This window comes from Nonomuraea sp. NPDC051191, assembly GCF_044455665.1.
Lineage (GTDB): Bacteria > Actinomycetota > Actinomycetes > Streptosporangiales > Streptosporangiaceae > Nonomuraea.
Window position 1 is genome coordinate 110588 of sequence record NZ_JBITEZ010000015.1, and the last position, 56190, is coordinate 166777.

Consider the following 56190-nt stretch of genomic DNA (forward strand, 5'->3'; position numbering starts at 1 on the left):
GTGCACGGGTGGGCGGAGGCCGTGCCGGAGTCGCAGGCCCGCTCCGCGGCGGTGGCGGTGGCCGCGCACAGCGCCGACGAGGGCCTGTTCGACGCCCTGGAACGGTACGGTCGCCCCGGCGCCCCGCGCCTGCTGCGCCTGGACGTGGCCCAGGTGGTCTACCTGACCGGCCAGGAGTCCGGCGTGCTCGACGCCGACGACTACCTCGGCGCGGCGCCCGACCCGCTGACCGAGACGGCCGAACGGGTGATCGCGCACGTCAACGCCTCCCACCGGCCGCAGCTCACCGCGGGCGTGGCCAGGCAGCTCGGCGAGGAGCCCGGCGAGGTGTGGCTGTGGGAGCTCGACCGGTACGGCGCCACCGTGCGCGTGGACGAGTCGCTGGTGCGCTTCCCGTGGCCGGTCCCCGCCCGCTCGGAGCTGTGCCTGGAGACGGCGTTGCGCGGGCTGCTGTGCGCGTGTTGATCACGATTGACGCCGTATTTTCCGGGCGGACGTCCACTACCGGCCGACCCATGCCTCCGCCTCGCTACCATCGGGGTACGTGAGCGGAACCCATCGATCAGCGGCGCGAGCCGCCTCCTCCCCGTCCGAGGGCGGCGGGCGGCGCGGGCGGGCGCTGATGGCCGCCGGGGTGCTGCTGGGCACGCTCATGCTGGCCACCGCGGGCGCGCTCATGGGCGACACGTTCAACTCGCCGGGCCTCGACCCGGTCCACTGGCCGCACGACGCGCGCCGGACCTCCGGGGAGCCGGGGCCCGTCGCCACCGACTCCCGCCGCCCCGTCGCGGTGAGGTCGGAACGCGCCGCCGTCGCCTCCGGCCCCGTCGCCGACCGGCCCGCCAAGACCGCCACAGGGCCCGCCGTGGGCCGTACCGGACCTTTCGTGGCCGGTTCCACACCGCCGGGCGGGTCCACGCCGTCGGCCGTCCAGCCGGAGGGCGGGCGGGGAACGCGCCGCCCGCACTCGACCGTCCCCGGCCCCGCCGCGACGGCCCCGGGCCGGACCCCGGCGCCGTCGCCGTCCCGCCCGCACGGCTCCCGGCCCGGCCCCACGCCGACGCCGTCCTGGAGCACGGGCCCGGCGGCGAGCGCCCCGCCGTCCCATCCGCACGGCACCCCGCCGGGCCGCGACCCGTCCAGGACCCACGGCCCCAAGAGCCGGACGTAGCTCCCCCGCCTGTAGACGGGCGTTCACCCAGTTGTTGATCATCCGTCGCCGGTGGCCCGTAAGGTGGGCTCCCCATCGGGGGGACGGAGGGCGATGACGCGGGAGTTCTGGGCGGACGACACGTCGTTGGCGAACGCGGCGCACGCCATGGACGAGTCCGCGGACCTGTTCGGGCGGCACGTGGACACACTGCTGGGCCGCCTGTCGGGCGGGGGCCGCTCTCCGTGGGGCATCGGCGTGGTCGGCATGGCCGTGGACGAGATCAACCTCCTGGTCGGCGAGGCGTGCACCCGCCTGCACGAGAGCATGACCAGCGCCGGGACGGGCCTGCGGGACATGGCCGCCGTCCGCCGGGCCGCCGAACGGGCGACGGTGCCGACCGCCCAGGTGATCGACGCTTCATGACGGTGATGCTGCCGCCCCAACTGGAGATCGCCTTCCAGGCGCTCGGCGTGCCCTGGCCCACCCAGGACGAGGACGGGCTGCGCGCCGGCGCGGCGGCCTACCGTGAGTGCGCGGCGGCGCTCGTCGTCCAGGTCACGCCGCTGGTGCGCGAGTCGCTCGGCCGGGCCGCCACCGGCAACGCGGGGCTGCACATGGAGGCGGTGGCCGCGTTCTGGGACGAACTGGACCGGGACGACGACCGCTCGGGCCACCTGTCCAGGATGGGCACGACCCTGAACGCCCTGGCCGACGCGCACGAGGCGGCGGCGCTGCTGGTGGAGGCGCTGAAGGCGGTGCTCGTCGCGCTGGCCGCCGGAGTGGTCGCCGTCCTGGTGTGGGCGGTGGCGGCGGCCGCGGTGAGCGGTGGGGCGGCGGCTCTCCAGGCCAGGTCCGCGCTCCTGTCGTTACGGGTCTCGGCCATGCGCTTCTGCCGGGCCTTCGTGCGCCAGCTGGAGCGCTTCTTCGCGCGCGACCTGGCCACGGGGCTGCGTGCGCTGCTGCACCCCGTCCTCAGCGCCCGCAAGGCCCGCACCCTGACGAAGGAACGGGCGGGCGCCCGGCCGGTCGGCGCCGCCGAACGTGACCTGCTGTCCAGGCTGAGCCGGGTACGGGACAAGGACGTCGTCCCGTACCCGCACGCCGGCGACGAGGGCGTCTACCTGGTCACCCTCGACGACGGCAGCCGCGCGATCTACAAGCTGCCCCCCGGCCGCAGCCCCCGGGAGACGGTGCCGAGGTCGGGCATGCCGCGCCGCGAGGCCGAGGCGTACCGGTTCAGCGAGCGCCTGGGCTGGGACCTCGTACCGCCCACGACGACCTGGGACGGCCCCTACGGGCACGGCTCGGTGCAGCTGTGGGTGGAGAACGCGCGCGGCGGAGGCATGGGACGCGGCGTCCCGGAGATCCAGCGCGAGCGCGCGGCCGTCTTCGACTACGTCATCGGCAGCCTCGACCGGCATTCGGAGAACTACCTGACCGACGAGGCCGGCGGCCTCCGGCTGATCGACAACGCGCTGTCGAACCCGCGGTCGCACACCCGGGCCATGCGCTCGCCGTTCCTCATGGCCTACCGCGACGAGCCGCTCAGCCCCGGGATCGTCGCCGACCTGCGGGCGCTGGACCTGGAGCAGGAGGCCCGGCTGCTGCGCGAGTCCGGGTTCGGGCACCGGGAGATCAGGGGCAGGCTCCAGCGGCTGCAGGAGCTGCGGGAGCAGGGCATGATCACCTCGTCGGCGTGGCGCGGCCGCATCCAGTCCGGCGACAGCTGGTGACGGCGGCCTCCGGCCGGTTCACCCCTCGCCGCTCCCGGGCGTCATGCCGCGCAGGAGGTAGCCGAGGCCGGTGGCGAAGGTGGCGTCCCAGTCGTGGCCGAGGCCGTGCGCGGCCAGCGCCGGGTAGCTGGCGGCCCGCTCGCGCAGGAACGCGTCGGTGTCGTGCAGGTCGCGGCGCTGCCAGGTGACCTGCATGATGACCGAGCCCATGACGTAGTTGGACAGGCTGTAGGCGGCCTGCGGGCCGTCGAGACCGGCCCCGGACAACGTCCGGTAGAGGAAGTCGGTGCGCTCCAGGGCGTTGGGGCCCATGAGCGGGCGGTCGAGGATGGTGGCCGACCAGGGGTGGCGCAGCAGGGCGGCGCGCCAGCCGTCCATCAGGTCGCGTGCGGCCGTGCGCCAGTCGTCGTGGTCCCCGGGGAGCGGCACCTCGCCGAAGACGGCGTCGAGCGCCAGGTCCAGGACGTCCTCCTTGGTGCGGACGTGCCAGTAGAGGGTGGTCGAGCCGGTGTCGAGGCGTTCGGCCAGCCGGCGCATGGTGAGCCCGCCCACGCCCTCCTCGTCGAGCAGCGCGAGGGCCTCGGCGACGATCCGGTCAAGCGTCAGCCTGGGCCTGGCGTCCTTACGGGGGCGCACCCATACGTTGTCCACCCGTCGGATAATACGCTGTACGCGGACCGGATCGATGGTCTAGTAATGGAACATGGGTCATATCGAGGTGAGCGGCGTGACGTACCTGCTGCCGGACGGGCGCCCGCTGCTGCTGGAGGCGTCGTTCAAGGTGGGCGACGGCGCCAAGGCGGCGCTGGTCGGCCCCAACGGCGCGGGCAAGACGACACTGCTCCGGCTGATCGCGGGCGACCTGTGCCCCGACGACGGGCGGGTCACCACCGGTGGCGGCGTCGGGGTGATGCGGCAGTTCCTCGGCACCGGCAGCGTGCGCGACCTGCTGCTGGGCGTCGCGCCCCTACGGGTGCGGGAGGCCGCGGCCGAGCTGGAGCGCGCGGAGTCGGCGATCGGGCGGTGCGACGACGAGCCCCGGCAGCTCGCCTACGCCCAGGCCGTCGCCGACTTCGCCGACGCGGGCGGCTACGAGCTGGAGGTCGTGTGGGACGTGTGCGCGACCGAGGCGCTCGGGCTGCCGTACGAGCGGGTCGCCGGCCGGGGGCTGGACACGCTGTCCGGCGGCGAGCAGAAACGGCTGATGCTGGAGGCGCTGCTGCGCGGCCCCGACGAGATCCTGCTGCTCGACGAGCCGGACAACTACCTGGACGTGCCGGCCAAGCAGTGGCTGGAGCGGGCGGTCAGGAGCTCGGCCAAGACGGTGCTGCTGGTCTCGCACGACCGTCGGCTGCTGGCCGAGGCGGCCGACCGCGTCGTCACGGTGGAGGGGCGCGAGGTGTGGGTGCACGGCGGCGGCTTCGCCGGTTACGCCGAGGCCCGCAGACGGCGCGGCGAGCGTCTGGAGGAGCGGCGGCGGCGCTGGGAGGACGAGCGGGGCCGGCTGCGCCGGCTGGTGCACGTCCTGCGGCAGCGGTCGGCGAACAACGACGCGCTCGCCGGGGCCTACCGGTCGGCGGTGTCCCGGCTGGAGCGCTTCGAGCGGGCGGGGCCGCCGAGCCGGCCGCCCAAGGAGCAGAACGTACGGATGCGGCTGCGCGGCGGGCGTACCGGGAAACGGGCCGTGACGTGCGCGGACCTGGAGCTGACCGGGCTGGTGCGGCCCTTCTCCACCGAGGTCGCCTACGGCGAGCGGGTCGGCGTGCTGGGCCTGAACGGCACCGGCAAGAGCCACTTCCTGCGCCTGCTGGCCGGCGAGCCCGTCGCGCACACCGGCGTGGCCCGGCTGGGCGCCCGCGTCGTCCCCGGCCACTTCGCCCAGACCCACCTGCGGCCCGACCTGCACGGACGGCCCGTCGCCGAGCTGGTCACCGAGACGTTCGCGCTGACCAGGAACGAGGCCATGGCCGCGCTGGCCCGCTACGAGCTGGCGCCGGCCGGCGGGCAGCGGTTCGAGACGTTGTCGGGCGGCCAGCAGGCCCGGCTGCAGATCCTGCTGCTGGAGTTGTCGGGGGCGACCCTGCTGCTGCTCGACGAGCCGACCGACAACCTCGACCTGGCCAGCGCGCAGGCGTTGCAGGAGGGGCTGGACGGCTTCGCGGGCACGGTGCTGGCGGTCACGCACGACCGCTGGTTCGCCGACGACCTGGACCGCCACCTGATCTTCGGCGCGGACGGCGTGGTGCGGGAGAGCCCCGAACCCCGCTGGGACCTCTAGCTGGAGGCGGCTAGGCCGCGCTCGCGGCGCAGCGTGGAGACCGTCATCGTCTCGTCGACCGCCTCGGGCGAGAGCACGTGGTCGAGAACCATCACCGCGCAGCCGCTGATGCCCGCCCCCGCGCCGAGCCGGCTCGGCTCGATGCGCAGCCGCCGGGTCGCCAGGGCGGTGGAACGCCGGTAGACGACCTCGCGGATGCTCGACACCAGCGGGCCGAACGCCTCGGCCATGTCGCCGCCGAGCACCACGACCGACGGGTTGAGGATGTTGACCGCCCCGGCCAGCACCTCGCCGATGCGGCGGCCGGCCGTGCGGACCGTGGCCATCGTCTCGGCGTCGCCCGCGCGCACCAGCGCGGTCACGTCGGCGATGGTCACGACGTTCTTGCCCGCCTCGCGCAGGTCGCGCAGCAGCGCGGTGCCACTGGCGACGGAGTCGACGCAGTCGGTGTTGCCGCAACGGCACAGCACGCCGCCGCCGTCGAGCACGGGGATGTGGCCGATCTCGCCGGCCGCCCCCATCGCGCCGCGCAGGATCTCGCCGCCGGCGATCACGCCCGCGCCGATCCGGGTGGAGACCTTCACGAACATCAGGTCGTCGAGGTCGGGGTAGGCGCCTCGGTGCTCGCCGATGGCCAGCACGTTGACGTCGTTGTCCACGAGCACCGGGACGGGGAACCGGTCGCGGATGATCGGCGGGATCACCACGCCGGTCCAGGAGGCCATCACCCGGGCGCTCTCCGTACGGCCCTGGGCGAACTCGACGGTGGCGGGCACGCCCATGCCGACGCCCCTGACGCACGAGCGGGGGCGGTCGCCGAGCAGCTCGTCCCAGGTGTCCATGAGCAGCGGGAGCACGACGTCGGGGCCCTGCTCGACGTCGATGAAGAAGTCACGGCCGGCCAGCTCGCGCCCGGCCAGGTCGCAGACCGCGACCCGGGTGCGGCTCGCGCCCAGCGCGGCGACCAGGACGACGCCGCCGCCGGAGTTGAACTCCAGCCGGACCGGCGGCCGCCCGCCCGTGGAGGGCGCGTCGGTGCGCTCGACGACCAGGCCGCGTTCGAGCAGCTCGCCGACGCGCAGTTGCACCGCCGGACGCGACAGACCGGTCACCCGGCCGAGGTCGGCGCGCGTGACGGCCTCACCTGTGCGGATGAGGCGGAGCACCTCGCCACTCGTGGCGAGGGTCGCGGCGGTACGTCGAGGCATCGGCTAAGTGAATCACATGGGCTTCGGTAATGAAAGGTGAAGACTTTTTCATCTCAGATAGCAAAACCCTGCTTGTGTACGACCCGAACTCTCGTTAGTGTCCGTTCTGTCCTTCTTGGTAGATCAACGGAGCTTCGCCTTGTCCCCCCTCTCGACCGCCAGCCCCGCCCATACCGCCGATCTCGTCGTCTTCGGCGGCACCGGCGACCTGTCCATGCGCAAGCTGATCCCGGCGCTCTACCACAGCGACAGGGACGGCCGGCTGTCCCCCGAGACCCGCGTCATCGCCATGTCCCGGGGCGGGCTGACCGACGCCGACTTCCGCGGCAAGGTGGACGCCGAGGTACGCGACCAGGTCCCCGTGGACGACCCCGCCGTCTGGCAGCGCTTCCTCGGCCGCCTGCACCACGTCTCGGTGGACGTCGGCGGCGAGGACAAGTCCGGGTGGGGCGCGCTGACCAGGCTGCTGGCCGGTCACGAGCAGCGTGACCGGGTGTTCTACCTGGCCAGCCCGCCGATGACGTTCGGCCCCTTCTGCCGCGAGCTGGACGAGGCCGGCCTGGTCACGCCGCTCTCGCGGGTGGTGCTGGAGAAGCCGCTCGGCCGCGACCTGCCCAGCGCGCAGCGGATCAACGACGAGGTCGGCGCCATCTTCGACGAGCGCCAGATCTTCCGCATCGACCACTACCTGGGCAAGGAGACGGTGCAGAACCTGCTGGTCCTGCGCTTCGCCAACGCCTTCCTCGAACCGATCTGGAACTCGCTGTGGATCGACCACGTCCAGATCACCGCCGCCGAGACCGTCGGCACGCCGGGACGGCGCGGCTACTACGACCACGCGGGCGCGCTGCGCGACATGGTGCAGAACCACCTGCTCCAGCTCCTCACGCTGACCGCGATGGAACCGCCGTCCCGCAACGACCGCGAGTCCATCCGCGACGAGAAGGTCAAGGTGCTGCAGTCGCTGCGGCCGGTCGTCGGGACCGAGGTGGACCGTTTCACCGTGCGCGGCCAGTACACCGAGGCCGACGGCATGCCGTCCTACCTGGACGAGCCCGCCTCCACGCCGACGACCGAGGCCTCGCGGCGGGTGGAGACGTTCACCGCGATCCGGGCCGAGATCAAGAACTGGCGATGGGCCGGGGTGCCGTTCTACCTGCGGACCGGCAAGCGCATGCCGTACCGGCGGTCGGAGATCGTGGTGCAGTTCAAGGACGTGCCGCACTCCATCTTCCCCGGCGGCACGCCGAACCGCCTGGTGCTGCGGTTGCAGCCCGAGGAGGGCATCGAGCTGCACATCATGGCCAAGGAGCCGGGCGCGGGCGAGGTGACGCTGAAGCCGGTGCCGCTGTCGCTCAGCTTCGGCAAGACGTTCACGGCCCGGGTGCCGGAGGCGTACGAGCGGCTGCTGACCGACGTCCTGGCGGGCAACCCGACGCTGTTCATGCGGCGTGACGAGGTGGAGGCGGCCTGGCGTTGGATCGATCCGATCCTGGCCGCCTGGGAGTCCTCCGCCGATCTGCCCGAGCCCTACCCCGCAGGAACCACCGGCCCCGCCGGGGCCCACGAACTGCTCGGCCGCAGCGGTCGCGCCTGGCACGAGGAGGAAGACCTGTGAATTCCGTCATCCAGGAGATCACCGATCGGATCGCCGAGCGCAGCGCGGCCAGCCGTACCGCCTACCTGGCGCGCATCCGGCGCGACGGCGAGGCGGCGCGGGCCAAGGGCCCGGCGCGCGCCCACCTGGGCTGCGCGAACCTGGCCCACGGCTTCGCGGCCGCGCCCGAGGACGACAAGCTGATCCTGCGCGGCGCCGGAAGCGCCGGAAGCGCCGGAAGCGCCGGAAGCGCCGGAAGCACGGCCAAGCCCGGCGTGGCGATCGTGACCAGCTACAACGACATGCTCTCGGCCCACCAGCCGTACGAGACCTACCCGCCGGAGCTGAAGGCGGCGGTGCGCAGGGCGGGCGGCGTGGCGCAGGTCGCCGGCGGCGTGCCCGCCATGTGCGACGGCATCACGCAGGGCCGCGCGGGCATGGAGCTGTCCCTCTACAGCCGCGACGTGATCGCCATGGCGGCCGCCATCGCGCTGTCGCACGACATGTTCGACGCGTCGCTGCTGCTGGGCGTCTGCGACAAGATCGTGCCGGGCCTGTTCATCGGGGCGCTGCACTTCGGGCACCTGCCGGCGATCTTCGTGCCGGCCGGGCCGATGACCTCCGGGCTGCCGAACAAGGTCAAGGCGCGCACCCGCCAGCTCTTCGCCGAGGGCAAGGTGGGACGGGCCGAGCTGCTGGACGCCGAGGCCAAGTCCTACCACTCCCCCGGCACCTGCACCTTCTACGGCACCGCCAACTCCAACCAGGCGCTGATGGAGGTCATGGGCCTGCACCTGCCCGGCTCGACGTTCGTCAACCCGCACACCGAGCTGCGCCACGCTCTCACCGAGGCGGCCGGCCGCCGCGCGGTGGAGATCACCGCGCACGGATCGGAGTACACGCCGATCGGCGAGCTGGTGGACGAGAAGTCCATCGTGAACGCGTGCGTGGCGCTGCTGGCCACCGGCGGCTCCACCAACCACACGCTGCACCTGGTCGCCATGGCCGCCGCCGCGGGCCTCGTGCTGACCTGGGACGACCTGGCCTGCCTGTCGCGCGTCGTGCCGTCGCTGACCAAGATCTACCCCAACGGCCAGGCGGACGTGAACCACTTCCGCGACGCCGGCGGCATGCAGGTGCTCATCGGCGACCTGCTGGACGAGGGCCTGCTCCACGGCGACGTGCTGACCGTCGCCGGCCCCGGCCTCGACCGCTACCGCGAGGCGCCGTCCCTGGTGGACGGCGAGCTGGTGTGGGAGCCGGTCACGGGCGGCAGCAAGGACCTCGACGTGCTGCGTCCGGTCGCCGAGCCGTTCTCGGCCGACGGCGGGATCCACATGGTCGAGGGCAACCTCGGCCGGGCCGTCAGCAAGGTGTCGGCGGTCAAGGCCGAGCACCTGGTGATCGAGGCCCCGGCCAAGGTGTTCGACGACCAGCTCGACCTGCTGCGCGCCTTCGAGGCCGGCGAGCTGGACGGGCAGGACTTCGTGGCCGTCATCCGCTACCAGGGCCCCAGCGCCAACGGCATGCCCGAGCTGCACAAGCTCACGCCGCCGCTGGCCGTGCTGCTGGACCGGGGGCAGCGGGTGGCGATCGTCACCGACGGCCGCATGTCGGGCGCGTCGGGCAAGGTGCCCGCGGCCATCCACCTGTCGCCCGAGGCCGCCGACGGCGGGCCGATCGCGCTCGTCCGCGACGGCGACGTGGTCCGGCTCGACTCGGCCGCCGGCACGCTGGAGCTGCTGGTGCCCGCCGAGGAGCTGGCCCGGCGCACGCCCGAGGGCCGGCCGCTGAACGACGCGGAGTGGGTCGGCACGGGACGCGAGCTGTTCGCCACGTTCCGCCGCATGGCCGGGCACGCCGAGCAGGGCGCGGGGATCTTCGGGGTGAGCGGCGCCGAGTCGCCCCACCACGGCCCCGGGCTGGGCTTCCCCGCCGAGGCGGGCGCCTCCCACCTGGAGACGGGCGCGCCCGCGGGCACGCGGGCCACCGGGCTGCGCCGGTGAGCGTTCGTGACATCCTTCCGGCGACGGCGTGCGATCCCGGTCGCGCCCTGAGCATCGGAGGTGTGAGATGAGTTCGTTCGACCTGCCCTGGCTGGTCGCCGACATCGGGGGGACCAACGCCCGGTTCGGGCTGGTCACCTCGCCGCAGGCCCGGCCGACGAACGTCGCGGTGCTGGCCGGCTCCGCCTACGCCACCCTGCCCGACGCCGTGGACGCCTACCTCGCCGAGCACGCGGGCGGGGCGCGTCCGGGCGCGGCCTGCCTGGCGCTGGCCGGGCCCATCGACGGCGACCGCTACCGGCTGACGAACTCGGCGTGGGCCGGGTCCGTCCGCGACCTGGGCATCCCGTACGCGGTGCTGCTCAACGACTTCGAGGCGCTGGCCGTGTCGCTGCCGCACCTGGAGGGCCCCGACCTGGTGTCCCTGGGCGGGCCCGAGCCCGGCGACGGCGTCAAGGCCGTGCTGGGCCCGGGGACCGGGCTCGGCGTCGGCGGGCTCGTGCCCACCGACCGGGGCTGGACGCCCGTCCCGGGCGAGGGCGGGCACGTCACGGTGCCGGTGATCGACCGGCGGGAGCTGGAGATCGTACGGGTGCTGCAGGCCGAGGGGCTGCCGCACGTCGTGGCCGAGCACCTGCTGTCCGGCCCCGGCCTGGTACGCCTGCACCGGGCGCTGGCCAAGGTCAACGGCGTGACCGCGCCCGACCTGAACGCCTCCGACATCGTGGCCCGGCTCGACGACTCGCTCTGCGCGGAGACCGTCGAGGTGTTCTGCGAGATGCTGGGCAGCTTCGCCGGGAACGTGGCCCTCACCCTGGGCGCCAGGGGTGGGGTGTACCTGGGCGGCGGGGTGCTGCCCCGTATCGTGGAACGGGTGCGGGCCAGCGGCTTCCGCGACCGGTTCATCGGCAACCCCGACATGTCCGGATACCTGGAGGCGATCGCCACCACGCTGATCGTCGCGCCCCAGCCGGCGCTCACCGGCGCGGCCGCCTGGCTGCGCCGGCGGGCCACCACCGAACTCGTGGGCTGAGGCCCACCCTGATCACCACTAGACGGCCGCGACCCCGGCCGATGAGGAGAAGACTCTCATGAGCTTGCTCGACCTCGCCCCCGTGATCCCCGTCGTGGTGATCGACGACGTGGCGACCGCCGTGCCGATGGCCGAGGCGCTCGTGGCGGGCGGACTGCCCGTCATCGAGGTGACGCTGCGCACGCCGGCCGCGCTCGGCGCGATCGAGCGGATCGCCGCGGAGGTGCCGGGGGCCACGGTCGGCGCGGGCACGATCCGCACCACCGCCGACATCTCGGCGGCCGTGGCGGCCGGGTCCCGGTTCCTGGTCTCGCCGGGCACGACGTTGTCGCTGGTGGAGGCGCTGGAGGCGAGCGGCGTGCCGTACCTGCCGGGCGCGGCCACCGTCTCGGAGGTGATGGCGCTGGCCGAGCGCGGCATCAAGGAGCTGAAGTTCTTCCCGGCCGAGGCGGCGGGCGGCGTGCCGTACCTGAAGTCGCTGGCCGGGCCGCTGCCGGACGTGCGCTTCTGCCCGACCGGCGGCATCCGGGCCGAGAGCGCCGCCGACTACCTGCGGCTGCCGAACGTCGGCTGCGTGGGCGGGAGCTGGCTCACCCCGGCCGACGTGCTGGCCGCGGGCGACTGGGCGCGGGTGGAGAAGCTGGCCGCCGACGCGGCGGCCCTGCGCCGGTAGGCCGCCCCTGTCGGAGGTCCTGGGCCTTGGCGTCCTCGTGCCGCGCCTGCTCGCACTCGGCGACGGGCGCGCGGGTGCGGCAGTCCTCGTAGACGGCGGTCGCGTGCCGGCAGATGTCGCCGCCCTCGGAGGTGAGGGTCCAGCCGTACCGGCAGAAGGCGTACTCCTCGATGCCTTCGACGCAGATGTGGCGGGCGATCTCCGTGCCCTCGACGGTCCGCGCCCGGCAGGCGTCATAGCCGGGGGCGGCGTCGCCGCAGAGCATCCCGCCGCCCCGCCGGACGCAGACGGTGTAGACCGCCGGGCGCTCGCACCGGCGGTCCGTCCCACCGGCGAACCGGCAGTACAGGTACGCCCGCGCGGCGCTCTCCCCGTCCCGCGCGCACGTCCGCGTGTCGCGTACGACGACGTCGGCGCGACGGCAGTCCGTCAGGAACGCCTTCCGGTCACGCTGGACGGCCTCGCTGCCCCGGCAACGACGGCCGGTGAACCCGGCCTCCTCGCAGGCGTCGAGAAGGGCCCGTCCCCTCTCGCACCGCTTGGCGTCGGAGGTGTCCGCGCAGGACTCCAGCAGCTCCGGCGGCGGCTGCGTGGACCGGATCACGGGCACCGGTGTGCTCGTGGGGGCCGCCGTGTGGGCGGCTCGCGGGACGTCCCGTTCCGGGCCGTAGGCCAGCCAGAGCAGCCCTCCGACGAGCAGCACCGCCGTCAGCGCGACGGCGTACGCCCGCAGCGACATCTTGATGCCCCCTTCGCACGCCCATGCGCATATGTCGCACTTTTGGACTTATACCGCAGAACCACCGCCGACGTGGCCGTTTACGGGTAAGCCGAGATCATCAGCCTGCGCCGAACCGGGTATTCGGACGCGTGGCGGCGGGGTAGGGCAAGGAATGCCAAGCCGTAGCCCCGGGAAGCCCCATCCGCTCCTCGGAGAGCGAAAGGGACTGCCATGCCGCTGCAAACGGCCCGCCAGGAAGACCTCACGCGTCCGGTGACGCCGATCGGGAGCCTGGAGCGGGGCATCGACATCCTCCTCGCGCTGAGCGCCGCGCCCCGGCCGGTCAGCCTGGCCCAGCTCAGCCGGAGCACGGGCCTGCCCAAGTCCACGGCCCACCGCATCCTGGGTGTGTTGTGCGCCCGCGAACTGGCCCGGCGGGTGGGCACCGGCTACCTGCCCGGCCGGCAACTGGAGACCATGGCCGGCATCGCCAGGAGTCGCATCCCGGGGTCGCGCCGGGTGGTGCTGCCGTACCTGCTCTGCCTGCAGGAGACCACCCGGCAGACGGTCAACCTGGCCGTGACCGCCGGCCTGGAGGCCCGCTACGTCGAGCGCCTGTACGGTCACGACCGCGTCCGCTCCCGCTCCGACGGCACCGATCTCGCGCCGCTGCACTGCACGGCGACCGGCAAGGCGCTGCTGGCCTTCGACACCGGGCTGCGCGAGGAGGTGCTCGGGCGCGGCGGCTTCGAGCGGCTGACCCGTCGCACGATCACCGGGGTGGCCACGCTGGAACGGGAACTGGCCCAGGTCCGCCGCTACGGCGTGGCCTACGCCCAGGAGGAGTACACCGAGGGCGTGTCGTGCGTGGCCGCGCCGGTGTTCGGGCCCGGCGGCGGCGTGTGCATGTCGGTGGGGGTGGCGGCGCCGGCGCCGTCCGCGCCGCTGGCCCGGCTGGGCCTCACCGTACGCGGCGCGGCACAGGCGATCTCGGCCGCGCTGGTGGTGGCCTGAGGTGTTCCGGCTTCTGGAACGCTCCATATGGCGCGGCCCGAAAACGTTCCGCCCAGCGAGACCCCCGCTTGCGCGACCGGCGGACGGGCGATCGCATGAGCCCATGAACCACCTTCCCGCTCCGGCCGCCGAGGAGGCGCCCGCGGCCCGGCGAGGTCAGGCCCCGACGCCCCTGGGCACGGGCCCCGGGGAGGGCACGCGTGCCTAGAGGCCTGCACAGGGCCACCGTGCTGGAGAGCCTGCGCCTGGCCGCCGCCCTCCTGCCGCCGGGCACGCCGCACGCGACGGCCGGGCTCGACCTGCTGCGCTCCCGCTCCCTGCTGACCGGCCTGCACGTGCGGTACGGCGGCCGTCCCGTGCTCGTCCGCGGCCCGCGCCGCACGGCGCTGGTGGTGCTGTCCCGCCGCGACGCCGAGCGCGTGCTGTCGGAGCCCGCCTTCGTCCCCGCCGTGCGCACGCGGGCCGCCGGGCTGCCCTACGACGTGCTGCGACCGACGTTCGCCGAGGTCGCGCGCGAGGAGGCGGCGGCGCTGACGGCGGGCGTGATCGACTACGCCCGGCTGGAGGGCTGCTGGCAACGCGTGGCCCGGCGCTGCGTCTACGGCGCGGGCGCCGCCGGCGACGAGGAGCTGAGCGCGCTGCTCGCCCAGGTCAGGCGAGCGGGCAGAGGCCGGGCCAGACGCCGCCAGGAGATTCTGTCCGGCCGCTACGACGCCCGCATCCTCGACCACCTGCGCCGCGCCGAGCCCGGCACCCTCGCCGGCCTGCTGGCCGAGACCAGCGGCCCGGAGGCGCGCGGCCTGCGGCAGGCGGCGTTCTGGCTGCTCGGCTTCAGCGTCACCGCCGCGAGCCTCATGCGCACCCTCGCGCTGCTGGCCACCTACCCCGCCCAGCGCAAGTGCGCCCGCGCCGACCCCGACTACCTGCGCGCCTGCCTGCGCGAGGGCCTGCGCCTGTGGCCGCCGGTCCCGGCCCTGTCCCGGGTCACCACCGAGGAGACCGACTGGTACGGCGTCCCGGTGCCCGCCGGCACCCACGTCATCCTCCCCTTCGCCCCCCACCAGCGCAGCCCCCGCCTCCACTACGCCGACTCCTTCGCCCCCGAGATCTGGCTCGACGGCACCGCCGCCGACGAATGGTGGGCCCTGCCGCGCTGCGACGGCGTGCACCTGATGCTCGGCGTCGGCACGGCCTTCCTGGGCGGAATCCTGGCCGCGGCACGCCCCAAGGCGTCCGGCCGGCCGCTGTCGCCGCACCGCCCGCTGCCCCCGGCGCTCAACGCCGCGCGACTGCGGGTGGCGATGCGTCCGCTGACGCGGCGTGCGGGCCAGAGCTGACCGGTCTTCGTCGCCACCGGGCCTCGGCTTCTCCGTTAGAGTCTGGGGGAGAAAAAGGCGTACCGGCGGGAGAAACGGTTCGGTTTGCGACGGGATGACGACGGCGAGAGGACGGCGACCGTGGGGCGCTCGGCAGGCACTCCGCTGGAGCCTGAGGATCCGCCGGCGATCGGCCCCTACGAGCTGGTGAGCCGTCTCGGCTCGGGTGGCATGGGCACCGTCTACCTCGCCAGGGGCGCCGACGGGGTCAAGGTCGCGCTCAAGGCCATCAGGCGGGACTTCACGGCCGACCCGGTCTACCGGGCGCGCTTCCACGAAGAGGTGTCCAACGCGCGCAAGGTGGCCTCGTTCTGCACCGCGCGGGTGCTCGACCACGGCGAGGACCGCGGGGTGCTCTACCTGGTCACCGAGTACATCGACGGCATCTCGCTGGAGAACCAGCTGATCGAGCACGGCGCGCTGCCGCCGTCCGTGCTGCACTCGGCGGCCGTGGGCGTGGCGGCGGCGCTGACCGCCATCCACGCCGCGGGGCTGGTCCACCGCGACCTCAAGCCGGCCAACGTCATGCTGACGCTGGCCGGGCCGCGGGTGATCGACTTCGGCCTGGCGCGTTCCACGCACGTCGCGTCCCGGCACACGAACGCCGGCATGGTGATGGGCACGCCCGGGTGGATCGCTCCCGAGCAGGTCTTCGAGGGGCACACGAGCCCGGCCGGCGACGTGTTCGCCTGGGGGTCGCTGATCGCGTACGCGGGTCTCGGCGGGCACCCGTTCGGCGAGGGGGACGCGTACGTGATGGCGGCGCGGGCCCGTACCGCGCCGCCGGACCTGCGCGGGCTGCCCGCGCCCCTCGACCGGCTGGTCGCGGCGGCCATCCACCCCGACCCGGCGCGCCGGCCCGCGGCCAAGCAGCTCCTGCTGGAACTGGTGGGGGCGGCCGACGAGCCCGCGGCCCAACTGGCGGCCACCGAACACCTGACCAACGCGTGGAACCCCTCGGAGTTCCGGCCGCTCGGCCCCATGACCCCACCCGCCGAACGCACCGGCCCCCGGCCCCCGATTCCCCCGGCGGCCGGCTCCCGCCCCCCGATGCCGCCCCCGGCCGAACGCACGGGCCCCCGCCCGCCGATGCCCCCCTCCACCGAGCGCACAGGATCCCGCGCCCCGATGCCACCTGCCGCCGAACGCACAGCATCCGGCGCTCCGATGCCACCCATGCCTGAACGCACAGCGTCCGGCGCTCCGATGCCACCCGGAGCTGAACGCACACTGTCCGGCGGCCCGATGCCGCCCATGCCTGAACGCACGGCGTCCGGCGGCCCGATGCCGCCTGCGGCCGAACGTGCGGCGTTCGGGGGGCCGATGCCGCCCGCCGAGCGCACCGGCCCGCGCCCGCCGATGCCCGCCCCAGCGGACTACCAGGGGCCGGGCGCACCTCAGACGCCGTCCGCCGCCGACCACGCCGGGCCGCCCCACGCTGCCCAGATGCCCTCTCCGGCCGAGCTCACGGGCCCGCGTCCGCCCCAGATGCCTTCCCCGGCGGAACGCACCGGCCCGCGCCCGCCGCAGATGCCCTCCGCAGCCGAGCGCACCGGCCCCCGCCCGCCGCAGATGCCCTCCGCGGCGGAACGCACCGGTCCGCGCCCGCCCATGCCCGCCCCGACGGAGCATCCCGCTCCACGCGCGCCACAGATGCCGCCCCCCGTGGACCGGACCGGCAACATCCCGCTCCCCCACCACCAGACCACCGGCCAGGGCCCTCTACCGCCGCACACCACGGGCCAGGGCCCGCTCCCCGGGTACGTGCCCCCGCGCCCCAAACGCGGCATGTTCACCGGCTGCGTGACCGTCCTGGTGATCGCGATCGTCCTGCTCGTGGTGCTGCTGGCCGCCCTCGCCTGGATCTTCCGCTCCCCCGCCATGGGCGCGGACGGCCCGGTACAGGACGGCAAGCTGAAGTTCGCGGTAACCGGCACAAAGTGCCCCAAGCCCGCGAAGTCGGCCTCCCGCCGGACCTGCCAGATCACGGTGAAGGTGAACAACGTCGGCCCCGACGCCCGCGTCCTCCAACCCGGCCAGCAGAAGCTGATCGACGCGGACGAGGCCCTGCACGGCGGGAGCAAACTCCTCGACAAGAGCGGCACCGAGATCACCCCGGTCCGCATCGCCCCCGGCCAGTCCTTCACCGGCACGCTGGAGTTCGACCTGCCGAAGAGCGCCGAGCCGGCGGGCCTTGAAGTACACGACTCGGGACAGAGCGCCGGAGCCCGAGTAGCCCTGGACTGAGCCAGAAACCCCCGCGGTGACCGCTCTTTGCCGCCGCGCCGCATGATTTCGACGGAAAGGCCTCGACGTCGACCTTCCAGCGACTACCCATGTCGACCGACGCCATCCGGCTGGAAGGCTCAGCGATCCGCCGATGGATCGCTCGCCAGAAGCGCCCCCTTCCATCGATCCGGCACGAGGAGACATGAGCCGCGACGTCGCCATCCACCTGGAGCTCGCACACGACATCGATTTCATGGACGTCCTCGATCGGCTCACCCGGATGGGGTGGGAGCTGCTGCGCGAAGAAGACGCCATCTGGTACATGACCGACTACGACTGGAAAATCCTGCCGCTGGACGGCCTGGACGAGGTGAAACGCGACATGCGCACCTCCTACGAGGCCGGGGAGGCGGTAGGCATCACCAGCAGGCTGCCCGACGGGAAGACCTTCGCGAACGTGCTGTTCCACGAGGAAAGGACATCGGTCTCCCTGCTCCCTCTGCTGGACTACCGCACCATCGCGCACATGCCGGAGTTCGTCGACCTGGGCTGGTATCTCGAAACGTTCCTGACGGCCTGCAGAGACCTGCCCATCGTACGAACAGAAGCCAGCGACCAGCGGTGACACCGTCAGGCGCGCCGGAGAGACCCCTGCCAACCTTCGCCTGCCCAAAAGGTTGAGCGATTGGTGGTGGGATGGCGGCGCGATCGAGGACATTGGGCTTTCGACCACGGGCGTGACCCGTTCTGGTGAGGGTCAGGTCGCCGCCACCTCAGAACCCCTGCTCCGCCGAGACCACACCCTCCAGCGGAGCGCCGTCGGCGAGGTGGCGCACGTTCGCGGCCACCCGTTCGGCCAGGCCACGCCAGTAGGACGACGGCGGGTTCGCGGTGTGCGGCGTGATCAGGACGTTCTCCATGTGCCACAACGGGTGCCCGGACGGCAGCGGCTCGGGATCGGTGACGTCCAGCGCGGCACCACCGATCCGCCCATCGCGCAGCGCCGCCACCAGGTCATCGGTCACGACGAGCGCGCCGCGTGCGATGTTGACCAGCCAGGCGTCCGTACGCATCAGGTCAAGCTCGGGAGCGCCGATCATGCCCTTGGTGCTCGGCGTGGTGGCCGCCGCGAGGACGACGTACGCCGCCTCCGGCAGCGCCTCCCGATATCGGGCACGAGGCAGGATCCGGTGTGCACCGGGCGCCCAGCCACTGTCGGTGACCGCGACCACCGGGCAGCCGAACGGCTCCAGCATCCTGATGAGCGCCCGCCCGATACCCCCACAGCCGATGATCGCGACCGTCGAGCCGGCGAACTCCTTCGACTCGTTCCTCCCCCACTCGGTGGCCCTGGCCAGTCGGGGCAGGTTGCGGGCCGCGGCCAGCATGAGGGCCAGTGCGTGCTCGGCGACGGGCACGCCATAGGAGCCGGTGGCGGCGGTGAAGACAGGCGCCTCGGTGATCACTCCCGCCGCGGCGTACCGCTCGACACCCGCCGCCGGCAGCTGCACCCACCGGATGCCGTCATGGATCATGGATCGCAGCTCCTCGGGGCCGCCGCGCCCGTAGTAGACGATCGCCTCCGCCTCCTCCAGCGGCACGACACTGCCACCCGACCGCCGTACGGCGTCGACCAGCACAGGCACCGGCTCAGGGCCGACATGGACGGCGACGCTCATCGGGGAACCTCCGTGACGTGCTCTCTGCTGTTCTCCAGGATCTGCTCGACCTCGGCGCGGGCACGTCCGACGATGTCCGCCGCGGCCTGCGCGGCCTCGGCCGCCCGCCCGGCGGCGACCGCCTCGGCGATCTCGTGGTGGAGTCCGATGGCGGTCGTCTCCAGGCGCTCGGGCAGGAGCAGCAGCTCTCGCCTGGCTTCGAGCAGCACCTCGGTCACCTCGGCGAGCTGAGCGAACATGCCGTTGCCCGACGCGGTCAGCAGCACCCGGTGGAAGGCCGCGTCGGCCGTGACGTAGGCCGGGCTGTCACCGGCGCGGGCGGCGGCGTCCATGGCGTGGGCGTGGGCGGCCAGTTCGTCCCGCACGCGGGGGTCGGGTTTCGCCGCGGCCAGCGCGGCGGCGGCGGGCTCGATGGCGGCGCGCAGCTCGGCCAGCTCACGCAGCTGCACCTCACGCCCGGGCGAGGCCAGCCGCCAGCGGATCACCTGGGGGTCATAAAGGTTCCAGGCGCTCATCGGCCGCACGGTGACGCCGACACGAGGACGGCTGGTGACCACGCGTTTCGACTCCAGCACGCGGACGGCCTCCCGTGCGACGGTCCGGGAGACTCCGTACCGCTCCTGGACGTCCTCCAGTCGCAGCACCTCCCCCGCGCGGATCTCCCCGCCCGCCAGTGACCTGCCGACCGCGTCGAGCACCTGCCCGTGCAGGCCCCGTAGCGTCTCCACACTCATCGGGCCCGTCCAAGCCCCGCCAGCAGCGCCGCCACCCGCTCGCTTGCGGCACGCGGGCCGCCCGACGTCAGCGCCGAGCCCATGCCACAGGCCACGGCACCGGCCACGATCCACTCGGGAGCGTCGTCGATGGTCACGCCGCCGGTGGGGATCGCGGGCAGCTGCGGCAGAGCGGCCCGCACGTCCCGCAGCCAGGACGGCGACACCGCCGACGCCGGGAAGATCTTGACCGCGTCCGCCCCCTCTTCCAGGGCACGGACGATCTCCGTCGGGGTGGTCACGCCCGGGAAGACCGGCACGCCGTAGCGGTGCCCGGCGCGGATCACGTCGGTGCGCAGGCCGGGCGAGACCAGGAACCGCGCGCCCGCCTCCACGGCGGCCCTGGCGGCGGCCTCGTCGAGTACGGTCCCCGCCCCGACCAGCGCGTCGGGGCGCTGCTCGGTGAGCCGGGCCACGGCGCTGAGGGCGCGGGGCGTGGTGAGCGCGACCTCGACGGCACGCAGCCCGGCGTCCAGCACGGCCTCGGCCGCCGTCAGCGCCGCCTCGGGCACGGCGGCCCGGACGATGCCGAACACGCGTTGCTCCGTGACGGCCTGGACGATCTCCCAGCGGTACATGACGTCCCTTCTCCGGTTTCCCTCATCAACGCACGGCTACGGCGAGCCGCCCTCCGTGGTGACGGACGATCCCCCGCCTACCCGCCCCTGACTGCGTTTTCACGAATCGCCTTCGCCCGATTTGCGGACTCGCGATTCTCGTTCGATCGTCTTCGCCGGCCTCTTGCGGCGCAGGGGCCAGGCGCCGCAGGCTCCCCGTCACCGCACACACCAGGAGCAGGCCGACAGCAGAGTCATTCGACACACTCCTGATCAGTAACGGCCCCTCTGCGGCAACGAGGTCACTCATGACGGCGAAGCATCTCCGACTGGTTTTCGACTATCGGTGGACCGTTTCGGTGTGTCCGGTGAAGGCAGCCAAAGCGCGCTCCAGCCCCGCCCGGTCCGGCAGACCGTCGGTGTCCGCGGCGCACTGGACGACGAGCGCCGCCACCGCCGCCGCCTCGCGCAGACACACCTCGTACGGCTCGCCGCGCAGCATCCCCGACAGGAACCCCGCGGCGAACCCGTCCCCCGCTCCCACGGGGTCGGTCACCGGCACCCTGAACGCCTCCTGCCGCAGCCCCGCGCATGTCGCGGACTTGTCGCGGTGCTTGATCACGGTCAACCCGGGCAGCGTCGCCGGGTCTATTCGGAGCAGGTCGAGCTCGTCCTCGCCGGCCAGCACCACGTCCGCCCTGGCCAGCAGCGGCGCCACCCGCTCGCGCCACGCTGCGGGCTCGCCCAGCTTGTGTCGGATGTTGGGGTCGATGGAGATCAGCGCCCCGGCCTGCCCTGCCAGCTCCAGCAGCCGCAGGGTCGCCAGGTGCGCGGTCTCGGACAACATCGGAGTGATCCCCGTGACATGGACGATCTTCGCACCACTCACCATCTCCGGTGTCAGCTCGTCGGGAGCGAGCCTGGACGCGGCCGCCCCCGCACGGTAGTACTGCACGTCGATGGCCCGGAAGGGATGGCTGTCGCGGACGAGCAGACCGGTCGGCGCACCCGGGTCGATGACGGCATGCCTGGTGTCGACGCCCTCGGCCCGGAGCATGGACAGGACCGCCCGGCCCGCCGGATCCGCGCCGACCCGGCCGAGCCAGCGCACGTCGTGGCCGAGCCTGGCCAACCCGGCGGCCACGTTCGACTCCGCGCCCGCGATCGAGCGGCGGAAGACCGTGGCCCGCTCCAGCGGGATGCCGGGCTCGGCCAGCATCAGGAGCATCGCCTCACCGCACACCACGACGCTCATGACTCGCCCATCCCTCGTCGCCCCGCATTCAATGGTGCTATCAAATCATGAAAGGCACGAGAAGAGTCGCTCAGGTCGTCTTGTAGGCGGAAGGCTGGGAGATGTCGATCCTGGATCGATCGGGCAGGGCCATCGTGGCGACGAACCCGACCACCGCCCCCACGACCATGAAGATCGCGATGGCCTGCCAGCCGTAGTCGTGCAGCAGCCACGTCGCGATCAGCGGCGCCGGACCGCCGGCGATGATCGACGCGAGCTGATACCCGAGGCCTGCGCCGCCGTACCTGAGTCTGGTCGGGAAGCTCTCGGCGATGAGCGAGGCCTGCGGGCCGTACTCCATGGCGTGTTGGATCTGCGTGACCATGATCGTGAGGAAGACCACCAGCACGATGCCGGTGTTGAGCAGCGCGAAGTACGGGAACGCCACCACCGCCAACAGCGCGGCGCCGACCGCGTACACGAGCCGGCGGCCGACACGGTCGCTCAGGTGCCCGAAGAACGGGATCGCGACGAGTTCCACCGCCGCCGCACAGGTCACCGCCGACAGCGCGATCGTCCGGGACAGGCCGAGCTGCTGGGTGACGTAGGTGATGGCGAACGTCGTGTAGAGGTAGAACGGCATCTGCTCCGACACGCGCAGCAACGCGCTGAGCACCACCTCTTTGGGGTGCCTGCGCAGCACCTCGACTACCGGCAGCCTGACCACCTGCCGCCGTTCCAGCACCCGCGCGAACATCGGGGTCTCCAGCACCCTCAGCCGCACCCACATCCCGATGGCCACCAGGACCAAGCTGGCCAGGAACGGCACCCGCCATCCCCAGTCCTTGAACGTGTCGCCGGTCGTGGTGGCCAGCAGTGACATCGCGCCGGTGCCGAGGATCAGCCCGATGGGCACGCCCACCTGCGGCCAGCTCGCCATCAGCCCACGCCTGCGCTGGTCGCCCCACTCCATCGACAGCAGCACCGACCCGCTCCACTCGCCGCCCACCGCGATGCCCTGCAGAACACGCAGGACCACCAGGATGATCGGCGCTGCCACGCCGATGCTGTCGGTGCCCGGCAACACGCCGATGAGCGCGCTGGCCACGCCCATCGTCAGCAGGGTCACGATGAGCGTCGCCTTCCTGCCGATGCGGTCGCCCCAGTGGCCGAAGATCGCCGCTCCCACGGGCCGGGCGGCGAAGCCCACGGCGTTGGTCGCGAAGGCCGCCAGCGTGCCCGCGTACGGCGTGGACTTCGGGAAGAAGACCTCGGCGAAGACCACGGCGGCGGCCGTGTTGTAGAGGAAGAAGTCGTACCATTCGATGGCGGTGCCGACCACACTCGCCGTGGCGGCCTTGCGCACCTGGGCTCTGTGTTCGGCGGTCGTTAATCCGCTGCTGGTCTCGGTCACGCTGCACCTCGAAGGCGCTCCTGGGCCGCGTCCGCGCCAACGGTCGCCCTACCCCGCACCCGTGCCACGAACCACCTTCGGCCTTCTCCCCTCGCGGGAAACCTCCGGCCATCGTCGCGCCTCCTCTCATGGGGACGGCCCCCGGCTCCGCCCGGCTGGAAGCGGCGCCGGGCAGAACTCTAACACTCGTTAACCCGTCTCGCCGCCGGCGTCGCCTGGGTGCCCAGATCGGGCGGAGGCGCCCCAGGAGGGCGTCAGGCAGCGGGTTCGCCCCCATGGTTCGGGTCGGGCAAACCGGCGAGGACCGCGTCGAGCGCGAACCTGAAGTGTTCGACCTGGTCGGCCCGCCGACGCGCGGCCTCTACCGCGTGATAGTGCGGATACTTGTCGGCGGGGAGCTCGGTCCAGTCCCTCGCGGCGGCCTCGTGCAGGACCAGATGCCCGACGCACACGCGCAGGACCGCCCCCTTCACGTGATCGGCCTGGTCAGGAGGGAAGCCCGCGTCCAACAGGATGCCGAAGATGGCTTCATGGAGGCTCATCACGGGCGCGCGCCGGGCGTAGGTGGTGATGGACCACACCGAGGCCCTGGGATGCTCCAGCGACTGCCTGACCATCGAACCCATGAGCCCGCGCAGCTGGTCCTTCCACCCCCCTTCGCGGGGGGCCTGCGAGACGATGTTGCTGCACACCTCGTCCACGATGGCCTCCAGCAGCGACTCGCGCCCGTCGAAGTAGTGGTAGATCGCCGTCGCCGTCACATCGAGACGTTTGGCCAGCTTACGCATGCTGATGCCGTGGGCGCCGTCCGCCTCGAGGACCTCCAGGCCGGCTTCCAGGATCTTGTGACGGGTGAGCATCTGCATTGACCTCGCGCTTAACACATGTTAGAAATCTAACGGCCGTTAACTCCGGACAGCTTATCCGAGGGGAGAGGGATCCTTGGCTGCCGTTCTCACGTGCCGTCCCGTCATCCATCAACGATCATCCGCTCACGGGGAGACGATCCGGTGTCCACGACCTCCGAAGTGACAGCGCCGGCGGCGACCCCGCGCCGCCCACGACGCCGGATCCTGCTTCGAGCTCTGCTCGTGCTGCTCCTGCTCGTGGTCCTCGCGGTGGCAGGCGCCGTCTACGCGGTGAACCGTGGCGGAGCCCCGCAGACAGCCGCTCAGCTGGGCTCCGAGCCCGAGCTCGGGGAGCGCGAGACGTTCCCCATCCCCAGGGTCAACGCCCCCGACGTGGTCGGCTGGCCCTCCGGCAGGACGCCGACGGCACCGGCCGGGTTCACGGTCGCCCGGTTCGCAGGTGAGCTGGAGCATCCCCGATGGCTCTACGAGTTGCCCAACGGCGACGTGCTCGTGGCCGAGTCGGCCACGCTGCCCAAAGACCCGGAGTCCCCCATCATGGGGCTGTTCTACTGGCTGCGCCGCAACGACGGCTCGACCACCGAACGCAGCGCCAACCGGATCACGCTGCTGCGCGACACCGACGGTGACGGGGTGGCCGACTTCCGCAGCGTGTTCCTGGACAACCTCAACCAGCCGTTCGGGATGGCGCTGCTGGCCGCGTCCGCGCCGTACACGCCCGGTCCGGCGGCTCCGGACGGCACCCAGGCGGCCTTCTACGTCGCGGGCACCGACGGTGTTTGGCGCTTTCCGTACAAGCTGGGCGAGACCCGCGTCACCGAGCCCGGCAAGAAGATTCTCGACCTGCCGGCCGGCGGCTACAACAACCACTGGACCCGCAACCTCTTCGCCGCGCCCGACGGCACCAAGCTCTATGTCACGGTCGGTTCGTCGAGCAACGCGGGCGAACACGGTCTGGAGGCCGAGAAACGGCGCGCCGCGGTCCTGGAGATCAACCCTGACGGCACCGGCGAGCGCATCCTGGCCTCCGGCCTCAGAAACCCCAACGGCCTGGGCCTCGAACCCCACTCCAAGACACTCTGGACAGTCGTCAACGAACGCGACCTCCTGGGCGACGACGCCTCACCCGACTACCTCACGCGCGTACGCCCCGGCGACTTCTACGGCTGGCCCTGGAGTTATTGGGGTCGTCACGTGGACGACCGGGTCCAGCCTCAGCGTCCGGACATGGTGGCCCGCGCCCTCCGTCCCGACTATGCCCTCGGCGCCCACACGGCCCCGCTCGGCCTGGCCTTCTCCGACAGCGCCACGTTCCCCGAGCGCTACCGCGGCGGCGCCTTCATCACCGAACACGGCTCGTGGAACCGGGGCGATCCGGTGGGCTACAAGGTCGTGTACGTGCCCTTCAAAGACGGCATGCCCAGCGCCAAACCCCAGGACTTCCTGACCGGCTTCAAACCGGCACCGGACGACAGCGCCACCTACGGCCGGCCGGTGGGCGTGATCATGGGCAAGAACGGCCGCTTATTGGTCGCCGACGACGCCGGGAACACGATCTGGCACATCACGCCGCGACCGTGACCCCGGGCCTCGTCCCGGACCGCATCCGCGCCATTCGCTGTCCTTCTCCGGACGACCGACGCGACGACCGACGGAAACTGAACGGGCGGCCGACACGCGATGGAAGGCGGAGGTGGGCGGCAGGCGGAGGACCGGTGGCGGGTGAAGAACGTGCGGTGGCGGGAGGATGGGCGGCGGGTCCCCATCCATCCTCCAGGCGTTCGGTCAGGCGGGGTCTTCTGTCGAGGACAGGCGTCCTTCGCCGGCTACGCCCGCAAGGGGGGTGCCACGGAGGCTGAGCAGGAACAGGAGGGCGCACCCGCCGGTCAGGGCGATATCGGCGACGTTGCCGACGAACAGGCCACCGTAGTCGATGAAGTCCACCACGTGACCCTGGGCGAACGCGGGCGGGCGGAAGAGCCGGTCGAGCAGGTGGGAGGTGGCCCCGCCGAGCAGCGCGCCCAGCACGACGGCCCAGGCCGGCGAGCTCAGCCGTCGGGCCATGTACAGGATCCCGGCGACCGCTCCGGCGGCTGCCAGGGTGAACACCCAGGTCACGCCCTCTCCCAGGGAGAACGCGGCACCGGGGTTGAGCAGCAGCCGCAAGGAGAGCAGCCGTGGGATCACCGTGACCTCCTCACCGCCGGACAGCGCCGACAACGCCCAGAACTTGGACGCCTGATCGACCACGAGCACCATCACGGCTAGCACGATCACCCACGCACGAGGACGCCCTCCTCGACTCGTCGTCTGCGGGCCGCGTTCGTCTGACACTCTTGCCTCACAATCCCTGGCTTCTCGCCCCGAAATCTACCGAACCTTCGTCGTGGCCACGCTCGCTCCCGCGCGTGGAACGGCTTGGAACGCCTTCCAGATCGGCGCCGGCGACATGCCGGTTCCGGTTCGGACGATGGAAGGAACGCGTATGTCAGAACGTCGACCAGGCCGCGGACGGTACCACCGCGCGGCCCTCGTGCTCGCCGCCGCCGGGGTGGTGGGGCTGCTCGCCGCAGGCCAGACCGTACCTGCCCAGGCCGCCGCCTCCACCGCAGGCCAAGGCGTGCCTGCTCGGACCGCCGTCTCTGCCGCGGGGCTCAAGTGCGGGTTCGCCACTCACGACCTGTCGTACACGGGTGCCGCGCCCGCGCGGGTGGTCGCCCAGGGCGAGTGCGTCCCCGAGACCTTGGATCACGGGCTGTTCGTCAAGATCTTCCGCAACGGGACGGTGGTCTTCAGCGGCGGCAACGGAGTGGGCATCGTCACCGCCGTCTACACCTGCCGTGGCAGCACGCCGGGCGATTTCCGGGCAGTGTGGAGCACCGGCCAGGTGGACGAGGCAACGTTCCCCTGCGGCTGACCGCCTGGGCGACGGGGGCGCAGGCGGCCTCGGCGAGGCCAGCACGGCCAAGGCGCTCGGGGGCGCCGGGGCGCTCGGGACGAGGCCAAGTCGGCCGAAGCGAGCCTGACCCGGTCGGGGCGAGGGCACGGGACGGTCGGGGGGGCCGGGACGTGGAGCCGGGCGATCGGAGGCGGAGCGGGCCGGGCGGAGCGGGCCGGGCAGGGGGCCGGGCAGGGGGCGCAGCTCAGAGGGCGCTCCGTCAGAGGGCGCTCCGTCAGAGGGCGGGTGTTCTTGTGAGGAGGAGGGTTTCTGTTATTGGCGATTCGTGGGTGCCCTCGGTTGTGCAAGCGTGTGCCCCTGCCACGGCGCCCAGCTTGACGCATTCGTCCACCGGACGGCCGTTCAGAACGCCGTACAGGAAGCCTGAGACGAAGGCGTCGCCCGCGCCGTTGCTGTCGGCCACCGGGCCGGGCAGCGGTGCGGCGGGGAAGGCGCGTACGGAGGCCGAGTCGCGGGTGAGGACGAGGCAGCCGTCCGCGCCCCGCGTGCAGACGACCGTGTGGGCGCGTCCGTTCGCCAGGATGTCGCGCATCGTCGCAGCCGGGTCCGCGAGGGCGGTGGCCGAGAGGAACACCAGGTCGGAGTTGTGGGCGAAGTCCTTCTGGTAGTCGGCGGCGCCGTCCCAGTCGTGCAGGTCGGTGGAGGTGGGGATGCCGGCGAGGTCCGGGTAGACGTGACGGCAGAAGTCCATGATCGAGACGTGCACATGTCTGGGGCGCAGATCGGCGTACAGGTCGCGGGGCAGTCGCTCCCCTGGCGTGACCTTGGGGTCGTGCAGGGAGGTGCGCCGCCCGTCGGGGCCGACGAGCAGGACGCTGCGCCTGGTGCCCGCCTCGGCCGGCCCCCATCTGCAGTCGACGTCCCGCAGGGCGTGCCTGATCAGCGTGCCCTGCGGGTCGTCACCGATGAGGTCGGCGAACGCGACGTCGAGCCCCAGCGCGTGGCAGCCGAGGGCGACTCCGGCCCCGGTGTTCCCGATGCGGTCGACGACGGGCGGCACATGGTAGGTGTCCTTGTACGGCAGGGGCAGTGTGGGCACATAGACAGTGGTGTCCACCCCGGCGCCGCCGAGGACCAGCACGTCACGCGTCAACGTTCGATCAGCCTTTCGAGATACGCCGGGATCAGCGGTCCACCACCGACCCGGAACCCGTTCGAAATACACCGGGCCCACCGGTCCAGCACACGTCCGGAATGCGCCCGGACCAGCGGTCCGGAGCCTGTGGAGCGCGGACGACGAGTTCCGGTTGGAAGATCAGCTCGACGTGCTTGGCCGGAGCGCCGCTGACCTCCTCCAGCAACGTCTGGACGACGGCCGAGGCCATCGCCCGGGATCAGCGGTTGACCAGTGGTCCGGAGCCTGTGGAGCCGCGGACGACGAGTTCCGGTTGGAAGATCAGCTCGACGTGCTTGGCCGGAGCGCCGCTGACCTCCTCCAGCAGCGTCTGGACGGCGGCCGAGGCCATCGCCCCGATCGGCTTGCGCACGGTGGTCAGCGGCGGGTCGGTGAACGCGATCAGCGGCGAGTCGTCGAACCCGACCACCGACACGTCGCCCGGCACCGACAACCCCTTCTGCCGGCACGCCCGGATCGCCCCCAGCGCCATCAGGTCGCTCGCGCACACGATCCCGGTGCACCCGCGGGCCAGGAGCTGCGCGGCGGCCGCCTGCCCGCCCTCGACCGAGAACAGCGAGTGGGAGATCAGGTCGTCGACGTCGGTGGCGCCGAGCAGGTGGGCCATCGCCTGCTTGTACCCTTCGATCTTCCTGATCACCGGGACGAACCGGCGCGGCCCGAGCGCGAGCCCGACGCGTTCGTGGCCGAGGTCGACCAGGTGCTGGACGGCCAGCCGGGCCGCGAGGCGGTCGTCGGGCGAGATGAAGGGCGCGTCGATGTGCTCGCTGTAGCCGTCGACCAGCACGATCGGCAGGCCGCGGTCGATCAGGCGGGTGTAGCGGTCCATCCGGGCGGTGGTGTCGGCGTGCAGGCCGGAGACGAAGACGATGCCGCTGACGCCGCGGTCGACCAGCAGCTCGGTGAACTCGTCCTCGGGGGCGCCGCCGGGGAGCTGGGTGCACAGCACGGGCGTGTAGCCGTGCTGGGTCAGCGCCTTCTCGATGGCCTGGGCGAACGCCGGGAAGATCGGGTTGTCCAGCTCGGGCGTCACGAGCCCGATGAGCCCGTTGCTGCGCTGCCTGAGCCGGGGCGGCCGCTCGTAGCCCATGAGGTCGAGGGCCGTCATCACGGACTGGCGGGTGCCGGCCGAGACGCCGGGCTTGCCGTTGAGCACCCGGCTGACCGTGGCCTCACTCACCCCGGCCTGGGCGGCGATGTCGGCTAGGCGAGCGTGACCGTTCATGGAGCACACTTTACTTTCCACCAGGCGGCCGAATCGGCTGCTCCCGGGACATCGGAGGCGAGCAGCAGTTCTCCCTCGACGCCGAAGTCGACGGGCGCGCCGGTCAGGTTGACGGTGCACAGCACGTCGCCGCGGGAGAAGACCAGTGTGCCCTCGGGCGAGTCGTGCCAGGTCAGGTCGCCGTCCAGGGTGCGGCGCAGGCGCAGCGCGGCGCGGTAGAGCTCCAGGGTGGAGCCGGTGGCGCCGTCCTGGGCCTGGACGCTGAGCTCGGACCAGTCGGCGGGGATCGGCAGCCACGGGTCGCGCCAGCCGAGGTCGCGGGTCCACGGCAGCGGCACGCGGCAGCCGTCGCGCCCGCTGTCGGGGTCGCGCAGCCGCTGCGGGTCCTGGCAGACCTCGTCCGGCAGGTCGAGCACCTCGGGGAGGCCCAGTTCCTCGCCCTGGTAGACGTAGGCCGAGCCGGGCAGCGCGAGCGTCAGCAGCGCGGCGGCGCGGGCCCTGGCCAGGCTGCCGTAGCGGGTGACGTGCCGCTTGACGTCGTGGTTCGACAGCACCCAGGTGGTGGGCGCGCCCACGGAGCCGGCCGTGGCGAGCGAGGAGTCGATCACGGCGCGCAGTTCGGCGGCGTCCCACGGGGTGAACAGGTAGTGGAAGTTGAAGGCCTGGTGGAGCTCGTCGGGCCGGACGTACATGGCCAGGCGTTCGGCGGTGGGCGCCCACGCCTCGGCGACGCCGACGCGTTCGCCGGGGTAGGAGTCGAGCACGCGGCGCCATGCCCGGTGGATCTCGTGCACGCCGTCGTTGTCGAAGTACGGCACCGGTTCGCGGCCGATCATCCTGGTCTGGTTCGGATGACCGATGTCGGGCAGGCCGTGCGGTTTGACCATGCCGTGGGCCACGTCCACGCGGAAGCCGTCCACGCCCAGGTCGAGCCAGAAGCGCAGGATGGACTCGAACTCGCCGCGCACCTCGTCGTCGTCCCAGTTGAGGTCCGGCTGGGCGGGGTCGAACAGGTGGAGGTACCACTGGCCGTCCTCGACCTGGGTCCAGGCCGGGCCACCGAAGATCGACTCCCAGTCGTTGGGCTGATCGCGGAAGATGTAACGATCGCGTCGCTCCCCGCGCAGCGCGGCCTGGAACCAGGGGTGCGCCGACGAGGTGTGGTTCGGTACGACGTCCACGATGACGCGCAGGCCGTGCCCGTGGGCCTCGTCGATGAGCGCCTTGGCGTCGGCCAGGGAGCCGAACAGCGGGTCGACGTCCCGGTAGTCGGCCACGTCGTAGCCGAAGTCGGCCATCGGCGAGGTGTAGAAGGGCGTCAGCCAGACGGCGTCCACCCCCAGCTCGACCAGGTACGGCAGGCGATCGCGCACGCCGATCAGGTCGCCCACGCCGTCGCCGTTGCCGTCGGCGAAACTGCGCACGTAGACCTGGTAGATCACGGCGTCACGCCACCACATGCTCATGGATCTCCCCCCGGGTGTCCCGGACAATGAAAGCCCTTGCGGCAAGTTTACGCAAGCCCTTCCATGCACCTCATATCCCGATTTATGGGTATACGGGCGTTCAAAACCCTTGGCCGAAACCCCCGCCAGTGAGATTCTTTATGTCAAGGGTGGACATGCAGCGTTAAGGCGCGATGTACTACCTCATCAATCAGCATCGTCACAGGTGACACGCGCGCAAGGTGTGGGCCCATGAGCTCGGTCGTACTCGACAAAGTGACCAAGGTGTATCCGGGCGACTACCTGGCAGTCGACCGGTTGAGCCTGCAGGCCGAGGACGGCGAGTTCCTCGTCCTCCTTGGTCCTTCCGGTTGCGGCAAGTCCACGCTGTTGCGGATGATCGCCGGCCTGGAGGAGATCACTGACGGTGATCTCTGGCTGGACGGCCAGCTCGCCAACCACCTGCCGCCGCGCGACCGCGATGTGGCCATGGTGTTCCAGAACGGCGCGCTCTACCCCCACCGGACCGTGCGCGGGAACATCGCCTTCCCCCTGGAGATCGCCAAGTCGGACCCGGCGATGGTGCGCGACCGCGTCACCGAGCTGTCGAAGGCGCTGCACATCGAGGAGACGCTTGAACGCCGTCCCGGCACCCTGTCGGGCGGTCAGCGGCAGCGCGTGGCGATGGGCCGGGCGATCGTCCGGCAGCCGAAGCTCTTCCTCATGGACGAGCCGCTGTCGAACCTCGACGCCGGCATGCGCACCGAACTGCGCATGGAGATCTCCGCGCTGGTCAGGTCGCTCGGGGTCACCACGATCTACGTCACGCACGACCAGGTCGAGGCGCTCACGCTGGCCGACCGGATCGCGATCCTGAACCGCGGCGTCCTGCAGGACGTGGGCACTCCGGCCCAGATTTACAACGATCCAGCGACGGCGTTCGTGGCGGCCTTCCTCAACTCCCAGCAGTTGAACCTGCTGGCGGCCGGTGTCAGGACGCCGCAGAACCAGTACGTCATGCTCGACTTCGGCCCGCACCGGCTCACGATGCCCTGGAGCGATCCCAGGGCGTACGCGATCTCTCAGCACACGGGCGGGCAGGTGCTGGTCGGCATGCGTCCCGACGGCCTGGCGCCGGTGCCGGAGTCGTACGACGGGCCGTCCTTCTACGGGCGGGTGCGGGCGCTGGAGTACCACGGGCACGAGTGGCTGGCGTACCTGGAGTGCGGCATGCCGGCCGTGCCGGTGCCCGAGCCGCCGGACCCGCGCGCCCGCGTCAACGCCGAGCGCGACGGCGCGGGCGGGCTGACCGGGATGGTGCGGCGGCTCTTCTCGCAGCGCGCGCCGGAGCACGAGGAGCAGGAGCAGGTCGGCCAGAACGTGGGCAGCGGCTTCCACCGCCGCTCGGACCTGATCGTCCGGCTGGGCAACCGGCCGATGTGGCGGGCGGGCGACGCGGCGAAGGTCGCGGTGGACCTGTCCCGCCTCATGATCTTCACGTTGGACGGCGCCCGCATCGACCCGCCCCGCCGCTGACCCCACGGCCGAGAGCCTGACGCGTCACGCCTCACGAGGAGGCGGGGCTCCAGCGGGGGCCGGCCGGGGTGTCCTCCACGATCACGCCGCCGCGTGCCATGGCCTTCCGCAGCGCGTCCGCCACCTCGTACCGCCCCGCTCTTCGCAGCTCCGCGCGCAGGTCGAGCAGGGGTTCGGCCAGCGTGCGCAGGTTGGCGGTCGCGGCGGCCTCGCCCAGGCGGGCGATCAGCAGCCGCAGCAGCTCCCGGGCCTGCTCGACCCCGCCGGAGTCCTCCTCGGTGTCGGCCGCCCACTTGACGATCTCCGCCTCCAGGTCCAGCACGAGCTGCGCCGCCGCCACCATGTCCGGCCTGCCGACCGCGTCCTTGAACAGCTCCTCGCAGGACCGGATCGTCTCCTCCAGGGTGACGGCGGGTTCCGCGGCGACCACAGCGGGCCCCGGCGGCGCGACCGTCCCGGGCACGGCCCCCTCCGCCAGGCCGCGGACGGCCGCCAGACTCGTACGGGTGCCGGCCGGCAGCACGCTCACCGCCCCGGGACGCCGTACGGTCAGCCCGCCGCGCCCGGCCACCTCCACCGCCTCCGACTCCAGGTCGATGATCAGCGCCGTGTGCTCGTCGAGCCCCAGGACGGCGGTCTCCGGCGGCAACTCCCGCTCCATCCGCGACAACCGCCGCTCACCTAAGTAGCAGTAGCGGGTGTCGTGGGTGCCGCCCTCGGCGTTGTCGAAGTGCGGGATCAGCACGGCCCGCAGGCCCAGCGGCGCCAGCAGGTCGACGCCCTCGCGCCAGTGGGGCTCGGCGCCCACCTTGTAGATCTCGTAGACGGGCACGGTGGCCAGGCCCGCGGTGCAGGCGGCGGCCGAGGCGAGCACGGTCACCCCCTGCCGCGCGCGTACGCGGGCCCGCAGGTCGCCGGCCACGCCGGAGGCGGCCCACCGGTCCAGCGCGTACGTGGGGCTGCCCGGCCCGGAGAACACCCAGTCCGCCCCCGTGACGCCGGCGGCCACCTCGACCTCCAGCCCGACGCTGCGGGCGAAGTAGCGGCGGGCGCGGGCGGAGATATCGGCGGCGTTCTCCTGGAAGGCGTAGGGGGTGTCGAGCAGCACCGCGCGGGCCCCGGCGCGCAACCCGCGCGCCACCGTCCGGTGGACCTCGACCATGGTCGGGCTCGTCTCCCCCGACCCCATGAGCACCAGCGAACCCGGCATGACCTCGGCCCTTCTCCCACCCGCGGGCGACCGCGGGCGGCTGCCTGCGCACCCTGACCGGACCGGGCCCGGGAGAGCCCCGACGAGGCCGCGCGACGGCCGGGCGGGGTTCGCGCCGATGACCCGCACACCATCTTGCACTCCACGGACCGGCGGTACGAGCCCGGCGACGAGATCGTGCCGATCTACCTGGTGTGCCCCGGCCCGTCGCCCTGGCTGCCCGCGCCCTGAAAGCCCACCCGCGCGTCGCGGCCCGCCTGCCGCCGGTCGGCGCGCGCGCCGGGGGCGGCCCGCCGGGACAGGCGCCGGCCCAGCGCCTGCATGGGACGCTCGACGTACCGGTAGGAGAGCGCGCTGACGGCCAGGATCAGCGCCAGCGCCAGCCCTGCCATCGCCAGCTGGTACGGCAGCGGCGCCCACCGCAGGTCGCCGCTGACCTCCACGAAGTACTTCAGCAGCGGATGGTGCACCAGGTAGAGCGAGTAGCTGATCAGCCCGAGCCAGGTGAGCACGGCGGGCAGCCGCCGCCCGCGCAGCGCCATCGCGCCCGCGAACGTCGCCGCCGCCAGCGCGATCGTGGTCAGCCACACGTCGGCCTCGACCCACCACCAGCCGCTCTCGATCGCCCACAGCGGGGCGACGGCCACCAGCGCCGCCGTCACCGCGACCGGCCACAGACCGCCGCGCCCGCGTTCCCACCGATGGATCGCCGTGCCGGCGAACATGACCGCGACCACGGCCGCGCCCAGCCACGGCACCCGGCTGCTCAGCAGCAGCAACGCCAGCGCCATCAGCCCGAGCACGCACGCCGCGGTCCTGCGGAACCAGCCGCCGACCACGCAGGCGAGCCCGGCGGCGAACACCGCGCACGACACGTACGCCGGCCACCCGCCCCGCAGCACCGCCCCCGACACGACCAGCCCCACCACGACGGACGCGCCGGCGAACAGCACGGACACCAGCCCGCTGCGTTCGTGCGCCCTCATCAGGAACAGCGCCGTGACCAGCAGGTAGAACACCATCTCGTACGACAGCGTCCACATGGTGTCGGCCACGCCGCCCACGCTCACGACGTCGAGCAGCATGGTCGCGTGGGCCGCCACCGCGCTCCCGTCACGCGGCACGCCCTCGCGCACCGGCACCCACCAGGACGCCGCCAGCACCAGCGCGATCACGGCCAGGTAGAGGGGGTAGAGGCGGAAGGCGCGACTGGCCCAGAAGGCCCGGACGTCGCCGTGGCGCTCCAGCGAGGTCGGGATGATGTACCCGCTGACCAGGAAGAACACCAGGATGCCGTAGACGCCGAGGTTGAACCAGTAGGGCCGCAGCGCGGGCAGGAACCACGGCAGCAGGTGCTCGGCGACCACCGCGAGCGCGCCGATGCCACGCAGGGCGTCGAGCCAGGCGAGCCTGGACGGCGCGCCGGGCGTGGTCGTGTCGGGGGTCGCGGCGGTCGGCACCCGCCCCAACTTACCCGGAGCGGGCTAGGTGATGCGGTGGGTCGCCAGGGACGCGTGGTGGTCGGCGCCGTCCGGGCCGTACGGGTCGGTGTGGACGGTGGCGGCGCGCAGGCGGGGAAGGTCGTGGATGAGGCGGTGCTCGGCCTCGACCGCGACGGCGTGGGCGTCCACGACCGACATGTCGTGGTTCACCAGGATCTCGACCTCGGCGCGCAGGGCGTGCCCGATCCAGCGCAGGCGCACCGAGCCGACGCGCTCGACGCCCGGGACGGCGGCCAGGATGCGTTCGGCGTCGTCCAGCAGGGCGGGGTCGACGGCGTCCATGAGGCGGTGGTAGATCTCGCGGGCGGCGTCGCGCAGGACGAAGCAGATGGCGACGGTGATCAGCAGGCCGACGATCGGGTCGGCGATCGGGAAGCCGAGGGCCGCGCCGCCCGCGCCGAGGAGCACGGCGAGGGAGGTGAAGCCGTCGGTCCTGGCGTGCAGGCCGTCGGCCACGAGCGCGGCCGAGCCGATCTGGCGGCCCACGGTGATGCGGTAGCGCGCCACCCACTCGTTGCCGACGAAGCCGGCCAGCGCGGCGGCGGCCACCCAGCCGAGCGCCCGGACGTCCTGGGGCTCGACGAGCCGCCGGACGGCCTCGTACCCGGCCAGGGCCGCCGAGGCGGCGATGAGCACGACGATGACGATGCCCGCGAGGTCCTCGGCCCTGCCGTAGCCGTAGGTGAAGCGGCGGGTGGCGGCGCGGCGTCCGAGCGAGAACGCGATGGCCAGCGGGACGGCGGTGAGCGCGTCGGCCAGGTTGTGCAGCGTGTCGCCGAGCAGCGCGACCGACCCGGACGCCACGACGATCACGGCCTGGACGACGGCGGTGAGCATGAGGACCGCGAAGGAGACGGCCAGCACGCGCATGCCCCGGCGGCTGGACTCCAAGGCGCTGTCGGTCCTGGCGGCGCTGTCGTGGCTGTGCGGCGTGAACACGTGCGCCGCCTTGACGGCCAGCGCTCTGAAGCCTCGTCGCTCCCCCGCCCCATGGCCGTGTCCGTGACCGTGTCCATGGCCGTGCGCGTGGGTGTCGGAATCAGACATGGGCGCCCTCCTGCTTGCACATCTCGTCCGCTCCGACCAGGATATGTAGTCATGTACGCACGCGACAACGTCTCAGGTGCGGACCACTCGCAGGAGCAACCCACTCCCGCCCAGGTCAACGCCGCCGTCGACGCGTTCCGCATGCTCAGCGACGCCACCCGGCTCCGGCTGATGTGGGAGTTGTCCGCCGGTGAGCTGGACGTGAACTCCCTGGCCCAGGCGGTCGGCGCGGCGCGCCCGTCGGTGTCGCAACACCTGGCCAAGCTCAGGCTGGCGGGCCTGGTGGACACCCGCAGGGACGGCCGCCGGGTGCTCTACCGCGCCCGTGACGGGCACGTGCGGGCGCTCATCGCCGAGGCGCTGTCCCACGCCGACCACGAGGTCTCAGGGCTGCCCCGGCACGACTAGCTACCAGCCCACCCGGCCCTTGCCGGAGACCAGGGCACGGGCGATCACCAGCCGCTGCACGTCGTTGGTGCCCTCGCCGATCGCCATCAGCGGGGCGTCCCGGTAGAGCCGTTCGACCACGAACTCCTGGGAGTAGCCGTAGCCGCCGTGGATGCGCATCGCCTCCAGCGACGCCTTCAGCGCCACCTCGGAGGCGAAGTACTTGGCCATGCCCGCCTCCATGTCCACCCGCTTGCCCCCGTCGGCCTGGGACGCCGCCCAGTACGTGAGCAGCCGGGCCGCCTGGATCTCGGTGGCCAGGTCGGCGAGCTTCAGCTGGATGGCCTGGAAGTCGGCGATGGGCTGCCCGAACGCGGTGCGCCCCCGGGCGTACTCCAGGGCGGCGTCGTAGGCCGCCTGGGCGACGCCGACGGCCCGGGCGGCGATGTTGACCCGGCCGATCTCCAGCCCGCCGAGCACCTGCTGCATGCCGCGCCCCTCGACGCCGCCGAGCAGCGCCGAGACCGGCACGCGCACCTCGTCGAGCACGACCTCGCACGTCTCGGTGCCCTTGTAGCCGAGCTTGGGCAGGTCGCGGCTGACGCCGAAGCCGGGCGAGGCCGGATCGACGAGCAGCACGGACATGCCCTTGTGGGCGGGCTCGGTGATCGAGGTCTTGACCAGCACGGGCAGCGGGTCGGCGTGCCGGGCGTTGGTGATCCACGTCTTGGTGCCGGTCACCACGTAGTGGTCGCCGTCGCGGATCGCGCGGGTCTGGATGCCCTGCAGGTCGGTGCCGGCGCCGGGCTCGGTGAGCGCGATGGCGGTACGGCGGTCGCCGCTCGCCAGGTCGGCGAGGTGGAGGCGTTTCTGCTCGTCGGTTCCGTGCTTGGCGATCATCCAGCAGGCCAGCGAGTGGGAGCCGATCGTGCCGGCCACGCCCATCCAGCCACGCGCGATCTCCTCGAAGACCAGCGCGAAGGAGACCATGTCGGCGCCCAGCCCGCCGTACTCCTCGGGGACGGTCAGCCCGAACAGCCCCATCTGCTTCATCTTCTCGACGATCTCGGTGGGGTAGCGGCCCGAGTGCTCCCACTCGGTGGCCACGGGCAGGATCTCCTTCTCCACGAAGGCGCGCAGGGTCTCCCGGAAGGCCCTCTGCTCGTCGGTCAGCTCGAAATCCATGGCCTCAGGTCCTCTGCGCGGGAGGGACGGTCGAGGCTCACGTTATTCGTCTGATGTTTGGCCGGTCAATCGTTCTAGGCGCGGGCGGCCAGCTTGGCGACGACGTCCACGATGCGGACCGCGCGTTCCAGCTCGGCGCGGTGGAAGACCGGCCCTCCGGCGCGGGCGACCACGACGTGCAGGCGCTGCGGGACCATGGGCAGCAGCATCAGCCGCAGGTCCGCCGAGTCCAGGGCGATCGCGCGCGGGGGCGGGTCGGGCAGGTTCACGACCTCCGGCGCCGCCATCGAGGCGTGCCGTACGGCTCCGTCCTCGACCGCGACCGACCACTCGGCGCCGCACAGCCCGGGCAGGGCGTCCACCAGTGTGGCCAGGCCGCGCGCCGGTTCCGTCGCGACGTGCATGAGCAGGTCGTAGTCGGGGGCGGAGCCGGGCACGTCGCGGGTGGGCCAGACGCCCTCGACGCGTACGCCCGGCGTCGCCGCCAGGCGTTCGCAGACCTCCGTCGCGCTGATCGGTCCCGGCCAGGACACGATGAAGTCGTCCACGGCCCGGCCGGTCTCCCGTTCGAGCACGGTGACCTGCAGGATGTCGGCGCCGAGCGTCCCCAGCGCCTTCGCGACCTGGCCAAGGCCGCCCGGCCGGTCCGGCAGGGACACCCTCAGTCGCAGCAGCATTGCCCGCCCCCTTTCCAGAGGCTCTCACAGTGCCGTGGACAGGTTTCTCACATGTTCCACGGATATGTCGCGCATGCTGCGCTTATATCCCAGGATCTAGCGCTAAGTCCGGATTGTCGAACCTGAATGGCGGTTTGAGCAGGTGTTTTCCCAAAACCGACCAAGGATCGTTCAAGGATCAGGCGGACGCAGCCCCGCACGTGGGGTTCGGGCGGACGCAGCCCCGCACGTCACGATCAGGCGGGCGCACGCCGCACCTCGGGATCAGGCGGGCGCACGCCCGCACGTCACGATCAGGCGGGCGCACGCCCGCACGTCGGGATCAGGCGAACACGTCCTGCTGGTAGCGGCCGTCCGCCTCCAGGGCGGCCAGCCAGGCCGCGCCGTCCGCGCCGTCCCCGCCGGTGCGCCGCAGGTGCACGTCCAGCAGCGCCTGACGCACCGCGGGGGCCATCCGCAGGCCGTCTCCGCAGACGTAGACGTACGCGCCCTGTTCCAGCAGCTCCCACACCTCCTCGGCGTGACCGGCGACGGCGTCCTGGACGTAGCGGTACGGATGCCCGGCCACGGCCGAGAACGCGGTGTGCACGTTGACCTCCTCGCGGGCGGCCCAGGCGGTCACCTCGTCCCGGTACAGCCAGTCGTGGTCGGGGTGGCGGCAGCCGGTGAAGACCTCGGCCCGGCCGCCCGCCCCGCCCAGCGCCCGCTCCTCCAGGAAGCCGCGCAGCGGCGCGAACCCCGTGCCGGGGCCGACCAGGATGACCGGCGTGGCCGGGTCCTCCGGCAGCCGGAACGGCGGCGCGGGCACGCGTACGTACCCGTAGAACACCTCTCCGGGCCGCAGCCCGGCCAGGTACGCCGAGCACATGCCCTGGTAGGTGCCGCTGCCGGACCAGGCGGGCCCCTCGACCAGCCCGACGGTGAGCCGCACCAGGCCGGGGTCGGCCAGCGGCGAGGAGGAGACCGAGTAGTAGCGCGGCCGGATCGGCCCGGCCATCTCCAGGAACACCGGCAGTGGCAGCTCGACGGCCGGGAAACGCTCCAGCAGGCTCAGCGGCGAGACCCGCTTGGCCAGGATCTCGTCGGCGTAGTTCGCGGTCAGCTCGGCGAGCTGGCCGCGCGTCCAGGGGCAGCCGGTGTGCGCGGCCAGGGCCTCCAGGTCGGACCTGGTGGCCACCTCCTGCAGCTCGGCGAACTCGGTCAGCAGCAGCCCGGCCGTCACCGGCGTGTCCACGGGCAGGTGGGTGGCGCCGGCGGCGCGCAGCCGCACCACCTGCTCACGCGGGACGCGCAGGCAGCGCAGGGCCCACTCGACCAGCTCGGGATCGTTCTTGGCGAAGACGGCGACGTGGTCGCCCGCCGTGTACGTCACGCCCTCGGGCAGGCGGGCCACGATGGAGCGCACGCCGGGCCGCGGGGCCTCGGCCGAGAAGTCCCACAGGCCGGTGGGGTCGCCGGTGAGCTCCTCGTTGGACACGACGGTCAGCGGCACGGCCCGCTCGGACACGACGGCCGGCCTGACCTCGCTCTCGCCGAGCACGTCCATCTCGTAGCGCGGCCCGGCCGCGCCCGCCGGGGCGCTGTACTCCTCGGCCAGCGCGGCCCAGAGCCGGGCCGTCCACGCCGAGACGTCGCCGTCGAAGTCGCCGTCGGCGTCGGCCTCGCCGCGCTCGATCAGCGGCACCGCCCCGGCGGCGGTCAGCTTCTCCCCGGCCCGGCGCGGGAAGTCCTGGTACGTCGGCCACTGGGAGTTGCCGCAGCCGAGCACCGCCAGGCGCACGCCGGACAGGTCGGGCAGCTCCGCCAGGGCGTCGAAGCGCTGGGCGTTGTCGGGCGCCTTGCCGTTGTAGGAGGAGGCGACCACGACGAGCAGGCCCTCCGACGGCGGGGTGAGGTCGTCCAGGGTGGTCAGGGTGGTGGCGAAGCCGGACCGGCCGGCCCGCTCGGCCAGCCGCTCGGCGATGTCGGCGGCGGTGCCCAGGTTGGAGCCGTAGGCGACGGTGAGCGGCACGCCGGTGACCGCGAGGTCGCGCTCCTCGCCCGCCCCGGCGGCCTGGACGACCTCGGCGGCGGCGGTGCGCTCGTGGGCGCGGCGCTCGCGCACCCGCAGGGTGAACCCGTCGGGCTTGATGGTCAGCGTCTGCTTGATCTGCATCCGGTAGGCGTCCGGGTCGGAGACGGCGAAGCGGCGCAGGATCATGGCCAGGGCGAGCCGGGCCTCGGTCAGCGCGAACTGGCGGCCGATGCAGGCCCGCTCACCGTTGCCGAACGGCTTGTACGCCGCCGGGTGGTGGTCCTTCTTGTTCTCCGGCAGCCAGCGGTCGATGTCGAACTCCTCCGGCCGCTCCCACGCCTTGGGGTGGCGGTGCAGCGACGGCAGCAGCACGGCGACGCCCTGGCCGGCCTCGATCTCGTAGCCGCCGATGGTGGTGGGCTCGATGGCGCTGACGGCGAATGCGGGGATCGGCGACCAGACCCGCAGCGTCTCCTCCAGGATCCGGGGGATGACGTCGAGCTTCATGATCGTCTCGTAGCTGGGCGGTTCGTCGCCGGGCAGCAGGCGGTCGACCTCGTCGTAGGCCCTGGCCAGGGTGTGCGGGTCGCGTAGCAGGTTGTACAGGGCGAAGGAGAGCAGGCCGCTGGTGGTCTCATGCCCGGCGATCAGGAAGGTGAGCACCTGGTTGCGGATGTTCTCGTCGGACAGGCGGCCGCCGGTCTGCGGGTCGGCGGCCTCCAGCATGAGGCCGAGCAGGTCCTTGGTGTCGCCGGCGCCCTCGGTGCGGCGCCGCCTGATCACGTCGTCGACCAGGACACGCATGGTCTCGATGTCGCGCCGGTAGGTCTCCTCGTGGCCGCGCTTCAGCCGGGTGACGAACGGGAGCTGCTGGTTGCGCAGCATGGCCTCGGTCAGCGCGCCGCCCATGGCCTTCAGGAACGGGTGCAGCTCGGGCGAGGCGAAGGAGTCGAAGCGGAAGCCGAAGCCGGTCAGCGAGATGGTGTCCAGCGTGAGCCGGGTCATGTCGTCGGCCACGGGCAGGTCCTGCCCCTGGCGGCCGGCCCATGAGGCGACGAGCTGCTCGGCGACCTCCAGCATCTGCGGGTAGTACGCCTTCATCGAGCGCTGGCTGAAGGCGGGCAGCAGGATGCGGTGCGCCTGCCCCCACACCGGCTCGTGCAGCTCGGCGGTGAACAGGCCGTCGCCGCCGAAGTCGCGCACGATCGACAGCGGCGGGGTGATGCGCTTGACGAACCTGCTCTCGTCGCACACCTCCGCCACCAGGTCGGGGTCGTAGACCAGGACGATCGTGCGCCCGGCGACCTCCAGCCGGAAGATGCCCTCGTCGTACCGCTCGGCGACCTTGACGAAGTGCTCCACCGGCGAGTGGGCCGGGATCTGCAGCGTGTTGCCCAGGATCGGCAGGCCCTGCGGGGCGGGGATACGCCTCATGAGTGCTCCCTTCGGTAGCCATACACCGTATGGCTGACGCTACCATACGCTGTATGGCAGTGAGCGCGCGCAGGGGAGCGCCCCTGAGTCTCGGTGAGATCTGTTCCACGGCGCTGCGCCTGATCGACGAGGGCGGCGTCGAGGGGCTGTCGATGCGGAAACTGGCCGCCGAGCTGGACGTCAACCCCATGTCGGTCTATCACCACGTCGCGAGCAAGGAGGCGCTGCTGGCCCGCATCTGCGAGACGATCAGCGTCCGGCTGCCGCTGCCGCCCGACGACGGCACCCCATGGCCGGACCAGCTCCGGACCCTGGCCCTGGCCTACCACCGGCACGCCCGGCAACATCCGGCGATGTGGACCTATCTGCACAACCATCCCGAGTTCGTCGAGGACCGGCGGCTGCCGCTGTGGCAGGCGCTCTACCGCATCCTGCGCGCGTCCGGGGTGCCCGAGGAGGAGCTGCGGCGGACGAGCGAGGTGCTGCACGCGTTCGTCTCGGGGTTCGTCTTCGCCGAGACGCGAGGCCACCTGACGGGCGAGCCCGAGGAGGTCGAGCGCAGCTTCGACGTCGCCCTGAACATGATCATCCATGGCCTGGCCGCCCGGTGACCCCTGCGTTGGAAAGTCCAACCCACTCGCGTTAGGGTGAGTTGGACTTTCCAACGAACAGGAGGCCGCGATGCGCGACGCCGTCATCGTGCAAGCCGTACGCACCCCGATCGGCAAGGGCAAACCCGGCGGCGGGCTGCACGGGACGCACCCCGTCGACCTGCTCGCGCATGCCCTGCGCGCCCTGATCGAGCGCAGCGGCGTGGACCCGTCGCTGGTCGACGATGTGATCGGCGGCTGCGTCGACCAGGTGGGCGAGCAGGCCATGAACACCACCCGCTACGCCTGGCTGGCCGCCGGTTTCCCCGACTCGGTGCCCGCCGTCACGGTCGACCGGCAGTGCGGCTCGTCCCAGCAGGCCGTGCACTTCGCCGCGCAGGGCGTCATGTCCGGCGCGTACGACCTGGTCGTGGCCTGCGGCGTGGAGTCGATGAGCCGGGTGCCGATGTGGTCGAACGTGCCGCCGGGCGCCGACCCGTTCGGGCCCTCGGTGGCCGCCCGCTTCCCCGGGGGGCTCGTCCCGCAGGGCATCAGCGCCGAGCTGATCGCCGCGAAATGGTCGCTGAGCCGCGAGGAGATGGACGCCTTCTCCGCCGGCTCCCACGCCAAGGCCACCGCCGCCGACTTCGGCGCCGAGATCGCCCCGATCGCCGGCCTGGACCAGGACGAGTCGGTCCGGCCCGCCACCACGCCCGAGATCCTGGCCGGGCTGCGGCCCGCCTTCGCCGACCCCGGCTACGCCGCGCGATTCCCGCAGATCACCTGGTCGGTCACCGCCGGCAACACCAGCCCGATCAACGACGGCGCGGCGGCCGTCCTGATCACCAGCTCCGAGACGGCCGGCCGGCTGGGCCTGCGCCCGCTGGCCCGGCTGCACAGCTTTGCCGTCACGGGCTCCGACCCGCTGCTCATGCTCACCGGCGTGATCCCGGCGACGGAGAAGGTGCTGCGCCGCGCCGGGCTCTCGCTGTCCGACATCGAGCTGTTCGAGGTGAACGAGGCGTTCGCGAGCGTCGTACTGGCCTGGCTGCGGGAGACGGGGGCCGACCCGGCGAAGGTCAACGTCAACGGCGGCGCCATCGCCCTCGGCCATCCGCTCGGCGCCAGCGGCGCCCGGATCACCACCACGCTCGTGCACGCCATGCGCTCGCGCGGCGCGCGCTACGCCCTGCAGACCATGTGCGAGGCGGGCGGCCTGGCCAACGCGCTCGTCCTGGAAAGCCCGAGCTAGGGGTCAGGCGGCGTCCCAGACGGCCTCGAACGCCGCCTGGGTGATCTCCGTCAGTTCCCAGATCTCCAGCGGCTGGTCGGTGAGGAAGCCGCGCTCGTCCTGGAGCCGGCCCCACCAGTAGCGGTGGGCGACCCGGTCGGTGTCGACCTCGATCTGCCTGATCGCCCAGTGCTCGCCGTCGCCCTCGACGCTCTCGAACAGCCAGACGCGCCCGCCGGGGCCGGCGTCGTGCCAGAAGCGGTGGGGCACGTCGGCCTCGGCGAGCTGCTTGACCAGCGGCAGGCGAAGATCCGGAACCATGCTCGGTAGGCTACACCGCTACCGCTGGTAGGCCCCGGCGTCCGGCGCCCCCGTCAGCGCCCTGCCCAGCATGTCCTTGCCGAAGGCGGCGCCGCCGTACCACGTGGGCGACAGCGGCAGGCCGCGGCCCAGCGCCGGGGAGCCCGGACGCAGCCGCAGGTCGGTGCGGGAGACGAACAGCGGGTCGGCCTTGACCGACTTCGGCCCCAGCTTGAAGGTCATCTTGCGGCCGGAGTAGACGCTGCCGCCGTCGTCGACGCCCTTGCCGTCGGCCCAGCCCGCCTCGCCGCCGACCTGGATCACGTTGTTGCGCAGCCTGAGGATGGCGGGCGAGCAGCCGTCGTGGCAGGACCAGCCGATGGTGTCCTTGGCCGGCAGGTAGACCGAGTTCTGGACGGCGATCGTGCCCTTGACCGGGCCGACGACGTGGCCGGGGCCGCGGGTGATGAGGAAGGAGCCGCGGCTGCGGCCGGAGGTGACGACGTTGAAGGCGAAGATGTTGCCGGTGGCGGTCTTGCCCTTCTGGGCGCCGAGCTCGGTGAAGGTCTCGTTGTCGCGCGCGGTGTTGTGGGTGACGCGGTTGCGGTCGCCGTTGAAGATCTCGACGGCGGACCCGTCGGTGCCGTAGTCGTGGCTCCTGGCGTAGCTGCCGGTGATGGTGTTGCGGGTCACCAGGTTGTCGTCGCCGTTGAGCAGCACGCCGAAGGCGCCGGAGTCGTTGTCGCCGCCCTCGTCGTTGACGCTCATGCGGTTGTTGCCGGTTAGCGTGCTGTCGCGGACGGTGTTGTGCGAGCCGGACGGCGTGATCCACACGCCCGCGACGTTGGCGTCGGCCTGGACGCCGGCCAGCTCGATGTGGTGGCCGCCGAGCTGGAACCCGGCGAACCGGCAGCCGGTGGCACGCAGGCCGCCGATCTGCCAGTAGGCGCCCTTGACGACCACGCAGTCGCGCTCTTCGCCGCTGATCCTGGGCAGGGCGCCGGTGCCGTGGGAGCGGATGATGATGGGCCGGGCGGCGGTGCCCGAGGCCGTGAGCCGCAGCGGGCCGGTGAAGCTGCCGCCCCGCTTGAAGCTGACGGTGTCGCCCGGCTTGAGGGCGACGGAGTTGACCTTGTCCAGCGACTTCCACGGCTTGTCGGCGCTGGTGCCGGCGGCGGAGTCGTCGCCGGCCCTGGAATCGACGTAGTAGGTGGTGCCCGCCCTGGCCTCCGCGGCGGTCGGTACGGCGGTCAGAAGCGAAGCCGCGACGGCTACGGAGAGCAACCTCATGCGCGCACACCACTATCTAATTGAGAACGGTACGGGGCGGAGCCCTACCGTAGCGTGATCAGTGTGTGATGCGCCACACACACACCGCAGGTCCTTCTCCCGGGATCTCGTCGCCGTCCGGAGCGTTGTAGACGCCCTGGGCCTGCGCTCCGATGGGCAGCGCCGCGCCGGGCGCCCGGCGGACGGACACCAGCAGCGACTCCTCGAACGTCTCGCGCGCGAAAACCAGGCAGTCGGCGTCGGCATGCAGCCAGCGCAACCCTCCGTGACGCAGGGCGGGCTCGGCGCGGCGCAGCCCGAGCAGCGCGCGGTAGGCCGCCAGGGTCGCCTGGTCCTGGTCGTGCGGCCGGTTCCAGGGCATCGGGGTGCGCGAGTGCTCCCCGTTGATCCCGGTCAGGCCGAACTCGCTGCCGGCGAAGACCATGGGCGTGCCGGGCAGCGTGGCCTGCAGGCCCAGGGCGAGCAGGTGGCGTTCGCGTGAGCCGGTCACCGTGCGGATGCGCGGCGAGTCGTGGGAGTCCAGGAGCTGCCAGGAGTGCGTGAGCGAGCGCCAGGACATGTGCGAGGCGAACGACCTGAACGTGGCCAGGGTGTCGGCGCCGTCACGCTCGGGCACGCCGCCCGGCACGCCGAGGAAGTGCGGGAGGTCCAGGTCGGGGCCGCGCAGCCAGGCCCAGACCGGGCGGGTGAAGCCGCCGTAGTTCATGGTGCCGTGCCAGCCGTCGCGGTCGAGGTCGAGCGAGGCGTCGTGGTTGTGCTCGGCGATGAAGGCCGCCTCGGGGCCGAGCTGGCGGCGCAGCATGGCGGCGACCTCGTGGTTGCGGTCTTCGGGGCCGAGCCTGGCGGTCATGTTGGCGACGTCCACGCGCCAGCCGTCCAGGGGGCCGAGCCACTTCTTCAGCACCGCGCGCATGCTGGAGCGCACCAGCTCGCTGCCCCAGTTGAGCTTGGGCAGCGACTTGACGCCCCACCACGACTCGTAGTCGCCGGTGTCGGGGTCGAAGTAGAACATCTCCCGTTCGAGGGCGTTCACGTCGGACACGGCGGCGGTGAACCATTCGTGGGCGTCGCCGCAGTGGTTGGTGGTGATGTCGCCGAGCAGGCGCATGCCGCGGGCGTGCAGCGCGCCCGACAGCCGGTGCAGGGCCTCGTCGCCGCCGAGCAGCGGGTCGACGTGCTCGAAGCTCGCGGCGTCGTAGCGGTGGTTGGAGCGGGCCGGGAAGACCGGCGTCAGGTAGACGGTGTCGGCGCCGAGCCCCTGGATGTGGTCCAGGCGCCGGGTGATCCCGTCGAGGTCGCCGCCGTAGAACTGCTGGGCGGTGCCGGGGCCGCTGGGGATCACCGGGTCGCGGTCCCAGTCGCGCGGCAGCGCCCAGTCGGGCAGGTCCGGCATCGGGCCGGAGCGGTCGAAGCGGTCGGGGAAGATCTGGTAGACGATCGCGTCCGACATCCACGAGGGCGGCGCCTGGTAGCAGACCAGGCGGAAGTCGCTCGCGTCGGTCAGGTCATGCGCGACCGGGCCGGCCGCGGTCAGCCACCGCCGGCCGCGGCGGGTGTGCAGCAGGAACCGGTACGGGGTGACCGGGTTGACCGCGGTGATCTCCGCCTGCCACCAGACGTCGTCCGCGCCGTAGCCGGCCACCGGCGTGCCGGTCCTGGAGTCGTCGACGCGCGCCTCGGCGTAGCGGGGCTCGCCGTCGCAGACGGTGCGCACGTGCACGCCGGTGATCCCGGCGGCCCGCGGGGCCCGCAACCAGAGGGTCACCCGCGAGCCGAGCACCGGTTCCTGGCTGGAGACGTAGAGAGCTGAGCCGTCGTGATGCGGCTCGCCGACATAGCGCAATGAACTATCCCTTGACAGCCCCGGCCGTGAGGCCGGAGACGATGTACTTCTGCAGCCATAGGAACACGCTCACCGTGGGTACGGCGGTGAGCAACGTCGCCGCGGCGAACATGCCGAAGTTGGCGTTGCGGTGGTCGCCGGCGATCATGCCGTACATGCCGACGGCCAGGGTCTTGCTCTCGGGATCGCGCAGGAACACGTTGGCCATGAGGAACTCACTCATGACGCCGATGAAGGCCAGCAGCGCGGTGACCGCCAGGATCGGCGTGACCAGCGGCATGATGACCCGCCAGAAGATCTGCGCGTGGGTGGCGCCGTCCACGGTGGCGGCCTCGTCGAGCTCCTTGGGCACGGTGTCGAGGAAGCCCTTCATCAGCCAGGTGTTCACGCCGAGCGCGCCGCCCAGGTAGAGCAGCAGCAGGCCCCAGACGGTGTTGAAGCCGAACGCCGGGTACAGCTCGGTCACCCTGGTGAAGATCATGAAGATCGTCACGATGGCCAGGAACTGCGGGAACATCTGGATGAGCAGCAGTGCCAGCAGCCCGACCCGGCGTCCGGCGAAGCGCATGCGGCTGAAGGCGTAGGCGGCCAGCATCGACAGCAGCAGGCTCGCGAACGACGAGGCCAGCGCGATGAACACCGAGTTGAAGAACCACCGGCCGAACGGATAGTCGTCGGAGGTGAGCAGGTTGGCGAAGTTGTTCAGGCTCGCCCCCGACGGCAGCAGGTCGGTGGAGGCCAGCGTGCCCATCGGGTTGATCGCGGCCGAGACCACGAACAGGATCGGGAACAGCGCGAACGCGCACACCAGCAGCACGAACACGTGCCTGAGCGCGATCCTCATGCGTAGACCTCCTCCTGCTTGCGGGTACGGCGGAAGGCCACGGCCGAGATGACCGCCACGATCGCGAAGATGAACACCGAGATCGCCGCCGCGAACCCGAACTGCGCCCCGCCGGCGCCGAACGCCAGCCGGAAGGTGTAGGTGATCAGCAGGTCGGTGGCGCCCACCTGCGGGCTCTCGGCCGGGAACGGCCCGCCCTCGGTGGTGAGCGCGATGGCGTTGAAGTTGTTGAAGTTGAACGCGAACGACGAGATCAGCAGCGGCGTCAGCGCGACCAGCAGCAGCGGCAGCGTCACCCGCCGGAACGCCTTGGACGGAGTGGCGCCGTCGATGGAGGCCGCCTCGGTCAGCTCGCGCGGGATCGCCTGGAGCGCGCCGGTGGTGACCAGGAACATGTACGGGAAGCCGAGCCACAGGTTGACCAGGATGACCGCGAACCGGGCGGTGAGCGGCTCGCCGAGCCAGTCGACGTTCAGCCCGAAGAACTGGTTGATCAGGCCGAAGTCGCGGTTGAACATGTCGCGCCAGACCAGCAGCATGGCGAAGGCCGGCATGGCGTACGGCAGGATCAGCGCGATCCGGTACGCCTTCGTGCCGCGCATGCGCGGATGGTGCAGCGCCAGCGCCACGGCCATGCCCAGCCCGAACGTGCCGGCCACGGAGACCAGCGCGAACACCAGGTTCCAGCCCAGCACGCCGACAAAGTAGCCGGAGATGGTGGGGTTGGTCAGGACGCGGGCGAAGTTGTCCAGGCCGACGTTCACCTGCCAGCCCTGGGCCAGGTGCTCGCCCTTGGCGTTGACGAAGTAGCCCTGGTCCTCGTCGGCCGTCCAGGTGTCGCCGTTGCCCTTGACGCAGTCGCAGGCGGCGTCGTGGACGAGCGCGGCCCTGCCCTCCACGGCCCGGCTCAGGCCGTTGGCCTTGATCACGCCGCCCGGCGTCGGCACGGACAGCGCCGAGATCTCCTGGCCGCGGGCGGCGGCCTCGGGCGCCTTCAGCACGGTCACGCCGGGGGCCGACAGGACCTTGCCGGTGAGGCCGACCTGGGCGCCCTCCAGCGGGGTCAGCCCCTCGCCGGTGCCCAGCCGTACCTGCTTGGTCTTGGGGTCGACCAGCAGGAACACCAGCTCGTCGCCGCGCAGGGCGGTGGTCAGGCCGTACTCGGGCGAGCCGGGGGCCTGGCGGACCGAGCCGGTCTCGATGGCGATGACGGCGTCGGCCTTGTCGCCGCGGTGCCCGTCGCCGAAGTTCGTGAACGCGGTGGTCACCGTGTAGAGCACGGGCAGCACCTGGAAGGCGATCAGGAACAGGGTGCCGGGGACGAGGTACTTGGCCGGGATGAAGCGGCGGGTCAGGTAGAGGTAGGCGATGACCGCGGCGGCCAGCCCCAGCAGCGTGAGGGAGACCCACGACTCGGCGGTGACCAGCGGTGGCACGGCGTAGAGCAGGATCGCGGCGGCCACGGCGAGCACCGCGATCCTGCTCACCACGAACGCCGTGGTGATTTCCCGGCGAGGCCGCGGGGACCGGTCGGTCCCCACGGCCTCGTGCACGTCCTGGGTCATGTCAGTTCTTGAGCGCGCCGTCGATGGCCTTCTGCGCGGCGGCGGCGGCCTTGGCGGCGTCGCCGCCCTTGACCACGGCCGTCTCCGCGATGCCGAACGGCTCCCAGATGGCGGCCATCTCGGGGATGGCGGGCATCGGCATGCCGCTCTTGCCCGCGTCCATGAACTTGGCGGCGTCGGGGTCGGCGGCCTGGACCTCCTGCAGCGCGGCGGTCAGCGCCGGGGGCCGGGGGTCGGCCTCGTACAGGGCCTTGGCGACGTCCTTGTTGGTGACGTAGTTGGCGACGAACTCCTGGGCCAGGGCCTTGCTCTTGCCCTTGGCGGCCACGAAGAACGTCTGGACGCCGACGAACGGCGTGGCCGGCTTGCCGTCCTTGAACGCCGGGACGGGCGTGATGTCGTAGGAGACGCCGCCCTTCTTGACCTCGCTCATGGCCCACGGGCCGGAGATCAGGTAGGCGCACTTGCCGGCGGCGAAGTTGACGATGTAGTTCTCGTTGGTGACCGACGTCTTGAGCGCGCCGTCACCCTTCTCGCCGAGCTCCTTCAGCTTGCCGAACGCCTTGACCGAGCCCTCGGAGCCGAGCAGCACCTGCTTGGGGTCGGGGTCGCCGGAGGCGGTCTGGCCGAACAGCGCGCCGCCCGCGGAGGCGAACAGCGGGTAGGCGTGGAAGGCGTCGCCCTTGACGCCGACGGGCAGGCAGAGCACCTCCTTGACCTTGCCGGCCTTCTTCAGCTCCTTGCCCTTGTCGATCATCTCGTCGAGCGTGGCGGGGGCGTCGGGGGCGAGCTTGGTGTTGCGGATCAGGGCGATGTTCTCCACCGCGTACGGGGCGCCGTACACCTGGCCGTTGAAGGTGACCGCCTTCATGGCGATCTCCGAGAAGGCCGCCTTCTGCTCGTCGGTCAGCGTGACGGGGTCGATGGCGCCGTTCTGGACGAGGTTGCCGATCCAGTCGTGCGCGCCGATCATGATGTCCGGACCGCTGCCCTGCTGGGAGGCGGTCAGGAAGGTCATCTGGTTGTCCTTGCTGATCTCCTTCACCTCGACGGTCACGCCGTTCTCGGTGCCGAACTGGTCGGCGAAGGGCTTGAGCGGCTTGACCCGGCTCGGGTCGGCCCAGATGACCAGCGTGCCGCCCGCCGCCGAGGCCGGAGCCGAGGCCGAGGCCGAACCGCTGGGCTGCGCCGACGAGGCGGGCGCGCCGGAGTCACCACAAGCCGTAGCGGCGAACGCGAGGGTGGAGAGGGCGGCCACTCCCAGGACCCGTACACGCATGAGACCTCCCGAGGTCATGGAGGAGCGGCGGCGCCTGCGTGCGCCGCCGTCAAAAGATCGTTATTCGCCGCTGTTCACGGCTTACGTTTCCGGGACGTTAGCGGCTCTTTGCAAGAATTGGAAGAACTTGCGAAAGAGCGTTACCGGAACCACATCCGACCCGTCGCCCGCTGACCTCGTCCCCGCCCGCGAGAACGCCTTGACGCCCAATCTGCAACTTTCCGAAACTTGCACTTGACCTGTCGCAAGAACGCGCGACATCCTGCACCAGACATCACGGACATCCGGGGGAAGGAAAGCCATGCTCGGCAACGACGACTGGTGGCGGGACGCCGTCGTGTATCAGGTCTACCCCCGGAGCTTCGCCGACGCCGACGGCGACGGCACCGGCGACCTGAAGGGCGTGCGGGCGCGCCTGGACTACCTGGCCAGGCTGGGCGTGGACGCGATCTGGCTGAGCCCCTTCTACACCTCCCCCATGGCCGACGGCGGCTACGACGTGGCCGACTACCGGGACGTGGACCCGATGTTCGGCACGCTGGCCGACTTCGACGCCCTGGTCGCGCAGGCCCACGGGCACGGCATCCGGGTGATCGTGGACCTCGTCCCCAACCACTCCTCCGACCGCCACCCCTGGTTCCAGGGCGGCCTGCGCGACCGTTACATCTTCCGCGACCGGCCCAACGACTGGGAGTCGATCTTCGGCGGCCCCGCCTGGACCCAGGTCGAGGACGGCCAGTGGTACCTGCACCTGTTCGCGCCCGAGCAGCCCGACCTCAACTGGGACAATCCCGAGGTGCGCGCCGAGTTCCGCGACGTCCTGCGCTTCTGGCTGGACCGCGGCGTGGACGGCTTCCGGGTGGACGTGGCCCACGGCATGGTCAAGGCCGAGGGGCTGCCCGACGTCGGCCCCAAGGAGGGCCGCCAGGCCGAGATGCTGGGCGACGAGCGGGTGCCCTACTTCGACCAGGACGGCGTGCACGACATCTACCGGGAGTGGCGGCCGATCCTCGACTCCTACCCCGGCGGGCGGATGGCCGTCGCCGAGGCGTGGGTGTCCTCGCCCGAGCGGCTGGCCCGGTACGTGGGGCCGGACGAGCTGCACCAGGCGTTCAACTTCGAGTTCATGATGGCCGACTTCCACGCCAAGTCGTTCCGTTCGGTGATCGAGAAGTCGCTGGCCGAGGCCGAGCTGGTCGGCGCGCCCACCACCTGGGTGCTGTCCAACCACGACAAGCCCCGCCACGTCACCCGGCACGGCGGCCTGGCCCGCGCCCGCGCGGCGACGCTGCTCATGCTGGCCCTGCCCGGCTCGGCCTACCTCTACAACGGCGAGGAGCTGGGCCTGCCCGAGGTCCTCGACCTGCCCGACGAGCTGCGCCAGGACCCGGCCTTCCGGCGCACCGGCGAGAGCCGCGACGGCTGCCGGGTGCCGATCCCGTGGACGAGCGAGCCGGGCTGCGGCTGGACCGACCCGTGGCTGCCGATCCCCGCCTCGTGGACACTGCTGTCGGCCGCGGCCCAGGAGCACGACCCGGACTCCACGCTGCACCTCTACCGGGCCGCGCTCAGGCTGCGCAAGGAGCACCCGGCGCTCGGCGGCGGCACGCTGAGATGGCTGGAGACCTCCGAGGACGTGCTGGCCGTCCAGCGCGACCCGGGCCTGGTCGTGATGCTGAACACCGGCGAGGAGCCGGTCGCCCCGGTCGTGCCCGGCACGGTGCTGCTGGCCAGCGGTCCGCTGGCGGCCGACGGCTCGGTCCCGCCGGACACCACGGTCTGGATCCAGCGCTGACGTTGGCGGAACCTTTCCCTCAACGCTGCCTGAACGCGGCATGTGGCGGCAATGACGGTTAGTAGTCTCGGGGAGTGCCACCCATGTGGGCCCGCTCCCTGCGCGGACGCGTCACCCTCATCGCGACGGCCGTAGCCGCCCTCGTGCTGATCCCCGTGGGCATCGCCGGGTGCATCGTCTCGCGGTCCCTGGTGACGGCCGCCGTCTACCGGGACACGCGGGACACCGCCGAGCGGGTGGCCTCCGAGATGCGCGCGGGCGGGCTGCCGCAGGGCGCCACGATCCCGGTGCCCAATCCGTCCATCGACCTGATCCAGGTGGTCGGGACCGACGGCCGCGTCCTGGCCAGCAGCGACGCGGCCAGGAACCTGCCGCCGCTCAGCGACGTGCGGCCCACCGCCGAGAGCCGCGTCGTCAACACCACCAACTGCCTGCCGACCGAGTGCGTGCACCTGTCGGCGGTCAAGGCCGGCATGTCGGAGGACTCCCCCATCGTCTACGCCGGCCGCAGCACCCCGGAGGTGCTGGCCTCGCAGACGCTGGAGGTGATCGTGTTCTCCCAGGTGGCAGTGCTGATCGCGCTCACCGCCTGGGCGACCTGGCTGGTCACCGGCCGCGCGCTGCGCCCGGTGGCGACCATGCGCGCCGAGCTGGACGCGGTCAGCGCCGGCGACCTGAGCCACCGGGTCACCCAGCCGGGCGGCGAGGACGAGGTCGCCATGCTGGCCAAGGCCGTCAACAACACACTGGCCCGGCTGGAACGTTCCGCGCTGCAACAACGCCAGTTCGCCTCCGACGCCTCCCACGAGCTGCGCACCCCGATCGCCGGGCTGCGCGCCCAACTGGAGAGCGCCCAGCTCTACCCGGAGGACACCGACGTGGAGGCGCTGGTGGACAGCGCCCTGCGCGACACCGACCGGCTGGAGGCGATCATCACCGACCTGCTGCTGCTGGCCAGGATCGGCTCCCGGGTGGACATGGCCAGGGAGCCGGTGGACCTAGCCGACCTCGTACGGCAGGAGCTGGCCGTGCGCAGCGACAAGCTGCCCACGCGGCTGGAGCTGACCGAAGGCGTGGTCGTCGAGGGCGTGCGCCTGCAACTGGCCCGGGTGCTGACGAACCTGCTGGACAACGCCCAGCGGCACGCCGAGACCCTGGTGCTGGTCGTGGTCGCCAGGGAGGCGGGCCCGGCCAGGGGCGGCACGGCCGTGCTGGCGGTGGAGAACGACGGCCAGGAGATCGCCGAGGCCGACCGCGAGCGCATCTTCGAGCGGTTCACCCGCCTGGACGCCGCCCGCAGCCGCGACTCCGGCGGCACCGGCCTCGGCCTGGCGATCGCCAGGGACGTGGCGATGGCCCACCGGGGCAGCGTGCGGGTGGAGGACCGCCGGGGCGGGGCGCGGTTCGTCCTGAGGCTTCCGGCCATCTGATGTCGAAAGCGTAGATTTCCGGCAGCCGGTTAGTGGATCATGCCCTCATGACGCAAGAAGTCCCCCAGGGCGTGGATCCTCACATCCCCAACACCGCGCGCATGTACGACTACTTCCTGGGCGGAAAGAACAATTTCCCGGCTGACCGGGAGCTGGCCGAGCTGGTGCTGAGCGCGATGCCGGAGGTCAGGGACGGCACGCGGGAGAACCGGCTGCTGATCGGCCGGATGGTGAAGTACCTGTGCGAGCGGGGTGTCACCCAGTTCCTCGACCTCGGCTCCGGTCTGCCGGCCGCCGAGAACGTGCACGAGGTGGCGTTGCGGCTCGCGCCGGAGGCCCGCGTGGTCTACGTGGACAGCGACCCGGTGGTGGCCGCGCACGGCCGGGCGCTGCTGGCCGACCCCGGGCAGGTGGCCATGCTGCACGGCGACGTCCGGCGCCCGCGGGAGGTGCTGGACAGCCCCGAGGTGCGCGGGCTGCTGGACTTCGGCAAGCCCGTCGCCGTGCTCATGATGTTCGTGCTGCACCTGATCCCCGACAAGGACGACCCGCAGGGCTTCGTGGCCGCCTACCGCGACGCGCTCGCCCCCGGCAGCTACCTGGCCCTGTCGCACGTGGGCACCGACCACGCGCCGCAGCGCGTGGCCCGCGTCAGCCAGTTCTACCGGCGAGCCAACGCGCCCTTCTGCCCGCGGCCGGGCAAGGAGATCGCGGCCTTCTTCGGCGACTTCGAGCTGATCCCGCCCGGTCTGGCCACGGGCAAGGGGCCGGAGCTCGGTTTCCCGTTCACCGACCCCCAGAACCCGCCCTTCTACGACGACGACTTCGCCCGCATGGGCTACGCGGGCATCGGCCGCAAGCCCTAGATGTACTGACCTAGACGCTTCGCACGCGGGCCCTAGACGCGCACGACCTCGCGTTCCGCCTCCGGCCCGGGGCGGTCGTCCGCCTCGTCGAGCAGCGTGGACTCGTCGAACGGCGCCCGCCCGGCCAGCACCTCGGCGGCGCGTTCCCGGTCGAACTCGCCGGTCCAGGTGCCGACCACGACAGTGGCCACGGCGTTGCCCGCGAAGTTGGTCAGCGCCCTGGCCTCGGACATGAACCGGTCGATGCCGACGATGAGGCCGACGCCGTCCACCAGTTCGGGGCGGTGCGACTGCAGGCCGCCGGCGAGCGTGGCCAGGCCAGCGCCGGTCACGCCCGCGGCGCCCTTGGAGGCGACCATCATGAACAGCAGCAGCGAGATCTGCTCGCCGACCTGCAGCGGCGCGCCGGTGGCCGAGGCGATGAACAGCGTGGCCATGGTGAGGTAGATGGCGGTGCCGTCGAGGTTGAAGGAGTAGCCGGTCGGGACGGTGATGCCGGCCACCGTCCGGCTCACCCCGAAGTGCTCCATCTTGGCGATCAGCCGCGGCAGCGCCGTCTCCGACGACGACGTGGACAGGATCAGCAGGAACTCCCGGCCGAGGTAGCGCAGCAGCGACCACAGGTTGATCCGGGCGACCAGCCACAGCAGCGCGCCCAGCACCACGCCCACGAACAGCAGGCAGGTGACGTAGAAGGCGATCATGATGATGGCCAGGCTCTTGAGCGCCTCGATCCCGGTGGCGCCGACCACGGCCGCGATGGCCCCGAAAGCGCCGACCGGCGCGGCCCACATGACCATGGCCAGGATGCGGAACACCAGCCGCTGGACGTGCTCGACGCCGCGCAGGATCGGCGCGCCCCGCTCCCCCATCGCCTGCAGCGCGAACCCGGCCAGCAGCGCCACCAGCAGCGTCTGCAGGACCGAACCCTCGGTGAAGGCCGACACCAGGGTGACGGGGATGATGCCGAGCAGGAAGTCGACCCCGCCGGTGGCCTCGCCCTTGGCCGCCTCGGCCTCGGCGGCCTGCTTGGCGGCGTCGGTCAGGTGCAGCCCGGAGCCGGGGTCGATGACGTTGCCGACCAGCAGGCCGATGACCAGGGCCACGGTGGACATCACCATGAAGTAGCCGAGTGCGAGGCCGCCGACCTTGCCGACCTTGGCGGCCTGGCGTACCGAGCCGATGCCGAGCACGATCGTGCAGAAGATGATGGGGCTGATCAGCATCTTGATCAGCGCCACGAAGCCGGTGCCGAGGGGTTTGAGCTCCTTGCCCGCCTCCGGCCAGACGAATCCGACCAGGATGCCGAGCAGGACCGCCACGACGACGGCCAGGTACAGGTAACGAGTTCGATCACGCATGGGGGGTCTCTCCACCGCTTTGGAAAAAGGGGCTGGCCGTGCGACTATGCGCCTCACTGTGACCCACGTCACGATTGAGTAAGTTTCGTTCACGCGAGGGGAGGCTCATGCGCCGCTGGAGCCTGGCGGGCCAGATGCTGGTCCTGCAGTTGCTCGTGGTCGCGGTCGCCGTCACCGGCTGCGTGGTGCTCGCGCTGGTGCAGGCCCATCGCCTGCTGACCGAGGAGGCGGGCGCCACGGCCAGGGCCGTGGCGGTCAGCGTGGCCGCCGCGCCGGGCGTGGCCGCCGCCCTGGACGACCCGGAACCGACCCTGGCGCTGCAGCCGTACGCCGAACGGGTGCGCGAGCAGACGGGCGTCGACTTCGTCACCATCATGAAGCCGGACGGCACCCGCTACACCCACCCGAACCCGGCCGAGATCGGCAGACGTTTCCTCGGCCACACCGGGCGGGCGCTGGCCGGTGAGACCTTCGTCGAGACCTACACCGGCAC

At 72.1% G+C, this 56190-nt stretch carries 50 protein-coding genes (2 of these 50 only partly in view); 23 read left to right on the top strand and 27 right to left on the bottom strand.

The annotated features are described in order from the left end of the window. The 4 genes from ACIA8R_RS38180 to ACIA8R_RS38195 form a co-directional block, all read left to right on the top strand. On the top strand, window positions 1-465 hold the 3' portion of the coding sequence (locus ACIA8R_RS38180; protein ID WP_364094769.1) for a DUF2470 domain-containing protein. The gene continues 237 nt to the left of window position 1, outside the view; only the last 465 of its 702 coding nucleotides appear in the window; its start codon lies beyond the left edge, outside the window; it ends in the stop codon at window positions 463-465. A gap of 79 nt (window positions 466-544) precedes the next feature. Beyond that, window positions 545-1171, top strand: coding sequence for a hypothetical protein (locus ACIA8R_RS38185; protein ID WP_397042448.1), 627 nt, complete (start codon window positions 545-547; stop codon window positions 1169-1171). Between the two features lie 93 nt (window positions 1172-1264). Next, on the top strand, window positions 1265-1576 hold the full coding sequence (locus ACIA8R_RS38190) for a hypothetical protein (protein WP_397042449.1): 312 nt from the start codon (window positions 1265-1267) through the stop codon (window positions 1574-1576). Next, window positions 1573-2886, top strand: a complete 1314-nt coding sequence (locus tag ACIA8R_RS38195) for a hypothetical protein (protein ID WP_397042450.1) — start codon at window positions 1573-1575, stop codon at window positions 2884-2886. Before ACIA8R_RS38190 ends, ACIA8R_RS38195 begins: the two co-directional genes overlap by 4 nt. Before the next feature lie 18 nt (window positions 2887-2904). On the opposite strand, the gene ACIA8R_RS38200 is transcribed toward ACIA8R_RS38195, so the two are convergent. Continuing rightward, window positions 2905-3537, bottom strand: coding sequence for a TetR/AcrR family transcriptional regulator C-terminal domain-containing protein (locus ACIA8R_RS38200; protein WP_397042451.1), 633 nt, complete (start codon window positions 3535-3537; stop codon window positions 2905-2907). A 52-nt stretch (window positions 3538-3589) separates the two neighbouring features. Here ACIA8R_RS38200 and ACIA8R_RS38205 point away from each other — a divergent pair, with 52 nt between their 5' ends. After that, complete coding sequence (locus ACIA8R_RS38205; RefSeq protein WP_397042452.1) at window positions 3590-5164, top strand: ATP-binding cassette domain-containing protein; 1575 nt, start codon at window positions 3590-3592, stop codon at window positions 5162-5164. On the opposite strand, the gene ACIA8R_RS38210 is transcribed toward ACIA8R_RS38205, so the two are convergent. Beyond that, window positions 5161-6372 carry an ROK family transcriptional regulator gene (locus ACIA8R_RS38210; RefSeq protein ID WP_357695973.1) on the bottom strand — a complete coding sequence of 404 codons (1212 nt, stop codon included), beginning with the start codon at window positions 6370-6372 and terminating at the stop codon, window positions 5161-5163. The genes ACIA8R_RS38205 and ACIA8R_RS38210 overlap by 4 nt on opposite strands. 214 nt (window positions 6373-6586) lie before the next feature. Between ACIA8R_RS38210 and zwf the strand changes: the two genes are divergently transcribed. The 4 genes from zwf (at window position 6587) to eda (ending at window position 11681) form a co-directional block, all read left to right on the top strand. Beyond that, a complete protein-coding gene (gene zwf, locus ACIA8R_RS38215; protein WP_397042551.1) occupies window positions 6587-7990 on the top strand; it encodes a glucose-6-phosphate dehydrogenase in 1404 nt (467 codons plus the stop codon). After that, a complete protein-coding gene (edd, locus tag ACIA8R_RS38220; protein WP_397042453.1) occupies window positions 7987-9975 on the top strand; it encodes a phosphogluconate dehydratase in 1989 nt (662 codons plus the stop codon). Before zwf ends, edd begins: the two co-directional genes overlap by 4 nt. Window positions 9976-10042: 67 nt before the next feature. Continuing rightward, window positions 10043-11008, top strand: coding sequence for a glucokinase (locus tag ACIA8R_RS38225; RefSeq protein ID WP_397042454.1), 966 nt, complete (start codon window positions 10043-10045; stop codon window positions 11006-11008). Window positions 11009-11066: 58 nt separating this feature from the next. Continuing rightward, window positions 11067-11681 carry a bifunctional 4-hydroxy-2-oxoglutarate aldolase/2-dehydro-3-deoxy-phosphogluconate aldolase gene (gene eda, locus ACIA8R_RS38230; RefSeq protein ID WP_397042455.1) on the top strand — a complete coding sequence of 205 codons (615 nt, stop codon included), beginning with the start codon at window positions 11067-11069 and terminating at the stop codon, window positions 11679-11681. Here the strand turns inward: eda and ACIA8R_RS38235 are convergent. After that, window positions 11599-12420, bottom strand: a complete 822-nt coding sequence (locus ACIA8R_RS38235; protein ID WP_397042456.1) for a hypothetical protein — start codon at window positions 12418-12420, stop codon at window positions 11599-11601. The genes eda and ACIA8R_RS38235 overlap by 83 nt on opposite strands. Window positions 12421-12633: 213 nt before the next feature. On the opposite strand from ACIA8R_RS38235, the gene ACIA8R_RS38240 reads away from it, so the two are divergent. The 4 genes from ACIA8R_RS38240 (at window position 12634) to ACIA8R_RS38255 (ending at window position 17646) form a co-directional block, all read left to right on the top strand. Then, on the top strand, window positions 12634-13416 hold the full coding sequence (locus ACIA8R_RS38240) for an IclR family transcriptional regulator (protein WP_357695961.1): 783 nt from the start codon (window positions 12634-12636) through the stop codon (window positions 13414-13416). Between the two features lie 200 nt (window positions 13417-13616). Next, window positions 13617-14753 carry a cytochrome P450 gene (locus ACIA8R_RS38245; RefSeq protein ID WP_364094375.1) on the top strand — a complete coding sequence of 379 codons (1137 nt, stop codon included), beginning with the start codon at window positions 13617-13619 and terminating at the stop codon, window positions 14751-14753. 120 nt (window positions 14754-14873) lie between these two features. After that, window positions 14874-17039 (top strand): protein kinase, encoded by a 2166-nt coding sequence (locus ACIA8R_RS38250; protein WP_397042457.1) that lies wholly within the window; start codon window positions 14874-14876, stop codon window positions 17037-17039. Window positions 17040-17223: 184 nt separating this feature from the next. Beyond that, window positions 17224-17646: a hypothetical protein gene (locus ACIA8R_RS38255; protein WP_397042458.1), complete on the top strand. Its 423-nt coding sequence runs from the start codon at window positions 17224-17226 to the stop codon at window positions 17644-17646. A 148-nt stretch (window positions 17647-17794) separates the two neighbouring features. On the opposite strand, the gene ACIA8R_RS38260 is transcribed toward ACIA8R_RS38255, so the two are convergent. The 6 genes from ACIA8R_RS38260 to ACIA8R_RS38285 form a co-directional block, all read right to left on the bottom strand. Beyond that, window positions 17795-18700, bottom strand: a complete 906-nt coding sequence (locus tag ACIA8R_RS38260; protein ID WP_397042459.1) for an NAD(P)-dependent oxidoreductase — start codon at window positions 18698-18700, stop codon at window positions 17795-17797. Then, on the bottom strand, window positions 18697-19434 hold the full coding sequence (locus ACIA8R_RS38265) for an FCD domain-containing protein (protein ID WP_357695953.1): 738 nt from the start codon (window positions 19432-19434) through the stop codon (window positions 18697-18699). Before ACIA8R_RS38265 ends, ACIA8R_RS38260 begins: the two co-directional genes overlap by 4 nt. Continuing rightward, window positions 19431-20051 carry a bifunctional 4-hydroxy-2-oxoglutarate aldolase/2-dehydro-3-deoxy-phosphogluconate aldolase gene (locus ACIA8R_RS38270; RefSeq protein ID WP_397042460.1) on the bottom strand — a complete coding sequence of 207 codons (621 nt, stop codon included), beginning with the start codon at window positions 20049-20051 and terminating at the stop codon, window positions 19431-19433. The genes ACIA8R_RS38265 and ACIA8R_RS38270 overlap by 4 nt, the downstream gene beginning before the upstream one ends. A gap of 319 nt (window positions 20052-20370) precedes the next feature. After that, a complete protein-coding gene (locus ACIA8R_RS38275) occupies window positions 20371-21285 on the bottom strand; it encodes a sugar kinase (protein WP_397042461.1) in 915 nt (304 codons plus the stop codon). Between the two features lie 70 nt (window positions 21286-21355). After that, a complete protein-coding gene (locus ACIA8R_RS38280; protein ID WP_397042462.1) occupies window positions 21356-22678 on the bottom strand; it encodes an MFS transporter in 1323 nt (440 codons plus the stop codon). A 254-nt stretch (window positions 22679-22932) separates the two neighbouring features. Next, entirely contained in the window at window positions 22933-23544 is a 612-nt protein-coding gene (locus ACIA8R_RS38285; protein WP_364094399.1) for a TetR/AcrR family transcriptional regulator, read from the bottom strand. A 225-nt stretch (window positions 23545-23769) separates the two neighbouring features. Here ACIA8R_RS38285 and ACIA8R_RS38290 point away from each other — a divergent pair, with 225 nt between their 5' ends. Next, window positions 23770-25128, top strand: coding sequence for a PQQ-dependent sugar dehydrogenase (locus tag ACIA8R_RS38290; RefSeq protein ID WP_397042463.1), 1359 nt, complete (start codon window positions 23770-23772; stop codon window positions 25126-25128). A gap of 204 nt (window positions 25129-25332) precedes the next feature. On the opposite strand, the gene ACIA8R_RS38295 is transcribed toward ACIA8R_RS38290, so the two are convergent. Continuing rightward, window positions 25333-25806 (bottom strand): signal peptidase II, encoded by a 474-nt coding sequence (locus tag ACIA8R_RS38295; protein ID WP_397042552.1) that lies wholly within the window; start codon window positions 25804-25806, stop codon window positions 25333-25335. A gap of 226 nt (window positions 25807-26032) precedes the next feature. Here ACIA8R_RS38295 and ACIA8R_RS38300 point away from each other — a divergent pair, with 226 nt between their 5' ends. Next, window positions 26033-26464, top strand: a complete 432-nt coding sequence (locus ACIA8R_RS38300) for a hypothetical protein (protein ID WP_397042464.1) — start codon at window positions 26033-26035, stop codon at window positions 26462-26464. Between the two features lie 256 nt (window positions 26465-26720). On the opposite strand, the gene ACIA8R_RS38305 is transcribed toward ACIA8R_RS38300, so the two are convergent. Genes ACIA8R_RS38305 through ACIA8R_RS38320 form a run of 4 tightly spaced genes read right to left on the bottom strand, consistent with a single transcriptional unit; the run spans window position 26721 to window position 30332 of the window. After that, window positions 26721-27599 (bottom strand): PfkB family carbohydrate kinase, encoded by an 879-nt coding sequence (locus tag ACIA8R_RS38305; RefSeq protein WP_364094410.1) that lies wholly within the window; start codon window positions 27597-27599, stop codon window positions 26721-26723. A 31-nt stretch (window positions 27600-27630) separates the two neighbouring features. Further along, a complete protein-coding gene (locus tag ACIA8R_RS38310) occupies window positions 27631-27831 on the bottom strand; it encodes a hypothetical protein (RefSeq protein ID WP_397042465.1) in 201 nt (66 codons plus the stop codon). Window positions 27832-27840: 9 nt separating this feature from the next. After that, on the bottom strand, window positions 27841-28866 hold the full coding sequence (locus tag ACIA8R_RS38315) for a LacI family DNA-binding transcriptional regulator (RefSeq protein ID WP_364094416.1): 1026 nt from the start codon (window positions 28864-28866) through the stop codon (window positions 27841-27843). Then, the gene (locus tag ACIA8R_RS38320) at window positions 28863-30332 is read right to left on the bottom strand and encodes a glycoside hydrolase family 13 protein (protein ID WP_397042466.1); all 1470 of its coding nucleotides are present in this window, start codon (window positions 30330-30332) and stop codon (window positions 28863-28865) included. The genes ACIA8R_RS38315 and ACIA8R_RS38320 overlap by 4 nt, the downstream gene beginning before the upstream one ends. Window positions 30333-30563: 231 nt before the next feature. Between ACIA8R_RS38320 and ACIA8R_RS38325 the strand changes: the two genes are divergently transcribed. After that, the gene (locus tag ACIA8R_RS38325) at window positions 30564-31847 is read left to right on the top strand and encodes an ABC transporter ATP-binding protein (protein ID WP_397042467.1); all 1284 of its coding nucleotides are present in this window, start codon (window positions 30564-30566) and stop codon (window positions 31845-31847) included. Window positions 31848-31878: 31 nt separating this feature from the next. Here the strand turns inward: ACIA8R_RS38325 and ACIA8R_RS38330 are convergent, their stop codons facing one another. From ACIA8R_RS38330 to ACIA8R_RS38340, 3 genes are all read right to left on the bottom strand, one after another. After that, a complete protein-coding gene (locus ACIA8R_RS38330) occupies window positions 31879-33057 on the bottom strand; it encodes a hypothetical protein (RefSeq protein ID WP_397042468.1) in 1179 nt (392 codons plus the stop codon). Window positions 33058-33242: 185 nt separating this feature from the next. Then, entirely contained in the window at window positions 33243-34517 is a 1275-nt protein-coding gene (locus tag ACIA8R_RS38335) for an acyltransferase family protein (protein ID WP_397042469.1), read from the bottom strand. Between the two features lie 24 nt (window positions 34518-34541). After that, window positions 34542-35606, bottom strand: a complete 1065-nt coding sequence (locus tag ACIA8R_RS38340; protein ID WP_397042470.1) for a cation diffusion facilitator family transporter — start codon at window positions 35604-35606, stop codon at window positions 34542-34544. Between the two features lie 51 nt (window positions 35607-35657). Between ACIA8R_RS38340 and ACIA8R_RS38345 the strand changes: the two genes are divergently transcribed. Continuing rightward, on the top strand, window positions 35658-36014 hold the full coding sequence (locus ACIA8R_RS38345) for a metalloregulator ArsR/SmtB family transcription factor (protein WP_357695923.1): 357 nt from the start codon (window positions 35658-35660) through the stop codon (window positions 36012-36014). On the opposite strand, the gene ACIA8R_RS38350 is transcribed toward ACIA8R_RS38345, so the two are convergent. The 3 genes from ACIA8R_RS38350 to ACIA8R_RS38360 form a co-directional block, all read right to left on the bottom strand. Next, window positions 36015-37178, bottom strand: coding sequence for an acyl-CoA dehydrogenase family protein (locus tag ACIA8R_RS38350; RefSeq protein WP_397042471.1), 1164 nt, complete (start codon window positions 37176-37178; stop codon window positions 36015-36017). It abuts the gene before it with no gap. 74 nt (window positions 37179-37252) lie between these two features. Further along, window positions 37253-37855, bottom strand: coding sequence for an amino acid-binding protein (locus ACIA8R_RS38355; RefSeq protein ID WP_357695919.1), 603 nt, complete (start codon window positions 37853-37855; stop codon window positions 37253-37255). 322 nt (window positions 37856-38177) lie between these two features. After that, window positions 38178-41303 carry a bifunctional cytochrome P450/NADPH--P450 reductase gene (locus ACIA8R_RS38360; RefSeq protein ID WP_397042472.1) on the bottom strand — a complete coding sequence of 1042 codons (3126 nt, stop codon included), beginning with the start codon at window positions 41301-41303 and terminating at the stop codon, window positions 38178-38180. A 53-nt stretch (window positions 41304-41356) separates the two neighbouring features. Between ACIA8R_RS38360 and ACIA8R_RS38365 the strand changes: the two genes are divergently transcribed. Together ACIA8R_RS38365 and ACIA8R_RS38370 are read left to right on the top strand one after the other, a co-directional pair. After that, complete coding sequence (locus tag ACIA8R_RS38365) at window positions 41357-41914, top strand: TetR family transcriptional regulator (RefSeq protein ID WP_357695915.1); 558 nt, start codon at window positions 41357-41359, stop codon at window positions 41912-41914. A 70-nt stretch (window positions 41915-41984) separates the two neighbouring features. Beyond that, a complete protein-coding gene (locus ACIA8R_RS38370) occupies window positions 41985-43145 on the top strand; it encodes a thiolase family protein (protein WP_397042473.1) in 1161 nt (386 codons plus the stop codon). 3 nt (window positions 43146-43148) lie between these two features. On the opposite strand, the gene ACIA8R_RS38375 is transcribed toward ACIA8R_RS38370, so the two are convergent. The 6 genes from ACIA8R_RS38375 to ACIA8R_RS38400 are packed head-to-tail and all read right to left on the bottom strand — an operon-like array spanning window position 43149 to window position 50245. Next, a complete protein-coding gene (locus ACIA8R_RS38375) occupies window positions 43149-43445 on the bottom strand; it encodes a hypothetical protein (protein WP_357695911.1) in 297 nt (98 codons plus the stop codon). An 18-nt stretch (window positions 43446-43463) separates the two neighbouring features. Next, window positions 43464-44714 (bottom strand): NosD domain-containing protein, encoded by a 1251-nt coding sequence (locus ACIA8R_RS38380; RefSeq protein WP_397042474.1) that lies wholly within the window; start codon window positions 44712-44714, stop codon window positions 43464-43466. Window positions 44715-44772: 58 nt separating this feature from the next. Next, entirely contained in the window at window positions 44773-46557 is a 1785-nt protein-coding gene (locus tag ACIA8R_RS38385) for a glycoside hydrolase family 13 protein (protein WP_397042475.1), read from the bottom strand. 4 nt (window positions 46558-46561) lie between these two features. Then, window positions 46562-47401, bottom strand: a complete 840-nt coding sequence (locus tag ACIA8R_RS38390) for a sugar ABC transporter permease (RefSeq protein ID WP_397042476.1) — start codon at window positions 47399-47401, stop codon at window positions 46562-46564. Next, window positions 47398-48966, bottom strand: coding sequence for an ABC transporter permease subunit (locus tag ACIA8R_RS38395; RefSeq protein WP_397042477.1), 1569 nt, complete (start codon window positions 48964-48966; stop codon window positions 47398-47400). The genes ACIA8R_RS38390 and ACIA8R_RS38395 overlap by 4 nt, the downstream gene beginning before the upstream one ends. A gap of 1 nt (window position 48967) precedes the next feature. Then, window positions 48968-50245 (bottom strand): maltose ABC transporter substrate-binding protein, encoded by a 1278-nt coding sequence (locus ACIA8R_RS38400; protein ID WP_357695901.1) that lies wholly within the window; start codon window positions 50243-50245, stop codon window positions 48968-48970. Between the two features lie 301 nt (window positions 50246-50546). On the opposite strand from ACIA8R_RS38400, the gene ACIA8R_RS38405 reads away from it, so the two are divergent. The 3 genes from ACIA8R_RS38405 (at window position 50547) to ACIA8R_RS38415 (ending at window position 54336) form a co-directional block, all read left to right on the top strand. Beyond that, window positions 50547-52040, top strand: a complete 1494-nt coding sequence (locus ACIA8R_RS38405) for a glycoside hydrolase family 13 protein (RefSeq protein ID WP_364094449.1) — start codon at window positions 50547-50549, stop codon at window positions 52038-52040. 83 nt (window positions 52041-52123) lie between these two features. Further along, the gene (locus ACIA8R_RS38410; RefSeq protein ID WP_357695897.1) at window positions 52124-53470 is read left to right on the top strand and encodes an ATP-binding protein; all 1347 of its coding nucleotides are present in this window, start codon (window positions 52124-52126) and stop codon (window positions 53468-53470) included. Between the two features lie 47 nt (window positions 53471-53517). Continuing rightward, the gene (locus ACIA8R_RS38415; RefSeq protein ID WP_397042478.1) at window positions 53518-54336 is read left to right on the top strand and encodes an SAM-dependent methyltransferase; all 819 of its coding nucleotides are present in this window, start codon (window positions 53518-53520) and stop codon (window positions 54334-54336) included. Window positions 54337-54368: 32 nt separating this feature from the next. On the opposite strand, the gene ACIA8R_RS38420 is transcribed toward ACIA8R_RS38415, so the two are convergent. After that, complete coding sequence (locus ACIA8R_RS38420) at window positions 54369-55697, bottom strand: cation:dicarboxylate symporter family transporter (RefSeq protein WP_357695893.1); 1329 nt, start codon at window positions 55695-55697, stop codon at window positions 54369-54371. Between the two features lie 107 nt (window positions 55698-55804). On the opposite strand from ACIA8R_RS38420, the gene ACIA8R_RS38425 reads away from it, so the two are divergent. Further along, window positions 55805-56190, top strand: partial view of an ATP-binding protein gene (locus ACIA8R_RS38425; RefSeq protein ID WP_397042479.1) — the 5' end (the start) only. The gene runs 1108 nt beyond the window's last position; 386 of the gene's 1494 nt are visible here — the first part of the coding sequence; its start codon is at window positions 55805-55807; its stop codon lies beyond the right edge, outside the window.

Excerpts from the sequence above, each read along its gene's own strand:
- ACIA8R_RS38315 (WP_364094416.1), bottom strand. The coding sequence starts at position 28,866 with ATGAACGGTCACGCTCGCCTAGCCGACATCGCCGCCCAGGCCGGGGTG.
- ACIA8R_RS38355 (WP_357695919.1), bottom strand. The coding sequence starts at position 37,855 with ATGCTGCTGCGACTGAGGGTGTCCCTGCCGGACCGGCCGGGCGGCCTT.
- ACIA8R_RS38330 (WP_397042468.1), bottom strand. The coding sequence starts at position 33,057 with ATGCCGGGTTCGCTGGTGCTCATGGGGTCGGGGGAGACGAGCCCGACC.
- ACIA8R_RS38415 (WP_397042478.1), top strand. The coding sequence starts at position 53,518 with ATGACGCAAGAAGTCCCCCAGGGCGTGGATCCTCACATCCCCAACACC.
- ACIA8R_RS38395 (WP_397042477.1), bottom strand. The coding sequence starts at position 48,966 with ATGACCCAGGACGTGCACGAGGCCGTGGGGACCGACCGGTCCCCGCGG.
- ACIA8R_RS38225 (WP_397042454.1), top strand. The coding sequence starts at position 10,043 with ATGAGTTCGTTCGACCTGCCCTGGCTGGTCGCCGACATCGGGGGGACC.
- ACIA8R_RS38345 (WP_357695923.1), top strand. The coding sequence starts at position 35,658 with ATGTACGCACGCGACAACGTCTCAGGTGCGGACCACTCGCAGGAGCAA.
- ACIA8R_RS38320 (WP_397042466.1), bottom strand. The coding sequence starts at position 30,332 with ATGAGCATGTGGTGGCGTGACGCCGTGATCTACCAGGTCTACGTGCGC.
- ACIA8R_RS38295 (WP_397042552.1), bottom strand. The coding sequence starts at position 25,806 with ATGGTGCTCGTGGTCGATCAGGCGTCCAAGTTCTGGGCGTTGTCGGCG.
- zwf (WP_397042551.1), top strand. The coding sequence starts at position 6,587 with ATGCGCAAGCTGATCCCGGCGCTCTACCACAGCGACAGGGACGGCCGG.
- ACIA8R_RS38265 (WP_357695953.1), bottom strand. The coding sequence starts at position 19,434 with ATGAGTGTGGAGACGCTACGGGGCCTGCACGGGCAGGTGCTCGACGCG.
- ACIA8R_RS38340 (WP_397042470.1), bottom strand. The coding sequence starts at position 35,606 with ATGTCTGATTCCGACACCCACGCGCACGGCCATGGACACGGTCACGGA.
- ACIA8R_RS38310 (WP_397042465.1), bottom strand. The coding sequence starts at position 27,831 with ATGGCCTCGGCCGTCGTCCAGACGTTGCTGGAGGAGGTCAGCGGCGCT.
- ACIA8R_RS38300 (WP_397042464.1), top strand. The coding sequence starts at position 26,033 with ATGTCAGAACGTCGACCAGGCCGCGGACGGTACCACCGCGCGGCCCTC.
- ACIA8R_RS38205 (WP_397042452.1), top strand. The coding sequence starts at position 3,590 with ATGGGTCATATCGAGGTGAGCGGCGTGACGTACCTGCTGCCGGACGGG.
- ACIA8R_RS38235 (WP_397042456.1), bottom strand. The coding sequence starts at position 12,420 with ATGTCGCTGCGGGCGTACGCCGTCGCGCTGACGGCGGTGCTGCTCGTC.
- ACIA8R_RS38195 (WP_397042450.1), top strand. The coding sequence starts at position 1,573 with ATGACGGTGATGCTGCCGCCCCAACTGGAGATCGCCTTCCAGGCGCTC.
- ACIA8R_RS38240 (WP_357695961.1), top strand. The coding sequence starts at position 12,634 with ATGCCGCTGCAAACGGCCCGCCAGGAAGACCTCACGCGTCCGGTGACG.
- ACIA8R_RS38210 (WP_357695973.1), bottom strand. The coding sequence starts at position 6,372 with ATGCCTCGACGTACCGCCGCGACCCTCGCCACGAGTGGCGAGGTGCTC.
- ACIA8R_RS38410 (WP_357695897.1), top strand. The coding sequence starts at position 52,124 with ATGTGGGCCCGCTCCCTGCGCGGACGCGTCACCCTCATCGCGACGGCC.
- ACIA8R_RS38255 (WP_397042458.1), top strand. The coding sequence starts at position 17,224 with ATGAGCCGCGACGTCGCCATCCACCTGGAGCTCGCACACGACATCGAT.
- ACIA8R_RS38400 (WP_357695901.1), bottom strand. The coding sequence starts at position 50,245 with ATGCGTGTACGGGTCCTGGGAGTGGCCGCCCTCTCCACCCTCGCGTTC.
- ACIA8R_RS38420 (WP_357695893.1), bottom strand. The coding sequence starts at position 55,697 with ATGCGTGATCGAACTCGTTACCTGTACCTGGCCGTCGTCGTGGCGGTC.
- ACIA8R_RS38375 (WP_357695911.1), bottom strand. The coding sequence starts at position 43,445 with ATGGTTCCGGATCTTCGCCTGCCGCTGGTCAAGCAGCTCGCCGAGGCC.
- ACIA8R_RS38390 (WP_397042476.1), bottom strand. The coding sequence starts at position 47,401 with ATGAGGATCGCGCTCAGGCACGTGTTCGTGCTGCTGGTGTGCGCGTTC.
- ACIA8R_RS38380 (WP_397042474.1), bottom strand. The coding sequence starts at position 44,714 with ATGAGGTTGCTCTCCGTAGCCGTCGCGGCTTCGCTTCTGACCGCCGTA.
- ACIA8R_RS38360 (WP_397042472.1), bottom strand. The coding sequence starts at position 41,303 with ATGAGGCGTATCCCCGCCCCGCAGGGCCTGCCGATCCTGGGCAACACG.
- ACIA8R_RS38350 (WP_397042471.1), bottom strand. The coding sequence starts at position 37,178 with ATGGATTTCGAGCTGACCGACGAGCAGAGGGCCTTCCGGGAGACCCTG.
- ACIA8R_RS38275 (WP_397042461.1), bottom strand. The coding sequence starts at position 21,285 with ATGAGCGTCGTGGTGTGCGGTGAGGCGATGCTCCTGATGCTGGCCGAG.
- ACIA8R_RS38370 (WP_397042473.1), top strand. The coding sequence starts at position 41,985 with ATGCGCGACGCCGTCATCGTGCAAGCCGTACGCACCCCGATCGGCAAG.
- ACIA8R_RS38260 (WP_397042459.1), bottom strand. The coding sequence starts at position 18,700 with ATGAGCGTCGCCGTCCATGTCGGCCCTGAGCCGGTGCCTGTGCTGGTC.
- ACIA8R_RS38285 (WP_364094399.1), bottom strand. The coding sequence starts at position 23,544 with ATGCAGATGCTCACCCGTCACAAGATCCTGGAAGCCGGCCTGGAGGTC.
- ACIA8R_RS38365 (WP_357695915.1), top strand. The coding sequence starts at position 41,357 with ATGGCAGTGAGCGCGCGCAGGGGAGCGCCCCTGAGTCTCGGTGAGATC.
- eda (WP_397042455.1), top strand. The coding sequence starts at position 11,067 with ATGAGCTTGCTCGACCTCGCCCCCGTGATCCCCGTCGTGGTGATCGAC.
- ACIA8R_RS38270 (WP_397042460.1), bottom strand. The coding sequence starts at position 20,051 with ATGTACCGCTGGGAGATCGTCCAGGCCGTCACGGAGCAACGCGTGTTC.
- ACIA8R_RS38405 (WP_364094449.1), top strand. The coding sequence starts at position 50,547 with ATGCTCGGCAACGACGACTGGTGGCGGGACGCCGTCGTGTATCAGGTC.
- ACIA8R_RS38325 (WP_397042467.1), top strand. The coding sequence starts at position 30,564 with ATGAGCTCGGTCGTACTCGACAAAGTGACCAAGGTGTATCCGGGCGAC.
- ACIA8R_RS38190 (WP_397042449.1), top strand. The coding sequence starts at position 1,265 with ATGACGCGGGAGTTCTGGGCGGACGACACGTCGTTGGCGAACGCGGCG.